Source organism: Rhodococcus sp. LW-XY12, from assembly GCF_019317345.1.
Taxonomy (GTDB): domain Bacteria; phylum Actinomycetota; class Actinomycetes; order Mycobacteriales; family Mycobacteriaceae; genus Rhodococcus; species Rhodococcus pyridinivorans.
In genome coordinates this window covers 1-56,098 of the sequence record NZ_CP079228.1, presented here as the reverse complement: position 1 = coordinate 56,098, position 56,098 = coordinate 1, and the positions used below count along the sequence as shown (strand labels likewise).

The 56,098-nt window shown below is 65.7% G+C and carries 55 protein-coding genes and 1 pseudogene (1 of these 56 cut by a window edge); 26 read left to right on the top strand and 30 right to left on the bottom strand.

Annotation, left to right across the window (positions count from 1 at the left end):
- From KXC42_RS26355 to KXC42_RS26315, 9 genes and pseudogenes are all read right to left on the bottom strand, one after another.
- Positions 1-806, bottom strand: the 5' portion of a protein-coding gene (locus KXC42_RS26355) for a tyrosine-type recombinase/integrase (protein WP_064257805.1). 250 nt of this gene lie to the left of the window's left edge; the window shows 806 of its 1,056 coding nt (coding positions 1-806); the start codon lies at positions 804-806; the stop codon falls past the left edge of the window.
- A gap of 116 nt (positions 807-922) precedes the next feature.
- Positions 923-1,939: pseudogene (locus KXC42_RS26350) on the bottom strand (IS256 family transposase); the annotation flags it as partial.
- A 109-nt stretch (positions 1,940-2,048) separates the two neighbouring features.
- Complete coding sequence (locus KXC42_RS26345) at positions 2,049-2,627, bottom strand: uracil-DNA glycosylase (protein WP_219130679.1); 579 nt, start codon at positions 2,625-2,627, stop codon at positions 2,049-2,051.
- Positions 2,628-2,783: 156 nt separating this feature from the next.
- A complete protein-coding gene (locus KXC42_RS26340) occupies positions 2,784-3,515 on the bottom strand; it encodes a hypothetical protein (protein WP_115311626.1) in 732 nt (243 codons plus the stop codon).
- A 522-nt stretch (positions 3,516-4,037) separates the two neighbouring features.
- Positions 4,038-4,706, bottom strand: coding sequence for a DUF6308 family protein (locus KXC42_RS26335; protein WP_115311627.1), 669 nt, complete (start codon positions 4,704-4,706; stop codon positions 4,038-4,040).
- A 5-nt stretch (positions 4,707-4,711) separates the two neighbouring features.
- Positions 4,712-5,038, bottom strand: a complete 327-nt coding sequence (locus KXC42_RS26330) for a hypothetical protein (protein ID WP_064065527.1) — start codon at positions 5,036-5,038, stop codon at positions 4,712-4,714.
- A 454-nt stretch (positions 5,039-5,492) separates the two neighbouring features.
- A complete protein-coding gene (locus tag KXC42_RS26325; protein WP_115311629.1) occupies positions 5,493-6,314 on the bottom strand; it encodes a hypothetical protein in 822 nt (273 codons plus the stop codon).
- Between the two features lie 224 nt (positions 6,315-6,538).
- The gene (nrdF, locus tag KXC42_RS26320; RefSeq protein WP_064065073.1) at positions 6,539-7,507 is read right to left on the bottom strand and encodes a class 1b ribonucleoside-diphosphate reductase subunit beta; all 969 of its coding nucleotides are present in this window, start codon (positions 7,505-7,507) and stop codon (positions 6,539-6,541) included.
- Positions 7,504-8,148, bottom strand: a complete 645-nt coding sequence (locus KXC42_RS26315; RefSeq protein ID WP_064065074.1) for a superoxide dismutase — start codon at positions 8,146-8,148, stop codon at positions 7,504-7,506. The genes nrdF and KXC42_RS26315 overlap by 4 nt, the downstream gene beginning before the upstream one ends.
- 690 nt (positions 8,149-8,838) lie before the next feature.
- On the opposite strand from KXC42_RS26315, the gene KXC42_RS26310 reads away from it, so the two are divergent.
- Positions 8,839-9,027, top strand: coding sequence for a hypothetical protein (locus KXC42_RS26310; protein WP_147290726.1), 189 nt, complete (start codon positions 8,839-8,841; stop codon positions 9,025-9,027).
- A gap of 357 nt (positions 9,028-9,384) precedes the next feature.
- Here KXC42_RS26310 and KXC42_RS26305 read toward each other — a convergent pair whose 3' ends face one another.
- From KXC42_RS26305 to KXC42_RS26270, 8 genes are all read right to left on the bottom strand, one after another.
- Positions 9,385-11,301: a Fic family protein gene (locus KXC42_RS26305; protein WP_064065076.1), complete on the bottom strand. Its 1,917-nt coding sequence runs from the start codon at positions 11,299-11,301 to the stop codon at positions 9,385-9,387.
- Entirely contained in the window at positions 11,298-11,522 is a 225-nt protein-coding gene (locus tag KXC42_RS26300) for a hypothetical protein (protein ID WP_064065077.1), read from the bottom strand. Before KXC42_RS26300 ends, KXC42_RS26305 begins: the two co-directional genes overlap by 4 nt.
- Before the next feature lie 65 nt (positions 11,523-11,587).
- A complete protein-coding gene (locus KXC42_RS26295) occupies positions 11,588-12,145 on the bottom strand; it encodes a DnaB-like helicase N-terminal domain-containing protein (protein WP_064065078.1) in 558 nt (185 codons plus the stop codon).
- Positions 12,142-12,414, bottom strand: coding sequence for a hypothetical protein (locus KXC42_RS26290; protein WP_039585773.1), 273 nt, complete (start codon positions 12,412-12,414; stop codon positions 12,142-12,144). Before KXC42_RS26290 ends, KXC42_RS26295 begins: the two co-directional genes overlap by 4 nt.
- Positions 12,415-12,679: 265 nt before the next feature.
- Entirely contained in the window at positions 12,680-14,149 is a 1,470-nt protein-coding gene (locus KXC42_RS26285) for a ParB N-terminal domain-containing protein (RefSeq protein WP_064065079.1), read from the bottom strand.
- Between the two features lie 149 nt (positions 14,150-14,298).
- Positions 14,299-14,766 (bottom strand): hypothetical protein, encoded by a 468-nt coding sequence (locus tag KXC42_RS26280; RefSeq protein ID WP_064065080.1) that lies wholly within the window; start codon positions 14,764-14,766, stop codon positions 14,299-14,301.
- Between the two features lie 450 nt (positions 14,767-15,216).
- Positions 15,217-15,558, bottom strand: a complete 342-nt coding sequence (locus KXC42_RS26275; RefSeq protein ID WP_064062142.1) for a hypothetical protein — start codon at positions 15,556-15,558, stop codon at positions 15,217-15,219.
- Positions 15,555-16,355 carry a ParA family protein gene (locus KXC42_RS26270; protein ID WP_064065081.1) on the bottom strand — a complete coding sequence of 267 codons (801 nt, stop codon included), beginning with the start codon at positions 16,353-16,355 and terminating at the stop codon, positions 15,555-15,557. The genes KXC42_RS26275 and KXC42_RS26270 overlap by 4 nt, the downstream gene beginning before the upstream one ends.
- Before the next feature lie 482 nt (positions 16,356-16,837).
- On the opposite strand from KXC42_RS26270, the gene KXC42_RS26265 reads away from it, so the two are divergent.
- A complete protein-coding gene (locus KXC42_RS26265) occupies positions 16,838-17,053 on the top strand; it encodes a hypothetical protein (RefSeq protein ID WP_064065082.1) in 216 nt (71 codons plus the stop codon).
- Positions 17,054-17,297: 244 nt separating this feature from the next.
- Here the strand turns inward: KXC42_RS26265 and KXC42_RS26260 are convergent, their stop codons facing one another.
- The 4 genes from KXC42_RS26260 to KXC42_RS26245 form a co-directional block, all read right to left on the bottom strand.
- Positions 17,298-18,239 (bottom strand): DUF3560 domain-containing protein, encoded by a 942-nt coding sequence (locus KXC42_RS26260; protein WP_064065083.1) that lies wholly within the window; start codon positions 18,237-18,239, stop codon positions 17,298-17,300.
- Between the two features lie 76 nt (positions 18,240-18,315).
- Positions 18,316-18,531, bottom strand: a complete 216-nt coding sequence (locus tag KXC42_RS26255) for a hypothetical protein (protein WP_064065084.1) — start codon at positions 18,529-18,531, stop codon at positions 18,316-18,318.
- A 26-nt stretch (positions 18,532-18,557) separates the two neighbouring features.
- Positions 18,558-18,749 carry a hypothetical protein gene (locus KXC42_RS26250; RefSeq protein WP_064065085.1) on the bottom strand — a complete coding sequence of 64 codons (192 nt, stop codon included), beginning with the start codon at positions 18,747-18,749 and terminating at the stop codon, positions 18,558-18,560.
- A gap of 714 nt (positions 18,750-19,463) precedes the next feature.
- Positions 19,464-20,399 (bottom strand): DUF2637 domain-containing protein, encoded by a 936-nt coding sequence (locus tag KXC42_RS26245; protein WP_245207853.1) that lies wholly within the window; start codon positions 20,397-20,399, stop codon positions 19,464-19,466.
- 331 nt (positions 20,400-20,730) lie between these two features.
- On the opposite strand from KXC42_RS26245, the gene KXC42_RS26240 reads away from it, so the two are divergent.
- On the top strand, positions 20,731-21,174 hold the full coding sequence (locus tag KXC42_RS26240; protein WP_147290727.1) for a hypothetical protein: 444 nt from the start codon (positions 20,731-20,733) through the stop codon (positions 21,172-21,174).
- Positions 21,175-21,342: 168 nt separating this feature from the next.
- On the opposite strand, the gene KXC42_RS26235 is transcribed toward KXC42_RS26240, so the two are convergent.
- The 3 genes from KXC42_RS26235 to KXC42_RS26225 all read right to left on the bottom strand — a co-directional run bounded on the left by KXC42_RS26235 (position 21,343) and on the right by KXC42_RS26225 (position 22,520).
- The gene (locus KXC42_RS26235) at positions 21,343-21,615 is read right to left on the bottom strand and encodes a hypothetical protein (RefSeq protein ID WP_064064019.1); all 273 of its coding nucleotides are present in this window, start codon (positions 21,613-21,615) and stop codon (positions 21,343-21,345) included.
- Between the two features lie 378 nt (positions 21,616-21,993).
- On the bottom strand, positions 21,994-22,251 hold the full coding sequence (locus KXC42_RS26230; RefSeq protein WP_064064020.1) for a hypothetical protein: 258 nt from the start codon (positions 22,249-22,251) through the stop codon (positions 21,994-21,996).
- The gene (locus tag KXC42_RS26225; protein WP_064064021.1) at positions 22,248-22,520 is read right to left on the bottom strand and encodes a hypothetical protein; all 273 of its coding nucleotides are present in this window, start codon (positions 22,518-22,520) and stop codon (positions 22,248-22,250) included. Before KXC42_RS26225 ends, KXC42_RS26230 begins: the two co-directional genes overlap by 4 nt.
- Before the next feature lie 187 nt (positions 22,521-22,707).
- Here KXC42_RS26225 and KXC42_RS26220 point away from each other — a divergent pair, with 187 nt between their 5' ends.
- Together KXC42_RS26220 and KXC42_RS26215 are read left to right on the top strand one after the other, a co-directional pair.
- On the top strand, positions 22,708-23,595 hold the full coding sequence (locus KXC42_RS26220) for a replication initiation protein (protein WP_064064022.1): 888 nt from the start codon (positions 22,708-22,710) through the stop codon (positions 23,593-23,595).
- Positions 23,592-23,855 carry a sigma factor-like helix-turn-helix DNA-binding protein gene (locus tag KXC42_RS26215; RefSeq protein WP_064064023.1) on the top strand — a complete coding sequence of 88 codons (264 nt, stop codon included), beginning with the start codon at positions 23,592-23,594 and terminating at the stop codon, positions 23,853-23,855. The genes KXC42_RS26220 and KXC42_RS26215 overlap by 4 nt, the downstream gene beginning before the upstream one ends.
- A gap of 70 nt (positions 23,856-23,925) precedes the next feature.
- Here the strand turns inward: KXC42_RS26215 and KXC42_RS26210 are convergent, their stop codons facing one another.
- Complete coding sequence (locus tag KXC42_RS26210) at positions 23,926-24,936, bottom strand: hypothetical protein (protein ID WP_064064045.1); 1,011 nt, start codon at positions 24,934-24,936, stop codon at positions 23,926-23,928.
- Positions 24,937-25,316: 380 nt separating this feature from the next.
- A complete protein-coding gene (locus KXC42_RS26205; RefSeq protein WP_033098656.1) occupies positions 25,317-25,502 on the bottom strand; it encodes a toxin-antitoxin system HicB family antitoxin in 186 nt (61 codons plus the stop codon).
- A gap of 188 nt (positions 25,503-25,690) precedes the next feature.
- Between KXC42_RS26205 and KXC42_RS26200 the strand changes: the two genes are divergently transcribed.
- From KXC42_RS26200 to KXC42_RS26185, 4 genes are all read left to right on the top strand, one after another.
- Complete coding sequence (locus tag KXC42_RS26200; protein ID WP_257606264.1) at positions 25,691-27,115, top strand: cytochrome P450; 1,425 nt, start codon at positions 25,691-25,693, stop codon at positions 27,113-27,115.
- A protein-coding gene (locus tag KXC42_RS26195) for an IS3 family transposase (RefSeq protein WP_156354424.1) occupies positions 27,084-28,357 on the top strand; the annotation gives its coding sequence in 2 pieces (ribosomal slippage) (positions 27,084-27,363 and positions 27,363-28,357; 1,275 coding nt in all). The genes KXC42_RS26200 and KXC42_RS26195 overlap by 32 nt, the downstream gene beginning before the upstream one ends.
- Positions 28,354-28,455: a cytochrome P450 gene (locus KXC42_RS26190; RefSeq protein ID WP_219130678.1), complete on the top strand. Its 102-nt coding sequence runs from the start codon at positions 28,354-28,356 to the stop codon at positions 28,453-28,455. Before KXC42_RS26195 ends, KXC42_RS26190 begins: the two co-directional genes overlap by 4 nt.
- A 74-nt stretch (positions 28,456-28,529) precedes the next feature.
- Entirely contained in the window at positions 28,530-29,582 is a 1,053-nt protein-coding gene (locus KXC42_RS26185) for a GAF domain-containing protein (protein ID WP_064064025.1), read from the top strand.
- Positions 29,583-29,798: 216 nt separating this feature from the next.
- Here KXC42_RS26185 and KXC42_RS26180 read toward each other — a convergent pair whose 3' ends face one another.
- A complete protein-coding gene (locus KXC42_RS26180) occupies positions 29,799-30,245 on the bottom strand; it encodes a helix-turn-helix transcriptional regulator (protein ID WP_064064026.1) in 447 nt (148 codons plus the stop codon).
- Between the two features lie 537 nt (positions 30,246-30,782).
- Here KXC42_RS26180 and KXC42_RS26175 point away from each other — a divergent pair.
- The 8 genes from KXC42_RS26175 (at position 30,783) to KXC42_RS26140 (ending at position 39,803) form a co-directional block, all read left to right on the top strand.
- The gene (locus KXC42_RS26175; RefSeq protein WP_147290728.1) at positions 30,783-32,057 is read left to right on the top strand and encodes an insoluble domain protein; all 1,275 of its coding nucleotides are present in this window, start codon (positions 30,783-30,785) and stop codon (positions 32,055-32,057) included.
- Positions 32,058-32,278: 221 nt separating this feature from the next.
- Complete coding sequence (locus KXC42_RS26170) at positions 32,279-32,812, top strand: hypothetical protein (protein WP_257606263.1); 534 nt, start codon at positions 32,279-32,281, stop codon at positions 32,810-32,812.
- Entirely contained in the window at positions 32,809-34,788 is a 1,980-nt protein-coding gene (locus KXC42_RS26165) for a cutinase family protein (protein ID WP_064064029.1), read from the top strand. Before KXC42_RS26170 ends, KXC42_RS26165 begins: the two co-directional genes overlap by 4 nt.
- A gap of 154 nt (positions 34,789-34,942) precedes the next feature.
- Complete coding sequence (locus KXC42_RS26160) at positions 34,943-36,547, top strand: peptidoglycan DD-metalloendopeptidase family protein (RefSeq protein WP_245207856.1); 1,605 nt, start codon at positions 34,943-34,945, stop codon at positions 36,545-36,547.
- A 66-nt stretch (positions 36,548-36,613) separates the two neighbouring features.
- Positions 36,614-37,258: a hypothetical protein gene (locus KXC42_RS26155; protein ID WP_064064031.1), complete on the top strand. Its 645-nt coding sequence runs from the start codon at positions 36,614-36,616 to the stop codon at positions 37,256-37,258.
- Complete coding sequence (locus tag KXC42_RS26150; protein WP_064064032.1) at positions 37,255-37,854, top strand: hypothetical protein; 600 nt, start codon at positions 37,255-37,257, stop codon at positions 37,852-37,854. Before KXC42_RS26155 ends, KXC42_RS26150 begins: the two co-directional genes overlap by 4 nt.
- A gap of 10 nt (positions 37,855-37,864) precedes the next feature.
- Positions 37,865-39,379 (top strand): AAA family ATPase, encoded by a 1,515-nt coding sequence (locus KXC42_RS26145; RefSeq protein WP_064064046.1) that lies wholly within the window; start codon positions 37,865-37,867, stop codon positions 39,377-39,379.
- Between the two features lie 25 nt (positions 39,380-39,404).
- Positions 39,405-39,803, top strand: coding sequence for a hypothetical protein (locus KXC42_RS26140; protein ID WP_226949904.1), 399 nt, complete (start codon positions 39,405-39,407; stop codon positions 39,801-39,803).
- Between the two features lie 29 nt (positions 39,804-39,832).
- On the opposite strand, the gene KXC42_RS27545 is transcribed toward KXC42_RS26140, so the two are convergent.
- Positions 39,833-39,970, bottom strand: coding sequence for a hypothetical protein (locus tag KXC42_RS27545; RefSeq protein WP_245207857.1), 138 nt, complete (start codon positions 39,968-39,970; stop codon positions 39,833-39,835).
- 19 nt (positions 39,971-39,989) lie between these two features.
- Between KXC42_RS27545 and KXC42_RS26135 the strand changes: the two genes are divergently transcribed.
- From KXC42_RS26135 to KXC42_RS26110, 6 genes are all read left to right on the top strand, one after another.
- A complete protein-coding gene (locus KXC42_RS26135; protein WP_245207858.1) occupies positions 39,990-40,589 on the top strand; it encodes a hypothetical protein in 600 nt (199 codons plus the stop codon).
- Between the two features lie 281 nt (positions 40,590-40,870).
- Entirely contained in the window at positions 40,871-42,721 is a 1,851-nt protein-coding gene (locus tag KXC42_RS26130; protein WP_257606262.1) for a hypothetical protein, read from the top strand.
- A complete protein-coding gene (locus KXC42_RS26125) occupies positions 42,721-44,313 on the top strand; it encodes a hypothetical protein (protein ID WP_064064035.1) in 1,593 nt (530 codons plus the stop codon). The genes KXC42_RS26130 and KXC42_RS26125 overlap by 1 nt, the downstream gene beginning before the upstream one ends.
- 77 nt (positions 44,314-44,390) lie before the next feature.
- A complete protein-coding gene (locus KXC42_RS26120; RefSeq protein WP_245207860.1) occupies positions 44,391-45,812 on the top strand; it encodes an ATP/GTP-binding protein in 1,422 nt (473 codons plus the stop codon).
- Positions 45,809-47,620 carry a type IV secretory system conjugative DNA transfer family protein gene (locus KXC42_RS26115; RefSeq protein ID WP_064064037.1) on the top strand — a complete coding sequence of 604 codons (1,812 nt, stop codon included), beginning with the start codon at positions 45,809-45,811 and terminating at the stop codon, positions 47,618-47,620. The genes KXC42_RS26120 and KXC42_RS26115 overlap by 4 nt, the downstream gene beginning before the upstream one ends.
- Positions 47,617-48,237, top strand: a complete 621-nt coding sequence (locus KXC42_RS26110) for a hypothetical protein (protein ID WP_064064038.1) — start codon at positions 47,617-47,619, stop codon at positions 48,235-48,237. The genes KXC42_RS26115 and KXC42_RS26110 overlap by 4 nt, the downstream gene beginning before the upstream one ends.
- A gap of 629 nt (positions 48,238-48,866) precedes the next feature.
- Here KXC42_RS26110 and mobF read toward each other — a convergent pair.
- Positions 48,867-53,285 carry a MobF family relaxase gene (gene mobF, locus KXC42_RS26105; protein ID WP_064064039.1) on the bottom strand — a complete coding sequence of 1,473 codons (4,419 nt, stop codon included), beginning with the start codon at positions 53,283-53,285 and terminating at the stop codon, positions 48,867-48,869.
- 228 nt (positions 53,286-53,513) lie between these two features.
- On the opposite strand from mobF, the gene KXC42_RS26100 reads away from it, so the two are divergent.
- The 3 genes from KXC42_RS26100 (at position 53,514) to KXC42_RS26090 (ending at position 54,788) form a co-directional block, all read left to right on the top strand.
- Positions 53,514-53,969 (top strand): hypothetical protein, encoded by a 456-nt coding sequence (locus KXC42_RS26100; RefSeq protein ID WP_257606261.1) that lies wholly within the window; start codon positions 53,514-53,516, stop codon positions 53,967-53,969.
- A gap of 225 nt (positions 53,970-54,194) precedes the next feature.
- Complete coding sequence (locus tag KXC42_RS26095) at positions 54,195-54,503, top strand: hypothetical protein (RefSeq protein WP_245207861.1); 309 nt, start codon at positions 54,195-54,197, stop codon at positions 54,501-54,503.
- A gap of 60 nt (positions 54,504-54,563) precedes the next feature.
- Positions 54,564-54,788, top strand: a complete 225-nt coding sequence (locus tag KXC42_RS26090; protein ID WP_147290729.1) for a hypothetical protein — start codon at positions 54,564-54,566, stop codon at positions 54,786-54,788.
- A gap of 231 nt (positions 54,789-55,019) precedes the next feature.
- On the opposite strand, the gene KXC42_RS26085 is transcribed toward KXC42_RS26090, so the two are convergent.
- Positions 55,020-56,024, bottom strand: coding sequence for a DUF4192 domain-containing protein (locus KXC42_RS26085; RefSeq protein WP_064064043.1), 1,005 nt, complete (start codon positions 56,022-56,024; stop codon positions 55,020-55,022).
- Positions 56,025-56,098: the final 74 nt, after the last annotated feature.

The window sequence follows — 56,098 nt, the reverse complement described above, 5'->3', positions numbered from 1 at the left end:
GTCACCGGCGCCCCCGCGGTGGGGCCGCGCAGCACCACGAAACACTCCTCGGTCGCCAACCCCGGTGGCCGTTCGAGGCGCAGATAGGCCGACAGTTCGGTGAAGAACACCGCATCGACCGGCACCACCCGTTCCTTGCAGCCTTTGCCGAGCACCCGGAGTCGTCGCTGGCCGAAATCGACGTCTGCCAACCGCAGGGATCGCACCTCGGCGTTGCGCAGCCCGCCGAACAGCATCGCCCACAACATCGCTCGATCCCGATGGGTGCGCAGCGACGCCGCAAACTGCTCGATCGCGTCGGCGTCGAGGGACTCGGGCAGTAGCCGCGGTTGGCGTACCAGCCTGCCTCCGGCTCGGGGTCGGCCCGGCCCGAGGTGTCCGAGCAGTCCTCGCGCTGGTGGTCGCAGTCCCTGTCCGCGCCGCGGTGAGGGCACCGGATTTTCGGTGCGTATCCCGGTCATCACCAGGTATTCGAACAATGCGCGTATCGCCGCGACTCGTCGGTTGATCGTCGATGCCGCAGTGCCCCGATCACCTCGTGTCGCCATGCCTGGGCGGGGTTTGCGGTGCACGTTCTGCCAGTCGACCCACTCGAACACCGTCACCGGCGTCACCGCAGCCACCGTGAGGTCGCGATCGAGCAGGAATCGGGCCAGATTGAGCACGTCGAACGCATATGCCCGCACCGTTGCCGAACTGAATCCGCGTCCGGCCAGATGCGTCAGGAACGCGTTTGCTGCTGCGCATCCTTCCCATTGGCCGTCGATCACATGCCCGTTGCTGCTGATGCGCACCCGAACGGTCATTGTCCGCCGCCTTTCGATCGGAGCCGACACCGCCAGCATGCGCCTCAACCGGTCGTCGGCTCAGGACCTCACGCTGCAACCGTGATCGTGTCGTGGGAGGGCCGGTTAACCGATATGGGGTTGTTGGACCAGATCTGTCGCCACACGTCGTCGGGAAATGCGGTGAAGGCGAGCAGGTCTTCGCGGGCGTCGCCGAGGTGGTCGGCGACCTCGGGCAGCCGGTGCTCGGCGTACTCCAGCAGCCGGTCGAATTGCGCGTTGACCGCCTCCGCGGTGGGCTGGTCGTAGACGCTGTGCAGCATCGCCTTCACGGCCGGCCACATGGACTTGGGGCACACGGCCATGAGGTTCGCCGAGTAGTGGGTGCGGCAGCGTTGCCACGCGGCGCCGGGCAGGTTCGCCGCGATCGCCTCGATGAGCCCGGCGTGGGCATCGGAGGTCACCAGCCGCACCCCGCCCAGGCCGCGGGCAACCAGGTCGGCGAAGAAGGTGTTCCACGAGGCCGTGGTCTCACTGGTGGCGACCTGTATGCCCAGCACCTCGCGGTGGCCGTCGCCGTTGACGCCGGTGGCCAGCAGCACGGAAGCCTTGACGACCTGCTTGTTCTCGCGGACCTTGATCGTCAACGCATCGGCGGTGACGAAGGTGAACGGCCCGGCCTCGTCCAGGCGGCGGTGCCGGAACGCGGCGACCTGCTCGTCCAGGTCCTGGGCCATGCGTGAGACCTGCGACTTGGACAGCGAGTCGATACCCAGGGTCTTGACCAGCTTGTCCATCCGGCGGGTAGACACCCCGGCCAGATAGCAGTCGGCTACGACGGTGATCAGCGCGGACTCGGCTCGCTTGCGGCGCTCGAGCAGCCACTCGGGGAAGTAGCTGCCCGAGCGCAGCTTCGGGACGGCGACGTCGACGGTGCCGACCCGGGTATCCAGGGGCCGGTGGCGGTAGCCGTTGCGGTGGTTGGTGCGCTGTTCCGAGCGGGCGTTCCACTCGGCGCCGCACACGGCGTCGGCATCGGCGGAGAGCAATGCGTTGATCATGGTCTGCAGTAGCTCGCGCATCAGATCCGGCGACGCGTCGGCGAGGGCTTGGCCAAGCAGGCCTGCAGGGTCGACAATATGAGGTGCGGTCATCGTGATGACTCCGTTCGAGGATTCGGTAGAAGGTTGACTCGAAGGATCACACGGTGGCCGCTCTACACCCGTGCACAACACGGAATCGCAGACGATCTCGGCCACCGAGTTACACCACTCTATGGGGCACTACTGAGTTCAAGCCGCGGGCCGAGCAATGCGGAATCTTGCCGGGCAGCACATACAAGTCGCCGGTGATGCCGGCGCGGGCCCAGCCGTCGCGGGCAGCGGCCCCCAGCAACAGCACCTGCTCGAGCTTCGGGCACAGCTCGACGACTTCCCGGGTCCACCGCACCGCCCGGGCACGTTCGGCGGCTGTCGAGCCCCCGTTCTTGACCCCTGCCACGGGAAACGGCACCACATTCCAGTGCACGACCTGCGACGACGAGACGCCGTGGCGGGCGTAGGCCTCGCGGCAGTTGCGGGCGGTGCGATCGTCGTTGTCCAGACTCAGCAACCCGGAGCCGGTACCCGCCTCGTCCTTGGTGGACGGATTGTCGAGCAACACCAGCACCCGTGCTTCGATACCGCCTTGGTCCGGGTCGACGTACGGCACGTGACCGCGGGGCAAGCCGACCGCATCGGCGATCCGGTCCGCCAGGTCGTTGAGCGGCTTGACGTGGGGTTCGCGGATCCGTGCAAGTTTCGCGGCGACCACCGCGGGGTCGGCGTTACGTCCGTTCGGCATGCGACAGACCATGACACATCGGACCGCCAGAGGACCGCCGCCCGGGCCGGCTGGCCTCTCCGGTCGTCGCAAACGAGTGGGACGCAAAGACGTTGGACACGGCGGTGTGGAAGTCCGGCGCACCTCTCCTCGAGCGGTCGACACAGACGGTGACGTTCATGATGCCGGTTCGGCGGCGTTGATCTGCAGGGCGCAGCGCAGCACGATCGGCCAGAGCCGGTCGATCTCGACCTCGACCAGGGAAATCTTGCGGGCCGGGCCTGTGCGGTCCTGACCGAGGAAGGCAGCGAGCTGCTCGAAGCCCGGGTGGGCTTTGAGCTGCGGATAGTTCGTCCAGTTTCCTCGTGCCAGCAGTTCGCCGTCTTCTCCGGCGAGCAGGTGCAGTGGAGCGAATCTGAGTCCGTAGTGGTGCAGGAACACCCCACCGGTCGGGGGTCGACCGAACCACAGGTCCTCGGCGGTGCCTTTGCGTTCGTCGAGGCCCTCAATGCGGGTGAACAACTCGACCGCCCGGGTACGGGCGGCGCCGGGAGCGAGGGCGTCGAGGAAGGCGTCTTTCGTCCACAGACGTGTGGTCCGGGAGGAGTGTGCTTTCGCCGCGGCGACCTCCGCGCCGAAGGTCGAGGGGGTGAGGATCTCGATGTCGCCGTGGCGGGCGTAGGTCAGTTGCAGGGCGGTGACACGGACGTCGTCGCGGGTGATGCGGTTGAGGTACTCGATCAGGCGGCGCAGGTCGGCGTCGATGCGGTCGACCGCCAGGCACAGGTGGATCCGGCCGTCGCCGATATTGCGGTCGAGTTGTGCGCGGGTGCCGTCGTCGAGGCTGGACAGGTCCGGACCTGGCCGATGACCAGACGGCGGCGTTCGGAGTTGGAGGCGAGTTTGCATTCGACGACGGTGATCTCCCCGTTCGGATCGACGATGCACACATCGGCCGGTCCGGCGGTGGTGGACAGCTCCCGCAGGGCCACCGCGCCGTCGGGTACACCCGGCACGTGGTGCGGCGCGTCGGCGATGATCGCCTGCAGGTGGTCTTCATCGGTGTAGGCCGTCATCTCCGGCGACGACCACGCACCGCCCGTGCCGGCGTCTCGGATCAGCAGGGATCTGTTGCTCGTTCCTGCCATTGCGTCTTCTTTCGGGTCGGTCGACGATGTGTGCGCACCGTATCCAACGGCTGCGACCGGCGCGATGGGTTCGTCGCCTCGAGGAAGGGTGGCTGGAAGAAGACCCTTGAGGACGAGATGGTCGAGCTCGCGGTCGACCGGACCGAGATGTTCACCGGGGACCTGCATCGGCTCCGCCCGAAGGGGTCCGGTGAAGTCGGACGGCGCGAGGGGCCTCCGAGCGTGCTGAACTTGACCGACGTCGCCCCCGACATCGTCACCGGGGGTGATGACAGCGTCGGGTTCAGGCGACAGCCCAGGTCAGCAGGTCGAGCAGACGCACATCGGTCAGGCTCGCGAGCCGACGGGCCTGCTCGGTCTCGGACTGCGCCAGGCGCCGGCGCAGCAGCGGGGGGGCACCGTTGTCGAGGTTGGTGCACACGTCGTCGCGGATAGCCGCCCAGAACATCGCTCGCCGGCCGCGGTGAGGGTATCGGGCCGCGGCGGCACGAGCGTGGAATCGGTAGAACGCCATGACCTTCGAGTCGAGGACGGGGAACAATCCGGGGCGTTTGAGGTGAAGCACCTTGCTGATCTTGGCTACCCCCACGTGCCGGGGCGCGGCGGTGCGGAAATGGTCGTAGAGAGCTTCGGCACGGTCGTAGAGTTCGCCGCCGATGTTCGGGTCGGCGTCGACCAACCGCGCGTCGATCGGCACCGCCGCCCACGGGGCGTCGGCGGCGGTACGGATGAACCAGTCGCGTTGGGCGTGGCTGATGCGGGAGCGCACCTTGTGGGTGCGGGCGATCTCGTCGGCGGTGATCACCGCGGCGGGTCCGGGTCCGGGTAGGTCGTAGCGGGCCACGGTCACCGCCGGATAGCCGTGGGCTGTGGCGACCGCGGTGTCGAGGTCGATGCTGCGACCGGCGATCACCAACACGGTGGCCGCGGTCTCACTGCCGGTGTGGTTCATGTTTTCTACTGCCCCGGCCGGGTCCGGGTCGGTGTCGTCGTTGCTTCCCGGATCGGTGCGTGGAGTCGCGGGGATGTACCTGCATTCGTCAAGGTGGAGATCTCCGTCCGACGTGGTCGGCTCGAGGTGCGGATCGTGCGAGCGAGTGCCCGCAGATCCTGCAGCGAGCGGCTTCCGTCCGGGACGCTGCCGCCGGCGGGTGGCCGTCCACCGCGGGAACAGGCGCGGAAATCCTCGGTGCCGGTCTCGTTCATCGCATCGCTGAGGTCTTGCGCGGCAGCGATGTACTCGGCGCGGTCCTGTTCGGTGAGCGAGCCGAGGTAGCTGTCCAATGTCTCGATCTGCGCCTGGGCGGGGGTGTGCGCTGCCGCATCGGCCTTCGTCTGCGCGAGTGTGCCGCTCCGGTGCGATTCGGGGGTCGGCGCGTGGGCTGTGGCCGATCGTGTGCGGAATCGGGCCGCGTAGTGCGGTGAACATCGTTCCCCTCGGTGCGTGTCGGTGGCCTCTCATCATGCACGCCACCGGACGACTCGACCACACACCGAATTTGGACGGATGCGATCACGCAAGGGCCGGGGCTCAGGTGGGGTAGACGAAACCCCAGGGCTGTCTACGGCGTCGCGGCCCTGGTCGGCGAGGAGTGAGTGCCTGACCGGCAGAACCCATCCCCGCCGCAAGGGGTACGGCGGGGATGGCCGGTTCGAAGTATGCCAGGTCGGCCCCGTCGAACTTCGAGGTCGGCAGCTCTCCCAGCCGGGCAGCAACACAGGGACCCCGGCTGGGGGTTCAGGGGCCGGCCGGGGGCGTGCGCAGCTCTTGGAGTTCGGCGCGCAGTTCGGCGACACGTTCGCGGGCGGCTTCGGCTTGCGCGTGTGCGGCGGCGGCGTCGGCGCGGGCGGTGGAGGCGCGGTCGCGTTCGGCTGCCGCCGCGGTGCGGGCGGCGGTGAGTTCGGCGTCGAGCCGCCGGGTGTGTTCGGCGGCGGTGGCCGCCGCGGCGTCTTTCTCGGCGATCGCTCGGGTCAGCCGCTCGCGGTGCTCGTCGAGCTGCCCGGTGAGCAGCTCGATCCGGTGCTCGAGGCCGGCGATCTGCTCTCGGTGGGTCGAGGCGGCCTGATCGAGCTGCTGCTGCCAGCGGTCCTGTGCCGCGGCGTGCTCGGCCCGGGCGGCGGTGAGCTGGGCGAGGGCCTCGGTGGCCTCGGCGTCGGCGGCCGTGGCGGCGGCATCGGCGTCGGCGCGTTCGGTGCGAGCGGTGTCGAGTTCGTCCCGCAGTGCCGCGATCTCGGCTGCGGCGTCGGCCCGGACCTTGTCGGCCTCGGCCTGCACGCGCCGCAGCTGGGCATCGATCGCCGCCGGATCGGCGAGCAGATCGGTCGCGGTGGTGATCGACGACGCGATCGTCGTCAGCGTCTCGAGCATCGCCTGGGCTTCGCGGCGCAGCAGTGGTACCGCCTCGGCGAGGGTGCCGATCGCCGAGGTCGGATCGGTCGGTAGCGCATCCTGTTGTTGCTGGGCGCGGGCCTTGTCTTTCTGGCGTTGCCGCCAGGCCCGTACCCGCTCGGCGTCGGTGGCGTATTCGCGGCGCCGTCCCCCTCTGGCTTCCTCGGCCATGACCCCACCCTTCCGACCCCGGTGACGTTCCGCCTCCAGCATCGTAACACCATTCGTTACGTACGTATCATGATACGTACGTAACGAATGGTCGAGAGCGACAGCCGGACCACCGGGTGATCACTCTGCCGAGGGGTGGGGGCACACCCCCTCGGCGCACCGCAGCGACGACCCGGGGCCCCACGCCCTCGTCTCGTTTTCTGCCGGAGCTGTGGACGGGATGGTCAGAAGTCCCAGTCTTCGTCGTGGGTGGGTTGCTGGTTGCCGATGACATACGAGCTGCCGGCGCCGGAGAAGAAGTCGTGGTTCTCACCGGCTCCGGGATCGAGCGCGGACAGGATCTCGGGGGCGACCTGGCATTCGGCGGGCTCGAAGGCGGGTGGGTAGCCGAGATTGGCCAGTGCCTTGTTGGCGTTGAAACGCATGTAGGGCAGCACCTGTGGCGTCCACCCGGTGTGGTCGTAGAGGGTGTGGGCGTAGTCGACCTCGTTGGCGTAGAGGGTGTGCAGCAGGTCGTAGGTGTAGTCGCGGTGCTCTGCGCGTTCGGCTTCGGTGACTTCGGCCAGTGCGCGCCGGCATTTGTAGCCGATGTAGTAGCCATGCACCGCTTCGTCGCGGATGATCAAGCGGATGAGGTCGGCGGTGTTGGTGAGTTTGCCGCGCGCGGACCATCGCATGGGCAGGTAGAAGCCGGAGTAGAACAGGAACGACTCCAGCATGACCGAGGCAGCTTTGCGTGCGAGCGGGTCGGCGCCGCGGTAGTAGTCGACGATGATCTGCGCTTTGCGTTGCAGGTACGGGTTGGTTTCGGACCAGTCGAACGCGGCGTCGATCTCAGCAGTGGTGCACAGGGTGGAAAAGATCGAGCTGTAGCTCTTGGCGTGCACGGACTCCATGAACGCCATGTTGGTCAGTACCGCTTCTTCGTGCGGGGTGACCGCGTCGGCGATCATCGCGACCGCCCCCACGGTGGCTTGGGCGGTATCGAGCAGGGTCAGGCCGGTGAAGACCCGGACGGTCAGCTGTTGTTCGTGGTCGGTCAAGCTCTGCCAGGAGGCCAGGTCGTTGGACAGCGGGATGCGTTCGGGCAACCAGAAGTTGCCGGTGAGCCGGTCCCAGACCTGGGCGTCGGTGGGATCGGGCAGCCGGTTCCAGTTGATCGCGTGCACACGATCGACCAGCCGTCCGGTCACGAGCGGGCCCCACCGTCGAGGGTGAACAATCCGGTGCCGACGCCTGCGCGGGCGGCGGTGAAGCGTGCGATGACGTCGGGCCAGTTCACCAGGGACCACAGTCGGTCGATGTAGTCGGTTTTGACGTTGCGGTACTGCAGGTAGAACGCGTGTTCCCAGGCGTCGAACACCAACAGCGGTGTCGTGGTGGGTGCGACGGAGATGTGATGGTCGTGGATCTGGTGCACCACCAGTCGGGCACCGAGCGGGTCCCAGGCCAGCGCGCCCCAACCCGAGCCCTGCACGCTCGCGGTGGCCGCTGTCATCTCGGCGCGGAACGCGTCGAAGCTGCCGAAGAACTCGTCGATCGCGGCGGCGAGTTCCCCGTCGGGACGGTCACCACCGTCCGGGGACAGATTGGTCCAGAACATCGAGTGCAGGCTGTGGCCGGCCAGATGGAAGGCCAGCGTGCGCTCCAGGCCGGGCAGCCGGGCGAAATCTCGCGCCTGGCGCATGTCGGCGAGCTGTTCGAGTGCGGTGTTCGCGCCCTTGACGTAGGCGGCGTGATGGGCGCTGTGGTGCAGCTGCATGATTTCGCCGCTGATCACCGGTTCCAATGCGCCGTAGTCATAGGTCAGGTCGGGTAGCTGGTAGACGGGCATCGGCCGGTTTCTCCTCGCTCGGGCAGGTCACGGGGCTGATACCCGACAACGCTAACTCGAGTTCGGCTAACCGAACAAATATTTTTGCCGTACCGTGAAGTTGTCGGAGTGTGTACCGACAGCCACGAGGGCGGCCCGCGCCACTACACCCCGGCGCGGGCTGCCCTCGCCCTCGCTACGGTGACGGCGGCGATCGCGCGAGCCCCCGACAGGTGAGTGATTTCCCCGACGGGCCGACCATCGCCCCCCACAGGTACGGCACGGTGCAGTGGGCTGCCCGTGTCGATCGGAGACAGCACCACCATCAAGCCTGGCAGCAGGTGAAGGTCAGCACGCGGCACGTTCGTGTTCACCGTCGAAGACATCGACGAGGACACCGGCATGGCCATGATCGAGGTCGACGCCGACAGCCCGCTCACGTATCCGTGGCCGGCGCGCATCACCGATCTCGTGCCCCGTCGAGGATTGACTACGAGGGCTCTTCCTCGTGCCGGTCGCTTCCGCTTCACCTGTTTGGCGGGCGATAACTCCTTTCGCTACGGTGACCGCTGCAATCACCCGAGTTCCCCGACAGGTGAGTGATTCCCTGACGGGTCGAAGGATGGTCCCCGGCGCCCCCGCCGGGGACCATCGCCTTTTCTGCTGCTGGGCTGTGCGTACAGCGGACGACACCGTGACTACTTTCGGCGTGTGGAGGACAGGACACGAGCCATCGGAGATGCCGCCGATGCGATGACCGACGATGAGCTCGAGACCGCGATTGCGGCGCTACACGCCCGGGAGCGGGAGCTTCTCGTCGCCGGGGACAGCGAGGCGGCGTTCGATCTGATGGGCACGAAGTTAGTGTTGCTGTCCACGCTGGAAGGGCGGCGGAAGTAAGCGGACCTCGTGTGGGTTCGGTTTTTTCTATATTTCCGTCTTCTGCGGTATTCGGATAGTGGTCGGTGCAGACAGTTTCGTTGAGGGCCACTGCGCGCGGCCTTCCATGGCCCCGATACTGCTCGTTCCACGATGTTCCCGCAGATGGTGCAGTGAATGACCGAACTGCACAGGGGCGAATCCCCTCTGGAAGCGTGTCTCTCCCGGGTGCCCGTCTCAGCTCGTAGAGGGCCGAACTGTTGTCGCAGGGTGTGTGTTGAGAGGCCACGCTGCCAACACCACGATTTGCCCTGGCGGAGGAGTGGACAGCGCACGGGTAGCGATGCCCGACATCGACACCTTCACGTGTCGTCGGTCCTACAGCTGCGGCCCGAGGTGCAGGTCCTGCGTGGGTGGCTGGTGTTCATGTATGGCCGGAGGTCGACTGTTCGGTTGTGGTGGGGTGTGGTGGACCTGCGGTGGTCCGTGGAGAGCCTTCGCTGTCGAGAGCGGGCCCTGCTCCTCCCCTACCTCGTCGGGATGCGGGAAATTCCGGTGCGGCTCGCCGTCGGCGGGATTCGGTTCCGCTGCCTCCGAGACATCGACGGTCCCGGTCGACGTGGCGTGGCAGGGTTCCTCGGCCGCTTGGATTGCGGTGGTCAGCGGCTCGTAGGTCTCGTTGCGTTCCGGGTAATTCTCCAGCAGGGCGTAGCTGCGGTGGGCCAGCACATCCCAGTGCCTCTCGTACCGTTGCGCGGCGTCGACCGTGCCGAGGTCCGGGGCGGCGGCGGGGAGCTCGGTGGTGATGGCGCGGGCGAGTTCGGCGGCGAAGGCTTCCCGGCCGGCAACTCGCATGGCGTCCTCGAGGGCCGGGTCCGGTTCGATGCCTTCGGGGGGATCGTCGTGGTAGTTCGCTGCGTGGGTTGCGGCACAGAGCGCGTCGGGGTCGATGGTGCGCCAGTCGATGGTGCGGCCGGGGTGGTCGTGGACGAGCTGGTCGGTCATGAGTACGACGGCGACCGACTGGACGCCTTCGGTTTCCTTCTGGATGGCGGCAATGTGGCGTCCGAGCTGGTGGGGGTCGGTGAGAGTGTCCTCGTCCGGGGCGGCGATCACAGGGTTGGTGTAGGCGGGAGTGTCGCTGATGATCGGCATGAAGTCGGTGTGCAGCTCACGGTGGATGACACTTGCGTGCAGTTCACTGCCGTCACCGGTGATGTCGCGGTGGGCGAGGTAATCGGCGGTTCGCAGTGCCAACTCCCAGGTGATGAGGCGGCGCAGCCGGGCGGGGTCGCGTTCGTCGAAGGCATTGACCGGGGCTCCGGTGTCGTAGCGCATGGTGTTCTTGCCTGCTGCCGGATCGAACAGGTCCTTGTAGCGGTGGTTCGGCTCCGGTAGTGCTGCGGCGGCGCGTTCGGCGGCGAGGGTGGAGGTGCCCTCGAGAATTCGGCGCACGGCAGCATCGTGTTCGGGGCCGTACTCGGTGCGTTCGGCCAGGTTCAGGCCGATGCGGACCAGGGCGTGAGCGTTGTCGAGTTCGGCTCCGCTCAAGGATCGCTCCCGGGTTACCTCGCGGAATGCCTCAGTGGCGGTGTAGGGGCCGCTGCGGTCGCGGTCGTAGTCGCGCATCATCGCTAGGTGGCTGACCAGGGAAAGAGCGGGTCGGCCGGGCACAGGCTCGATGGGTGCGTAGCCGGTGACCGGCACGACGGCGAGGGTGAGGACATCGGCGAGCAGTCTGGGATCTCCGCTCTCCGCGGTGACGTAGCGGGCTGCGGACAATGCAGCGAGATCGACGCGATCGGTGTCGATCACCCATCCAGCCTTGATGGCGACGCGCCGGAACAGCTCGAATTGGCTTCGAGAATTTCCGTCGGGAAAGGGATGGATTTCCGTAAGACGTGCCCAGTAGTCGGCGAGGCGGGTGACGAAGGTGCGGTGATCGAGTCCGGTCAGGTTGTTCTCGGCGGCGAGATCGGCGAACAGTTCCTCGACGTCGGTGGCGGTGTCCTCCGGGCTCGAGTGCGTGATCGGAAGGTTCCCCTGCGTGGTGGCCACGGTCTTGTACTGGCCGGCCCATGAGTACACGCGATACAAACCGCGCCGGTGGATCTCTCGCAGGAAATCGCCGGTGAACTTCTCGGGCGACGGGACCTGCGCGAACTCGTACATCCCAGCCGCGAAGGCTCGGTCCTCGATGCGTTCGAGTAGGCGTGCATCAGTGATGCCGAGAAGGTTGATTCGGACGTCGGTTCCGGGGATGTAGCCCTCGGATTCGGCGGCCGATCCGGTCACTCCGCGTCCTCGCTGTGCGGGAGGAGCTCGTTGATCAGATCGTCGAGCGTTTCACCGGCCTCGAGCCTGTCGATAATCGTGCGGGGATCTTCGATGTCGAACTTGCCTGCCATTGCGTTGGCAGCGCGGATGTTCTGGGCAATGTGATTCTTGAGAGCTTCTTCGCCGTGTGGAGCGAATATCTCTCGGAATGTCTGATCGTGGTTTTCCTTGTCGGTCATGGTCTCCCCCTCGCGAGCGTCGGACTGTCAGAGCGGAGGCAGGCTCCCCTCCCCCATCGCTATGTCTACTTGATGTTCCCGACGGTAGGCGCAGCGCCGATACGGGCGCGAACGTGCTCGAGCCGGCAGGTGGCGGTGCGTTGAGCGCGGCCGATGGCGACCATGTGCTCGAACAAGTCGTGTTCGGGCAGGGTTTCGGCGGCTTCGGTGATGGCGGCTCCGGCGGTGCGAAAGCTGCGGCGATAGGCGGCGCTGACGACGGCATGGGCGTAGTAGGGCGCAGCGGTGGGATCGGCGCCGGCGGTGGTGGCGGTGGTCAGGGCGTAGGCGAGGCGGCGGCCGTGGTGACCGGCGAGCCGACCGTGGCGCTCGAGGTGGGCCAGAACCATTGCGGGGTCGTGGGGTTGGCCGGTGCTCATCAGTGCGGCGATGGCGTCGAACAGTTCGGCGTGAAGTGGCTGGTGGAAGTCGTCGGTGGTGAGCAGGTCCACGATGTCGGCGGCCGCGGCGCGAGTGGCGAACAGCAGCGCGCACAGCAGCAGGGTTTCGGTGTCGGCGTCTGGGGGCGCGAACTCGTCGGCGCTGAGGTAGCGGTCGAGATCGGTCTGGTCGGTGACGCTCATGCGCTGATCCGTTCGTCGAGGGCGTCGGCGATGTCGAGCACGGGAGTCGGGTCGGGGTGGCCGATGGCCGAGTGGCCGATGGCGGCGCGAGCGATGACGCTTCCGTCGATGGTGATGGTGACTGCGCTACCGGCGGGCGCACCGTAGGCGAGCGCGAGCGTGCGCGCTGCTTCGGCGGCGTCGGAGGCGGCGGCCGCGTGGGTGAAGGTGCAACCGGAATCGGAGCGCGCGACGGTGGGCGCGGTCAGCGTGACGGTCCAGACGATCATTGCGGCGCTCCTTCGACTTGACGGGGTTTCCCCAGGTATTCGTCCATTGTCGCTTAATTATCATGCTTTATGAAGACTTTTCGATGAGTTTTACATGATTGTGTGGTTGTTTTTTGATTCTTTTATGATGGGTAGGTGAGGGCCGTGCCGGAGCCGTCGACCGGGGTTCGATGCCCCGGTCGACGGCCATGCGTGCCGGGGCCGGCACCCGGCGAGCGGTCCGGCCCGGTGGGCGGCCGATACGACCGCCCACCGGAAGGGGGCGTTACTGCTCGTCGAGGGGGTCGAGTCCGGCGGCGCGGCGCTCGATGTCGGCGAGGGTGTAGCCCTGGGCTTCGATGGCGCGCAGGTAGAACTGCGACAGGTCGGTGGGCTTGCGCCAGTGCTCGACGCCGACCTGGGATTCGAGGGCGATGAGGATGTGGGCGCGCAGCAGGACCAGGGCGCGGGGGTCGGTGGCGCTGGCGAGCTTCGCGAGAGTGTCGGACGTGGGGAGCATCTGTTCGGCCAGGGTGCGGGCGTGATAGGCGGCGGGGATTTGGGGCCACTTCATCAGCACTGTTGCCACGAATGAGGCGGTGCCCTTGGGGGCGGTCTTGCGGGTGGTCTGCTGGGCGATCCACTTGCGGCGGACCTCGGTGGCGGCTCGCCATTCGCGGTTGTTCTCGATCACTTCGCGCCGCTGAGCTGCGCGGTCCTCGGCACTTTGTTCCTGTTCGGACTCGGCGGGGCGGGGGTGTCCCCACCAGGTGCGCCAGGGAGTGTCTTCGATATTGACGACGTGCCAGTACAGCGTGGTCTCGTGGTTTTCGACGACGTTCTCGCGGGGAATCATCCAGTCCTCGCGGGCATCGCTCTTGGGTAGCTCGTCCACGATGTAGTCCGCGTCGATCTCGTCGCCGCTCTCGCGGTCGAAATAGGTGGTGCAGCTGCAAACGTACAGCCCGAGGTGTCCGAGGGCGGCGACTTCTTCGATGGCGGGCGTGTTGCCTTCTTCGTCGGTGACGCGCTCGACCAGCTGGCTGGTCCCCTCCCCCACTCGCTCGTGAAGAGCACCGAGCGGCACGGCGGCGATGGAGTGTTCTGCGAGGTACACCTCGGCGCGGGCCAGTGCGGCGTTGCGTTCGGTGCGGCGCAACCGTTCGGCGGCGAGTGCGTGGTCAAGCCGTCCGCTGCCGATGGCCCACTCGATGCGGCGGACGGCAGCGGGATCGTCGCCGAACTCGGCGAGGGCGGCGGCTTGTTCGATGGTCAGCTCGCCTCGTTGCACAGCGTCCCGCTGCTCGGCGTCGCGCAAGGTCAGGGCCGCCTCGATCTCGGTGCGGGGTGCCTTGGTGCGACGGGCGATCTTGGTGGAGGTCAGTCCGTGGTCGGCCAGGGTCTCGAACAGGGCCAGGCGTTCGCCGTTGGTGATCGCGGCGCGGTGTTCGTTCTCGCTCCACTGGGTGACGAGCCGTTCGACGGCGGCGTCGGTGCCATCGCCTTCGTCGCCGACGATGAGGGCGGGAATCTGGGTCAGTCCGGCCTCGAGGGCTGCGGCGGTGCGGCGGTGGCCGGTGAGCACGCGCAGGGGTCCGGCGGCGGTGCGGCACACAGTGATGGGGGTCAGAACCCCTTGCTCTGCGATCGACTCGCGGAAGGCATCGGTCAGGCGCAGGTCATGGCGGATGTTGGAGTCCGTGAGCAGGTCAGCAGGGTCGACGGTGGCGAATTCGGCGGTGCTTCCGTTGTTCATGACTCAAGTTTACATCTGTTTTGATGATTTTTCGATGATTATTTGATTCTTTTCTCGTGCCTTTCTGGTGACTGCTGTCACACTTTTTGCGCTCTGAGCTGGGGTTTTCCGTGAAACGACAACGGCCCCGCCGGGGCGGGGCCGTTGGTTTAGCCTTCCGTGCGGTCGTGAATGGGCAGGATCATGGATCGGTGGCCGAGGTACCGCTCGGACAGCTCGCCCAGTCTCGAGTCGGAGGTTCCGGCGTAGTTGCCTCCGAACATCACCACTCGTCCCGCCTCGGTGAGTTCGTACCGACGACGGTCGGCGTTCCATTCGACTCCGACCAGAGCGGCATAGCCGCCTTCGATGAAGGCGTGGCGTCGAATCCGCACGGCGACGGTGGGGCTGATCTGCTCACGGCCCCCGACGTGGCTTCGCACTCCGTGGGCGGTGCAGCCGGACGGCAGCGACGTAATGCGGCCCGTGCGGGCGCGGCGCTCGTCGAGGACGCCGACCAGAAGAAGAGTGTCGGCGGCGGCGCTGATACCGCCGTTGGTGCAGTCGCCGAGGCGGTGGGCGCGGTAGACATCGAGCAGGAGACCGGCGGGGCGATGGTCGTTCTCGTTGTTGTTCATGACTCTAGCTTACATCTGTTTTGATGCTTTTTCGATGTTTCGTTGGTTCTTTTCCGGTGCTTTTCTGGTGATGCCGGTCACCCGTTTTTGGGCTCTGACCTGCGGTTTTGCAGGTGCATCGGGGTGGTTCGGTGGCGGTGGTGGAGCGGGCACCTCGGTCGGTCGGTGCTGCCCTGGTGAACCGGGCGCGGTGACTGCCGGGCAAGGGCGGGTTTTCCCTTGCTCGGTGGTCGGCGGGTCCGGTAGGGCCGTGGTGTGGTGACCGGGCGCGGTGCACGCGGAGCAGCGGGAACCTTGGGAGGGAGGGACAGGGGTCCGGGGGCGGAGCCCCCGGGGATCGGTAGAGCGATGTGGTCGGGCCGGGAGTTTCTGTGCCTGTACACGAGGCCCGCATAGACCGAAGGCCCCGACCAGGAGGTCGGGGCCTTCAACGGTTGGACTGTGGGGCGGTCAGTCCTCGTCGGTGCTGTCGTTCTTGCTGCCGCGGGTTTTGCGCCGGCGCACCTTCTCCACCTCGGGGAAGGGCTCGCCGCCGTTGTATTCCTCTTCGAGCTTGTGGGTGTACTCGGCGATGGCGGCCTCGATGAAGCTGTTGAGACTGCCGTGTGCGCCGGGGTAGACACCGCGCAGACCCTTTTGAGCGTTGGTCGCAGCGTCGATGACGGATTCGGCGAGGGTGAACGTGCGCCGGGTCAAGGTGGGTTGCTGCACGATCTTCTTCGGTGCTGCGGACCGTGCCGGGACGTTCTCGTCGGGAGCTTCGGCGTCGAACATGCTGCGGATGTCGCTCATGACTTCTTCCTTTGGGTAATGGTGGTGGCCAGGTCGTCATAGACCAAGGCGTGACGCCAACCGTCCTTCGTGTCGGCGAGGGATACTCCGTCGTTGACGGCCCTCTTGATCGGCTCGGCGGATCGGACGCTGCCGAGGACGGGGATGCCGGCCTCGGTGAATTGGGTGGTCCAGGCGCGAGCGAGGACCGTTCCGGACTGCACCTTGTTGAGGATGGTGCCGCGGACCCACAGAGTGCTGTTGTGCCGCTTCTTGATGCTCTGGGCGTACGAGGTCACGCCCTGCATGGCCGCGATGCTGAAGTCATGCGCTTCGTTGAGGACGATGAGCTGGTCAGAGGCCACGAGCGCGCACATCTCGAGGGCATTTCGCGTGGGGGAGCAGTCGATGAGGATGTAGTCGTAGCGGTCACGGATCGGCTCGAGTGATTCCCGCAGGACGTGGGGGCCTTCGATGGGATCGTTGGTGATGTTCTTCTCGGCGGCGATGAGGTGGGCCGCGTTCGCAGGGGCGGCGATGAGATCGACGCCGGGGCGTATTGCATCGAGGATCGCCTCGGCAGCGGGCTTTCGGGTCTCCGGGTCTATATCGACGATGTGATCGGCGGTCACCTTCGCTGCGGCGCGGAGGTCGGGCTGCAACTTGGTGAGGGTGTGGGTGAGGTTGCCGGAGGGATCAAGGTCGACCAGGAGCACCTTTTCGCCGGCACGGGCGAGGGCTTCACCGACGTTGAGCACGGTGGTGGTCTTGCCCACCCCGCCCTTTTCGTTGCCGATCAGAATGATTTTCGAACTCATGGCCTCCCTTTCCTGATGCAATAATACATCACTTCTGATTCATAAAGCGTGCTTTTCTGGTTCTTATCGGATGGCGGTTTCGTGACTGTTGCGGACTGGGTGGTGTTGCATCTGTTTAGGTGCGATTTTCATGTCAGTGGTGGATGGAACGGCGACGGCCAGGGCTCGATGCCCTGGCCGTCGGCCACCGCTGCCACTGGGGGTGGGGGTGGTGGGTTGAATCTGGTTGCGTTCGCGGGGTTTCCAGTCCTGTCGGCTGGTGCGTGACGCTAGCCAACATCCAACACTATCGGTGGCGCTCGTGCACAGGGGGCCGCTGGGATTCGCGTCGGCTGGTGGTCGGCGGTGGGGTCTGTGCGGCGCAGCCGCTCCTTCGGGTTCGGTTCTCGGCCGGCCTCGCGGTGGTGGCAGACCGTGTAGGGGTGTGGCGGATATGGCGGCGGCCCGAGCCGGGGCCGTGAGGGGCGTCCGGCTCGGGCCGTGTGTCAGCGGATCTCGCGGCACTGTCGGCATTCCCACCCTTGGGGGCGGAGAAGGCAGGTTCGTCGTTCTTCGCAGAGCCAGCAGGTCTGGTTGGCTTTTTCGGCTTCGCCGCGTTCCTGCGCTGCGGCTTTTTCGTGTTCGGCTGTGCGGCGTTCTCGCTCGGTGTCCAGGTCGTTGTGCTGGGCCGCGGTGGTAGTGCGCGCATCATGCGGTAGGCGGCGGCGGTGCCTGCGTCTCGTTCTGCGAGGTCGGCTGCGGTGTAGCTCGGGGGTCGGTCGGATTCTTGCAGCATGGGTCCGAAGATCGTGCGGCAGGTCTGGCAGGGGGTGAGTTCGTCGGTGACGGGCTGTTTGCATCCGGGGATGATGCACTCGGCGAACAGGGATTCGGCGGTCATGGCGTCCTCGCGGCGAGTGGGGACCGGCGGCCGCGAGGGGGTCGCGGCCGCCGGATTGTGGGTTACTGACCTGGGCGGATGGGGGTGTGGGCGTCCTCGGCGCGGGCGTCGGTGATCTTGTCGTAGGGCAGTCGGTCGGTCCAGCTGTAGGCGGTGACGACGGTGACCGACTTTGCGTTGACTCGGATCACCTTGTGCCAGGTGCCGGAGCAGTTGACGAAGCATCCGGGGCGTAGGTCGGCGCGGCTGTAGAGCTTGGGGCCGTCGGTGGCGTCCTGTTCGGCGCGTACTGCGGTCCAGTATTCGATGTCGCGCTCGAGTTCGGCTTTGTTGAGTTCGAGTTGGTGCATGTGGTTGCTGGTCTCGGCGGTGTGTCTGGCAGCGCGGTACTTGGTGAGGTGGCGTTCGATGCTGCGTAGTTCGGCGCTCTGTCGTTCGATGCGGCGGTGGATCACTGCGGGGGTGTAGCGGTGATCGGTGCTGCGGGCGGCGATGCGGGCGGATTCGGCGGCTGAGCGGGCGGCGGCGTCGGCTTCGATCGCGGCGCGGGCGGTGGTGTGGGCGCGGTCGAGGGCGCGGCGGTGGCGTCGTTCGCTGTGATGTCCCACTTTGATGGGTTCTCCGCCTTCGGGCAGTGCGGCACAGGCGTGGTCGTGGCGTGCGTGGGCGGCGTCGGCGGCGGTGGCCTTGCGTTCGGCCTTGGCTGCGAGGGCGGCGGCGCGGTCGGTCAGACGCTCGTTGCGGTTGTGGTGGGCGTCGGTGCCGTCGCGGAGGGTGGTGTCGATGTCGGTTTCGACGTCGTATCCGGCGGCGCGCAGGGCGGCGGCGGTGTGCTCGATGCGGGCGAGGTGGGGGGCGCGGTCGCGGCTGTGCGGGATGTACCAGGCGGTGATGCTGCGTCCCCATTTCCAACCTGCGGTTTTGAGGATCGGGGCGGTGCCGTCGCCTTTGCTGGTGCCGTCGATGGTCGTGCCCTCTGTGGGGGTGTGCGTGATGGTGAGCATGTGCGCGTTTCCTGTTCGGGTCGGTAGTGCGCGCCGGTGGGAAGTCGCGGTGACTCCCCACCGGCGCGGAGGTGGATCAGTACTCGGCGGTGAAGACCGGCCAGTGGGGGCCGGGGCGGGTGGTCCAGCGGAGGATCGGCCGCCAGTAGGTGGTGGTCCGGTAGGCGCGTTCCTCGTGGTGGGGGCACATGACCCACTCGCCGTCGGTGTGGGTGGCTTCGGTGGTGCAGCCGTTGTAGTCGCACCACTGGTCGGGAAGCTCGAGTGTCTGGACGGGGGCGGGAGTGGTCATCGCGTCTTTCCTTCCGGGGTGGTCGGTCAGCTGAGGCCGGATTCGATTGCGGCGCTGATTTCGTCCTCGGTCATGCCTGCGGCACGGGCGGCGGCCTTGGTGTCGCGGGACTCGGCCAGGACTACGGAGATGTCCTTGCCGGTCGAGATGTTCTCGAGCAGGAAATCGATGTCGCGGCCGAGGTTGTGGAGCTTCGCGGTGATCTCTTCCTTGTTCATGCCTCTAGTTTATATCTGTTTTGATGCTTTTTCGATGTTTTGTTGGTGCTTTTTCGGTGCTTTTCAGGTGATGTCGGTCACACGCTTTTAGGCTCTGACCTGCGGTTTTGCGGGTGTATCGGGGTGGTTCGGTGACGGTGGTGGAGCGGGTACCTCGGTCGGTCGGTGCGGCCCTGGTGAACCGGGCGCGGTGACTGCCGGGCAAGGGCGGGTTTTCCCTTGCTCGGTGGTCGGCGGGTCCGGTAGGGCCGTGGTGTGGCGACCGGGCGCGGTGCACGCGGAGCAGCGGGAACCTTGGGAGGGAGGGACAGGGGTCCGGGGGCGGAGCCCCCGGGGATCGGTAGAGCCCACGCGCACGGCAGACGAGCCGGGGCACCCTCCTAGCCAGGGTGAGGGGGCACCGTCCGCCGGCCGCAGGAGCATACGTTTACCGGCCCCGAGACCAACGAGGCAAAGATCCGACTGCCACACCAACCCTCGACCACACTGCTCGTCGACACCCGAGACGACCCGAAGGGGGTCCGGGGGCGGATCGCCCCTGGTCAACACCGCAAATGCGACTCGGCGCACCGAACCGGGGGACGATTTCCGAGTTCGATGCGCCGAGGTGAGAATGACAGGCATCAGACGTGGACGTTTTTTGATGTCGGTCTGATTTTTTGTTGATTCCGATTTGACGCTGAAAAGTTGATATTTCCGATGTCTTTGTGATGCTCAGATGGTGACGGAGGTGTCGGCCTCGGAGAGCCAGCGGTAAACGGTGGCGACGGAGCGGTCGACTTCTTGGGCGATGACGGGCACCTCCACTCCGGCCTGGCGCCGGGCGAGTGCCCATTCGCGACGCTCCTCGTGAGAATGGAAGGCCGGGATGGCGTTGGTGTCGAGGTGGGTGCCGGGCAGGTGGGGCAGTGGCACCTCGAGCTGTCGGGCGAGAGGGTCAGCGGTCGCGGTGCGAGTCGACCGCGCGACCGGAGTCTCACTCGCGGTCTCGGCGTCGGCACGGTTCTCGGTGATGGTCGTGACGTGAGTCTTGGGTGCGGTCGCGTTCTCGTGTGCGGTCTCGGCGTCGGCACGGTTCTCGGTGATGGTCGTGACGTGAGTCTTGGGTGCGGTCGCGTTCTCGTGTGCGGTCTCACGGCGCGGCTGTGTCGCGGGCGCGGATTCGATGTGAGTCTCGGCGGGGTTCTCGGTGGGTGCGGCGGTGCGACGGCCGAGAACGGTCAGCGCGTGGGTGGAGGCGAGCAGTGAGATCGGCGGGAGTGTGGCGATCACGGCGGCGAGAACGGAGTTGAAGCCGGGGGTCGTGGTGAGAACGGCGTGGATCGCGTTTCCTGCGATCGAGACGGTGGCGGCTCCGATGAGAATCTTCCAGAAGAATCGTCGTGCCCGGTGGTCGTGACGTCGGGAGACGACTCCCATCGTTGCTTGCAGGATCGTTCCGTCGACGATGACGGGGAACAGGAAGGCGATCTCTCTCGGTTGGCCGGCCTGGATGCACAGGTCTCGCAGTGCGAGGAAGCTGAGAATGAACGCGGCCGCCCCGATTCCTACGGTGATGGTCACGCCTGCGAACCACATGGATCCGCTGACGGCTGTCACGTTCTCGGGCGCTGAGGTGTTCTTGTTCTTGTGTCGCTTCGTCCACTTCATGGTTCCCATAGTAACAATGAGAACCATGAGATGAGAAGGGGTTTCTCAGATGAGAGTCGCAGGTCACGACCGGATCGAGTCAGGTACGTGAGATGAGATGCCTGCGCCCGATCGGTTCTCGGGCGACTACTCCATCTAGGAGTCCTGACAGACAAGACGTGGTCCATTATTCGGATAAGAACTATTGATCTGGGCGGTTCTGCGCACGTAGTGCCGACTCAGCCCCACCCGAAACGAATGCCGTCGGTGTGTCGCCGTCTCGAGTCCATGTCATCGATAGAAGACTTCTCGTATGGGCAGTGCCGAAACGACAACACGATGGATCAGGGTGGTGGCTCTGCTGCCAGTGCTGTTCGCAGTCGCGACCTTGCTCAGCGCGCATTACCTAGACGAGCACCGCCAATCCGGCATCGGCGATGTCCTGAGTAATTGGTACTTCATCGCTGTGATCGGTTTCGTGGTGATCGTGCCGGTTCTGGTCGTCTCCCTCTGTGGGGCCGCAGCGCTGACGCGCTGGTTCCGTCTCGGTCGTCTGCTGTCGACGGTGGGGTGTACGACAGCGCTGCTAGCGACTGCCGCGCTCACCTATGCCGGTGTCACCGAAGCGCTCTCCGGCGGCATTCGGCAGCAGGACCCCAACAGCTGGACACCGTCACTGTCCGCCTTCGAGACCCTGGTGTTCACGGCACCGTTCGCCGTGATCGCCGGTGCCAATCTGTGGGTGCTCGTCCACCTCTGGGCACGCGCACCCTCGGCGCAGGGCGACAAGGCGTGAAGCCCGCGCAATCGACCGCCGGTTTACGTCCCATATATCGCGCAGCGCGAATACCAGAGGCCAGTAGCCGAGGACGCATACGAGTACGTCGGCGAGCGCACCCCATCACGTCAGCGCCAATCGGGACTCGAACTGCTTATCGGACACCGTCGATCAATGCCGCCTCGATCAGTTCGCTGCGATCAGGCCGAAGATGCCGACGATCAATCCCATGAGGCCGCAGTAGAGGAAGAAGGCCGCTCCGAGCCTGTTCTTCTCTTGCCGTTCCCTCTTGGTCACGCTTTTTCTCCGCATGTACTCGCATGCTCCGAAGCAGATGAGCGCCGCGACGATCAGTAGCCACCACAGACCCGTGAGACTTCCGGCGAGGATGCGGACGGGTTCGGGTGGGCCGTCGAAGCTGAGGTAGGTGGTTTGGGCGTAGAGGTGGGGCTCATTCACGTCGGTGGCGGTCCTTTTCTCAGGCTCGGTCAGTCGGTGGTCGGCACTGTGTCACGCGGCACCGACTGATCTTGGTGCGTCGTGGTGCGCCCCGCTATCGGCTCGACGGCGAGAACGGTGCCCGCTACGACGAGAACGACGGGGGCAACTGACATTCGGCCGACTACGGGATGGGCGTTGTTTGTGCTGGTGGAAGCGTTATCGTCGCGGATTCTCACGCACGCCCGCATAGATGATCGAGCGTTCTTCTGCACCGCTGCCTGATGTCATGGATTCCATAGTAAGAATGGGATACATGAGACGTGAGAGTCCCACCGCGAGTGAGTGGTCCTCCTCATGTCCCTCAACGCAGTTGAGGATGTGCAACGGTGGGCGCGGTCAGGTGCGATTCCAGCGGCCGACGCCGGTCTGGGCGGTGGACTTGACTTCCCCGGTGGCCGGGGTGTCCCAGCTGTGGCCGTTGTTGTGTTCGGCTTCGAGTCGTTCGATTGTTTCGAGGACGGCGGTCTCGAGGAATTCGCTGAAGGTGCTCGGCGGGAGGACTGCGCGGGTGCCGAGGTAGGCAGCGCGGATGCGTTCGGCCTGGTCGGTGTGGAAGCCGAGTTTGGGTCGCGGTGTGCGTGACGACTCGGTCATTGCTGGTCCTGTTCTCCGGGGCGGCCGGGGGCGTTGCGTCCGACGCCGGTCTGGGAGAGGGATTTGAGTTCGCTGCGGCTGGGTGTGCGCCAGGGCCGGCCTTCGTTGTGTTCGGCTTCGAGGCGTTCGGTGGCCTCGACCAGCAGGTCGGTGATGAACTCACTGAGGGTGGCCGGGGGCAGGCTGGCGCGGGTGCCGACGTAGGCGGCGCGAATCCGGTCGGCGTCGGCTTCGGTGATGTCGAAGGCCATGCGCTTCTTCCCGGTCATGGTTCTCATCGTAACTTCGGCACGTGAGGCACAGCCTCTGCCACGAGTGGACATGTTCGGGGGTGCGAAAGGGAGAAGGCGGAGCGGATACCTGATATGGCTTGGCATGACCTACCCGAACAATATCTGTATATGGCTCGGCGTGTCCTACCCGAATACTCGATCTTGGTAGTGCACAGTACTCGGCATGGAAACGGCGGGGGAGTCCCTTCTCACGGACGAGCAGTGGGGAAACGAGGTGCTCCTGCCGCATCGGCCGTTCGCGACGAACCAACTCGAGCACGGTCAGTACCGAATGAGCCGTGACCAGGCATTGATGATGCGCTACATCCAGCACTCTCCACACGCGTTGCTCGGATCGATCGTCATCGACTGTGACCACCCCGATGCCGCGATGCGGGCGTTCGAGAAACCGTCGGATCATCCGACGCCGAGCTGGGTCGCGCAGTCTCCCTCCGGGCGGGCGCACCTGGGTTGGTGGCTGGGCGACCATCGAGTCTGCCGTACCGACTCGGCACGGTTGACTCCGCTGCGCTACGCCCATCGCATCGAGCGAGGTCTGTGTATCTCCGTCGGTGGGGACTTCTCCTACGGTGGGCAGCTGACCAAGAACCCGATCCACCCTGAGTGGGAAACCATTTACGGTCCAGGGGATCCGTACTCGTTGCGGGATCTGGCGACCATCTACACACCTCGTCAGGCTCCGCGCCGGCCCGACCGCTCCGTGGGCCTGGGTCGCAATGTGACGATGTTCGACACTGCCCGTAAGTGGGCGTACCCACAGTGGTGGCACCATCGTCATGGCACCGTAGACCAGTGGCTCCAACTGGTTCTTCAGCGTTGTCACGGAATCAACAGCGAGTTCGCCGACCCTCTTCCTTTCATCGAGGTCCGTGCCACGGCGTACTCCATCGGCAAGTGGATCTGGCGTAACTTCGACGAGGGGACGTTCCGGGCGCGCCAGGCAGCACGTGGCAGCAAGGGCGGCAAGGTCATGAGCTCCGCCAAACGGGAAGCAAACAGGAAGCGGGCCACCAAGTTCAATCTGGCGACAGCATTGGAGTTCGCGCAATGAGGGGCAGCGCCCAGGCACAACAACGTCGGTCCATCACCGCAAAGGAACTGGCACGCCGGCTCGGCTCGTCGGAGCGCACTGCACGTCGCCTGATTGCCGAACCCCGAGACCAATTCCTCGAACGCGCGGAACGCCGACGCAAGCAGGTGGTCGAACTTCGCCAGCAGGGGATGAAGTACCGCGAGATCGCCGAGAAACTGGAGATGTCGACCGGAGCGGTGGGTCGGATACTGCATGATGCCCGCAAGCTCGAGGGGTAGGAGCGGCTTCCGCGTGAAACGATTCGATTCCCCTTCACCGCTGTGGTTCTGACCGGAGCGAGAATTTCGTTCAGTAGCGGTGCCGGTCGAAGCGGTCCCCGCGGGTCCGGGTGCGCATGCCCGAGCGCTGGAACAGTATCTGCCGGATCTCGGCGAGAGCGGTGGCACGGGTGTCGTCGCTGGCCGGAGGATGAGCAGCACGCCGGTCGAGTTCGGCGCGACGTTCGGCGGCGCGGCGGTCCTGGATCTCAGTGCGGCGCTCGGTGGGGGTAGGCCCTGACCACACATCGGCGAGGGCACGGAGCTGCCAGCGCAGGAAAGCGGTCGGGGACGCTAGGTGTGGGAGGCTGCGGTCGCGGCGGAACTCGGTGATCTGGTCGGCTACGTCGTCGCCGGTCCATCGGGTGGTGTCGATGCCTGCGGCGGTCAGGGCATCGGCGATCGCTCCGACGTGGTGATGGGTGGTTCCGGGGACGTAGTGGCCATTCCGATCCACGCCGCGGTATTCGGGCATCGTGGCACCGAGTCGGTCGGCCAGGCGCGCTGCGGCGATCTGAGCGTGCAGGGGTCGTGGGTCGCCCTCGCCCTCGCCCTCGGCCTTCGTCGAAGCCCGGGCGCGGCGCGTAGCGCGCGCGTTGGTGATTACTTGAGAACGAGAGATACCTGTAGAACCCAAAGGGTTCTCCGGTAGATCCGCATGATTCGGAAACTGGGGATAAACAGAAGAGTTGGCAGTGAACTTGCTGGTCAAGGCCCACACGGAAGCTGCACGAAGTTGCTTTCCACCGTGGGTGAGGCTGGCTTCGATGCGTTCGGCGATGGTGAGGTAGCGGCCGCGGACGAGCTCGACGGCGGCTCCGATGCGGCGAAGGATCTGGCGGGCACGATCGAGGACGTCGGTGCTGATGCCGGCGTACTCGGCGAGGGTGTCGCGGGCGGCGGTGAGGCTGCGGCCGGTGGATTCGTCGGCGTAAGCGGCGTGAGCGTTGGCGGCGGCGATGAACTTGTCCGGGGCGATGCGGTGCTCGTGGCAGATCTTGATGCCGGTCTCGCTGCGGGCGAAGGTGATGATCTGGCGCATCCACCCCATGCGGGAGTCCCAGACGGGGATGGGGGAGTAGGCACCATCGGCTACGCGGAGGTTGTAGCTGCCGCGACGGCGACCACGGCGGGTCTGGGGAGTGGCGCGGCCGGGACCTCGACGGTTGTCCCCGGCGGTGTGTGCGCTCCGTTGAGGGCGACACGCGGGAGTGTGATTTGAGACGGAAGTTGGCCCAAACGAGCAGCGCTCGCTAATATGCATAACGAAGGCTTTCTGGTGAGAAAGTTCGAGTGCCCGAGGAGTTTGGCGACTTTGCTCGGTCACATATTCGGTTTGGAAGACCCCTCGCTTGGCAGGCGGGGGGTTTTCTGCATCTGAGGGCGGGCTAGTTGGCGGCTAGCGGCCCTCTCTGGTGGCGTTTACACGGTTACCGCCTTGATCTCGCGGGCAAGGTCCGGTCGACCGGCTTGTAGTGCGAGCAGGTCGGCGACGTATTGGGATAGCGCGACCTTGGCGTCTTTGGCATCGTTGCGGAGCTGTTCGTGCAGCTCAGCGGGGATGCGTAGAGTCATCGCGGCGCGGTCGCCTTTATGCGGCTGTGCCATGCGTAAACCCCCGTTCTTCAAGATCGGCCCGTTGAATCTGACTCAGGTTAGCGGCTGCGAGCGCGGATGTCAGTTACCCCCGTACATCGGCGTGGCGCGTGTCGACTAGTGGGACGGCAGTCAGGGAGCCCTTGAGCGGTGGGAGGCGGCGGTGTGTCTCTCGCCGGCGGTGGGGCACACTCTCACGAATGGCGTCACCGCAGCTTTCGACGAGCAGCCCTGCGACCACCGACTCCCAGCCGATCCCGCGACCTCGATGGAGACTGCCGCTGGTGGGTGATCTGCTCAGCATCGACGTGGCCAAGCCGGTTCAGGGTGAGATGCAGATGGCGCAGGAACTCGGTGGGATCTTCGAACGCAAGATCCTCCAGCACCGGCTGATCGTGGTCTCCGGCGCCGATCTGGTGCGCGAGGTCAACGACGAGGAGAAGTGGGCGAAGTTCCTCGGCAAGCCGCTGCGCAAGCTTCGCGTCATCGCCGGCGACGGGCTGTTCACCGCGTTCAACTCCGAACCGAACTGGAGCAAGGCCCACAACATCCTCGGTCCGGGCTTCAGCCAGGCCGCGATGCGCGGCTATCACGACTCGATGCTCACCGTCGTCGGCCGGCTGGTCGACAGCTGGGACAGCGCAGCGGCCGGCGGCGAGTATGTGGACGTGCCGAAGAGCATGACGTCGCTGACCTTCGACGTCATCGGCCGGTGCGGCTTCAGCTACGACTTCGACTCGTTCGGCCGCCCCGAACCCGATCCCTTCATCGCGGCGATGAGCCGGGCGCTCGAGTACATCAACCGCTCGTCGAACGACATTCCGATCCTGCGGGCCCTGTTCGGTCGCGCGGCGCGTGAGCAGCACGAACGCGACATCGCGTTGATGCAGGAGACGGTCGATCGCATCGTCGAGGAGCGGATGCACTCCGGTGGGCAGCACGGCGATCTGCTGGATCTGATGATGCACACCGTCGATCCCGACACCGGCGAGAAGCTCAGTCCGGAGTCGATCCGCAATCAGGTGCTGACCTTCCTGGTCGCGGGCAACGAGACCACTGCGGCCACTCTGGGTTTCGCGGTTCATTTCCTGAGCCGACATCCCGAGGCGGTGGCGAAGGCGCGGGCGGAGATCGCCGAGGTCGTCGGCGCCGACGGCCGGATTGGGTACGAACAGGTCGCCAAGCTGCGGTATGTGCGGCGGGTGGTGGACGAGACGCTGCGGTTGTGGCCGGCCGCCCCGGGTTATTTCCGCAAGGTGCGTGGTGAGACCACCCTCGGCGGGCGCGTCCTGCCGAAGGGTTCGTGGGTGTTCGTACTGCTGCCGCAGCTGCACCGGGACCCGCTGTGGGGCGACGATCCCGAGCGGTTCGACCCGGATCGATTCGAGCCCGAGGCCGTGCGCAAACGGCCGGCGCACATCTTCAAGCCGTGGGGCACCGGGATCCGGGCGTGCATCGGTCGGCAGTTCGCGTTGCACGAGGCGGTGCTCACGCTCGCATCGCTGATCCGGCGGTACGACTTCGCTCCGGAACCGGGTTACGTGATCCCTCCCGGGATTTCCGGAGGGCTCCTCTCAAGGGAGGATGAAACCTATGGCAGCAGGATCGAAGCGGTACTCGGCTGAGTTGAAGCGAGACGCCGTGGACATGGTGGCCCAGTTGGTGGCCCACGGGTCGGCGGAGTGGCCGGCGATGCGCAAGACCGCAGATCTGTTGGGGGTGACCTCGGCGGAGACTGTCCGTCAGTGGGTTCGTAAGGCCCCGGCCGCTGATGCGGAAGGCGCCTCGAGGGCCGACAACGAGGAGATCCGCAGGCTCAAACAGGAGGTCGCCGAACTCAAACGGGCCAACGGCATCCTGAAAGCGGCGTCGGTTTTCTTCGCGGCCGAAATCGACCGGCCACACCGGTAATTGTGGACTTCATCCGCACCCACCAGGGACATCGGGTGGGTGCGGATGGTCTTATCTGGGGTGTCGATTCGATGTGCGCCGTGCTCTCTGAGCACGGCTGGCGCATCGCCCCGTCCACATACTACGACCACATCAACCGCGGGCCGAGCGCCCGTATGCTCGCTGACGCGCAGGTCATCGATGCGATCTTCATGCTCCGCAAGAACAAACCCCTGACCCGCGTTCTGGGCTCACGAAAGACATGGATAATGCTGCGCAGCAACGGATTAGATGTCGCCCGTTGCACGGTTGAACGGGTCATGCGGGAGATGGGATGGCACGGCGCGATCAAGAAGAAACGGGTGCGCACGACCATCCCTGACGCGGCGGCCAAGCGGCCGACGGATCTGGTCGACCGGCAGTTTTATGCCGCGGCACCCAACCGCCTGTGGGTGGCCGATTTCACCTACTGCCGCACCGAATCCGGTTGGGCGTACACAGCCTTCGTGACTGACGTGTTCGCCCGCAAGATCGTCGGCTGGAAGGTGGCCACGGAGATGACGGTGAACTTGGTGACCGATGCGATCAACAATGCGATCGACAACAGAAAACGTTGCGGGGTAGTCGATTTGAGCAAACTCGTCCATCATAGCGACGCCGGATCGCAGTATACTGCCATCGTGTTCGGGCAGCGATTGGCCGAGGAAGGGATCGCGGCCTCTATCGGCACCGTCGGGGACAGTTTCGACAATGCCCTGGCCGAATCGGTGAACTCGGACTACAAGAACGAACTGGTCGACAACCAGCCCCTGTTCCATGGAGCCACTGAGTTGTCGCTGGGCACCGCCGAATGGGTGGCGTTCTACAACCGAGAACGACCACACAGCTACTGCCACGACCTCACCCCCGACCGGGCAGAGCAACTCCACTACGATCGCATGCGCACCCTCAATCCGGAGGAAGCGCTCACACCATGAGCTCTCCGGAAACGCCGGGAGGGATCAACGAGCTCGACGTGCACGAGGCGATCACTCTCAAACCGCGGGGGTTGAAGGTCAAGCTCTCACGTCGGTGACGGAGACTGCCGACAGGTAAGTTCCCCCCCGGGCAGCCGTACTGTGCCCACGGTTCGGGGGAGGTTATAAGTCAATGGTTCTCAACGAGTGGCATTTGGTCGAGACGTTGGTCGACGGCGAGATGTCCGTTGTCAGCTGCGGCGGCGTAGTTAAGGATTGGGCGTCGGTGACCCGGCATGTTCAGCCGGCCCCCGATCTTCCGGTCACGCGGATCATCGACGAGGTGATCCGCACTCGTCGGCCGATGTCGATCGATCTGCGCTCGCGTAAGGGGGCGCAGAAGGCGTTTCACATCGAGGCGCTGCCCGTTCTCGGCCCCAGCGGGGAGGCGCACGGTGTCCAGGTATGGGTGGGGGAGCCCGGCCGGGTTCCCACCCCACCTCGTATCGCAGCTGGGATTGCGTGGAGTCTCGAGCGGATGGTGATCGGCCAGACGGTCGAAGCCTCGATGATGTCCGGGGTGCTTCCTGAAGAGCACGTTCCGGAGCGAACTCCTGCGGAGTACATCGCCAAGGCGGTGAAGTTCGACGATTCGGCGTCGTTGTTCGAGCTGGGCATCGACCCGGTGCACGGTCGCCGGTGGGAGGCTCCGATGTCAGTTCTGCACGCCGACGGGCGGGTCATGCGCTGGTACTGCTGGGGCAAGGGTCGCACTGATCCGGGCAATGTGGGACTGCGGCTGCTGTGGCACGACGTCTCCGATACGACGTCACCGGAGTTGCCGACGTTGAGCGAGCTGGGAATGCAGGAGATGCTGCGGTCAGCGGGGGTCTACACCGGCGTCTTCGTCGCCGACCTCGCCGTTCTGACGATGTGGCTGCCGGATGCTCCACCGTGGGTGTCCTGGCGAAACGTCAAGGGTGGAAACGAGATCGTGTATCCCGATGACCGGCATGTGCTGGCCGATGCACTGGCAACGTTCCGTTCGGGGGATACCGCGCCTCGGTGCGTCCGAGCTCGTCTGCGTTCGAAATCGGGCTGGCGGGCAGCACAATTGTCGATCAGCCCGTATCCCGGCCCTCTCAGCGACCGTCTCGTGCTCGTTCAGATTTCAACGATTCCGGATGAATTCGATGCGGCCACAGAGGATTTGCAGGGATCAGATCGGGGGGTGCGAGGCGGGTAGGTTGGTCCCGGACTATCAGCTGTGATCTGGTAGTTTGTCTTCCGCGTCCCCACCCGTGGGGATTTCCCGGGGCTTGCCCACTCGGCCTCGGATGTAGCACAGCCGGTTTCGGCCGCTTCCGCATATCCGCGTGAGGCGGGCTGCTATCTCCGCGGGGGGAGCTCAGACGTGGTTATCCGTATTTGTCGTACGTCGACACACAGCGTGTCGCGCGTGTCAGACGGGTGCGCCCGGCGGTCGGGTTCGGGCCCGTTCGTAGGCGGCCCGGACCTCGGCTGTGTCCACTTCCAGAGCTCGGGCCAGTCGTTCGGCTACCGGCTCTCGCAGCGAGGTTTCCCCCAGCTCGAGGCTGCTGAGCGAGGCCGTGGAAATGCCTGCTTGCAGCGCCAGCTGGGGCTGGGTCAGGCCGGCCTGGACGCGCAGATCACCCAGATACCGGTCGTGCGGGGGTATCCGTACCAGCTCGGACATCGAAACGTCGAGGGCGGCGGCGACACGGGCCAGACGGTCCACCTGCGGGGTCGCCTGCCCGGATTCCCAGGCACGCACGGCCGCCACGCTCACTTCGGCGAACCTCGCCAGGTCACCACGGGTGTAACCCTTCTCTGTCCGCAGATCGATCAGCCTCTCACGGTCGAATCCCCGAAGAGGTCGTCTCGTCATGCCCGAAACCTTTCCACGAGCCATAACACTGCCCTACAGGAATGGTTTGCGTCATCTTCCACTGGAATAGATTTTGCTGTAACGTCCCGGAATAGAGTTTCAATGAAGGGTTTCGTGGCGAAGGAGGTAATGATCGGCTGAGCCGAGGAGCGTCTGGCCGGCAGCCAGCGCGAGCCACGGTGAGGCCACCGGCAAAAAGGGAAAACCCCGGACACGTGTCAGTGATTGGCGTCGGTGTCACGTATCCGGGGTTGAACCACCTACGTACCAACCCGTCCGGGCTGACTACGCAAGCTCGGGCACCAGGTCACTACGTACGAGAACCCACTTCCTTGTCGGGCGCTGCTGTTCTGGCGTTACTCGACTGTGCGCGCCAGCAGCAGCGTTCCCGCACCTAGTCGGCGCTGCCGACACGTGCACAAGCGGACTACTTCCCCTGTGGTGACCACCCGATCTTCTCGGCCCTGACGGATCTCTTTCTCGCTCAGGTCCTTCATGCATTCGGGACTCGATTCATTCGCAGGAAAGGCGATGTACATGTCCGTATCCAACGAAGATCAGCTGGTTTCCGGCACCGGCAGACACCGGCGCCGCCGAACGACCAGTGCGGTGCTCAGCACCGCGACTCTGGCACCGGCGGCAGCCGGGTTGCTCATTGCCTTTGCGCCGACGGCAGCAGCAGCGCCGACCGGCGACTCCGGCGGCGGGCAGGCGGGCATCACGTCCCCGCCGCAGTCCGGTGGTGGGCAGGCGGGCATCACCTCCACGCCCCCCTCGACTTCTGCTCCTGCACCCTCGGCCCCTGATCCGCAGGCCGCCGAGAACTTCTGGGTAGCGCCTCCGGCCGAATACAACCGCGGCACCCGCGCCTACAACCCGCAGACCGGCGGTGGTGTGTCGATGGCGCAGTACAACGGCTATTCGGGCGGCGACTACTCCGACTACTCCGGTTACAGCGTTCCTGCTCCGCAGGCACCGGTCGTGGTGGAAGGTCCGACCCTGCCGATCGAGGCTCCGGTCAACAAGATGCGTTTCGGCCGGGTGCTCTTCGACCAGCCGAACTGGGTCTCGGACGTCGATGCCGACAAGACCAACCGCACGACCGCAGTGGTCGAAGCTATGGTCACCGACTACCACCGGTCGACCGGCATGGAGACCGAAGAGGCCGAAAAGATCGCCTCGGCCCAGGTCGCAGGCACGGCCGTAGGTGCAGCGACCGGATTCGGCACCGGCTGCCTCGCGGCCGGTGTCCCGACCGCACTGGCAGTGAGCACGGTCGCGGGCATCGTCGGGGCAGGAGCAGGCACGATGGTGCCCCTGCCGATTCCGGGGGTTGCTCCCGTGACCTCGGGCGTTGCCGCTACCGCCGCTGGTGCGGCGGCCGGATTCGGAGTCGGATGCGCGGTCGGTGGCGGACTCGGCGCACTCGGCGGCGGTCTGGCCGGGTACGGGGTCGGCACGGCTTACGGCGCGGGCGAGGATGCCACGCCGATCGAAACCGAGGTGCCCGACATCGAGGCCGAACAGGTCACAGAACAGGTCGACACCACGCTCGCGCAGTGGTCGGAGGATCCCATCGGTGCGGCTGCGGTCGACGCTGTGCAGACCTTCGCCACCGAGACCGCACCTGCGATCGATGAGCAGGTCCGCGACTTCGTTCAGGCACAGCCCGGCGGTGAGCAGGTCATCGAGCAGGTCGACCAGGCACTCGACTCGTTCTTCACCGACGCGACGCCGGGGCTGGCATCGCGCCTGGTCAGCGAGGCGGTCGGTCTGGGTCTCGGCGCGCCCGCTCCGGCAGTCGACGCCTGAGTCCAGTCGAAGAGGGAGACGAACCGATGAAGCGGAACGACCGAGCGGGCTCACCTCGGGTGTTCGATGCGACCGCACCTCGCACCCGCATGGTTCGGGAGTCGGTACCGGCGGCCGAAGAGCGCTTTTCCTCCGGGAGAACCGCGTCCGCCCGTGAGTCGGCGTCTCGAGTGGTCGCGGCGGCCGATGCCGGTCGCCGCGCCGCTCACCCGACCACGCAGGTGACCACGCGCCGCCCTGTCGGGAAGGGACTGACCTACGCCGGTCTCGGCCTCGCGGCCGTGGCCGTCGTGGGACTGGCCGGCTGGGGCATCACCGCTCTCGTCGGCGGCGGTGACGACGACGCGGACTTCGGTGGCCTGGTCCCGGACACCGCAACCGCTGCGCCGACAGCGGCCGCGGCAGCGGCAGATGACCCGTGCTCACCTGGCGAGGGTGACCAACTCTCCGGCGAAGGGGTGATCGCGGCGCTCGAACACCGCTATTACCTGCTGCGTTCGGGTGAGTCGGTGCGGGAGTTGATGGCCCCTGATGCGCCGTTGCCCGACGCGGCAATGATCCAGCAGGGCATCGACACCGTGCCGCTGGGGACCACGCACTGCCTCGAGGTCACGGCCATCGGGCCGAACACCTACAGCGCGCAGATCACCGAGGTCCGCCCGGATCGGCGCAACGAGTTCAAACAGCGCATCACAACGACCACGGCCGAGGACGGCCGAGTGATGATCCGCTCCATCGAAGAGGTCGGGTCATGAGGAAAGCAAGTCTCGCTCTGGCAGCGGCAGCAGTGACCACCGCGGCCGCGGTAAGCACACCGACGGTTGCTCATGCAGCGGAAACGAACGGGTGTGCGCGCACGATCGCGCTGATGATTCCCGGCACGACGGAAACGTCCGCTCATGCTGATCCGACCGTGCCGACGGGCATGCTCGCGGCGGTCGGTGACGCACTCGAGCAACGGTTCGGCAAGAACCTCGACGTGGTGTACGTGCCGTATCCGGGCGAGGCGTTCTTCAACGGCACGTCCTATGCCGAATCGAAGTCGCGGGGCGACAAAGCGGCAGCGGAGTTGATGGAGCGGTGCCCGTCGTCGACGTACCTCATCGCCGGGTACAGCCAGGGCGCGCAGATCGGCAACGATCTGGCCGTCAACATCGGCCACGGTCTCGGCCCCGTCACTCCGCAGCAGGTCAAGGCGGTGATTCTGCTCGCCAATCCGAAGCGGGGCACCGAGGGCGCAACGTTGATCGGCCCGCCCCTGAGCGGTCAGGGCATCGCGGGGCCGGCCCCGGAAGGGTTCGGCAAGCTCGCGGGCAAGGTGTTCGACATCTGCCACCCGGACGATGCGTACTGCAACACCGATGGTCAGTCGACGCCGTTCCTGGCGTCTCTGGGCCGGATCATCGCCAATCCGCCGGGAGCGGTCGATGTCTCTGCCGAACTCGCCTCGACTGCATCACCCCAGACTCCGACGATCACCGGCACGTCGACAGTGGCGCAATCCTCCCTGGTCGATGAGCTGTCCTCACCGGGGACCTGGCGCAACGCGGATCTGTCGGCGGTGTTCGGGGCAGCCTCGCAACTGGCCGAGTCGGTGTCTTCGCTCGATGCCGCTGGTCCGACGTCGACCACCTCAGCGGCGAACATCGCCCGCATGACGCAGCAGGCGCGGCTGGTGTCGGAGACTTTGACGCCGGTCGACCAGGCGCGACAGTGGATCGACAGCAATCCGGGCGCGCGTGAGACGTTCACCTCAGCTCCCGAGGGATCGCCGGAGGCGACCACGGCGGGCGTGCTCGACATGCTCGAGCAGGTCGATGTCCCGGCGGTGTTGTCGGCCGCCGAAGCGGTGACCGGGGTGAGCACGGCCTTGCTCAAGTCACGGGCCTCGGGGGAGTCGGTCGATGTGTCGACGCTGGCAGGGTCGGCAGATGCGCTGGTCGCGGGTCTGTCGCCGTTGGCGGCCTCGGGTCCGGTGGAGTTGCGGACAGCAACGCAGGTGCTTTCGGTAGCCAAGCCGACGACGATCATCAATCAACTGCTGGGCGTCGTCTCCGGCGTGACCTCGGTCGACTATCCGGCGGTGGCGGCCGGGTTGCAGCAGCTTCCGATCAAGATTGCCACCGGCGATGTGCACGGGGCGCACGCGGTCGCGGGCGATCTGAACAATCAGCTCTCCCCGCTGGTGAAGATGGCTGCCGGGGTGGATTTCAAGACACTCTCACGGCTGGTGGCGATGGTTCCGGACCCGTCCGGCACGGCCGCAATCGCCGCGCTGGTGCTTGATCTGCTCGGCAACGTCGATGTGATCCGCTTGGCCCGCAATGTCGGCGAGATTCAGGAAATCGCCTGGTCGGTGGCCGAAAGCGGGAACGTGCTCGAGCTGTCTCGGCTGATGCCGGTGGCGGTGGATCTGGCGCAGGTGGCTCTCGGCGTGCTCACCCCGGGCCAGAAGATGAGTCCCGATCAACTGCACGATCCGGGCGATCCGATCGGCTCGCTGATGTCGGTGCAGGCACAGGACAGTGATCTGGCCGGCCTGGGCCAGTCGGTGATGACGCTGGCGAGCAGTGACAGTGCGGCCGAGCTGGGGCAGCTGGTGGCCGAAGGATTCACCGCGGCGAGTTTCTACGCCTCGAATTCGCACATTGCGTATCCGAGCTGGTCCCCGGATGGGAGGGACAACGCGATCGACACGATGGTGAAGGTTTTCGCCAAGGCGATCGGCTGAGGCCGGTCGGTCCTGGTCAGCGGGTGGTGCCGCTGCCAGGACCGGGAGCCTTCCACTAACACGGCATCCGACCTCGGGCGGGCGGATGCGAAGTCACTCACGTGCATGGCCTGGGCGGGCTAGCGACAAGCACTCATGCAAAGGGGGTGAGAACGTGGCTTCTTCGACGACGAAAATTACGCTGGCAGCCAGCGTCGTGGCCCTGATGGGTGCGCTGGTGATGTGCGGCAGCGACAATCCCGATCCGGACAACTGCCTGCCGACGCAGGGACCGTCCCGGTCACCGAACAGCCTGCGTGCTGCCACCGGCAAGAAGGTGCAGCCGATGGTCACCGGCACCTACACGTTCACCTCCGGTTTCGGCCCGCGCTGGGGTACCTCGCACAACGGCATCGACCTGGCGGCGCCGATCGGTACGCCCTTCTATGCACCGATCGACGGAATCGTTGTTGCAGCAGGAGATTCCGGCGCGAGCGATGAGAACGGTTTCGACAACTGGATCATCGTCGACTCGGCCACCGCGGACGGGTCGACCATCTCGACGGTCTACGGGCACATGTTCCCGGACGGTGTTCTCGTCTCCGTCGGTGACGAGGTGCGCGCCGGGGATCTGATCGGCCTGGTCGGCAACGCCGGAGGTTCGACCGGACCGCACCTGCATTTCGAGGTCTGGCCCGGGGGCCGACTCGACGGCGGATCTCCGATCGACCCGATGCCGTGGCTGGCCGATGCGTCTGAACTCGACGCCCCGCAACAGCGTCCGACCTCGCCGAATGTGCAGCTGGTCGCGGCCGAGACTCCGCTCGGTGCCGGTTGCACCGGCCTGACGCGCCCCGGCGGACGCTCCCTCGCGCCGGGATCGGTCCCCGAGGAGTTCCGGGAGTGGATCGTCAAGGCGGCTCAGACCTGCGAGGCGATCGACGCTCCTTTGCTGGCCTCCCAGCTCTACGCCGAGAACCAGTTCCGCTACGGTCCCTCCTCGCCGGTGTCTCCGGCGGGGGCACGCGGGCCGGGGCAGTTCATGCCCGCAACCTGGGCCTCGATCGGCCAGGACTACGACGGTGACGGCGTGGCCGACGTGAACTCCATCGGTGATTCGGTGATGGCGATGGCCGCCTACGACTGCCAGATGTGGGAGCAGACGCAGCAGTGGCTCCGCGAGGGAAAAGTCTCAGGTGACGGCACCGAGTTAATGCTCTCGGCCTACAACTGCGGGCCGGGCAACACACTCGCTTCCGGCGGGGTGTGCGGCAACGCAGAGACCACGAGCTACGTCCGCAATATCCTGGCCGGCCGCGCTGACTTCGCCGGTGTCGACCAGCCTCGGCCGCCGTCGGTGAGTGGTTCGCGGGTGGTCGATGCAGCACTTGGATGGCTGGGCACCGATTACGCCTGGGGTGGCGGGGATGCCACCGGACCGACTCGCGGCATCGCCGATGGCGGTGTCGCCGATGAGCACGGCGACCACAACAAGGTCGGCTTCGACTGCTCGGGCCTGGTCGTGTACGCGGTGGCGCAGGCGACGGACGGAAGAATCGTTCTGCCACACCAGGACTCCGCTCAGGTCAACGATCCTCGAGGGACGCCTGTAACCGAGGCGGCGGACTTGCAACCCGGAGACATCGTGCAGCCCTACCCCGGCCACGTGTGGATCTGGATGGGGGACAACAAAGTTGTCGAAGCACCCCAGTCCGGAGAGAAGGTCCGGATCACCGAATGGACGCCCCCGAAACATGTCAGAGCCATCCGATTTAATTGATACACAACGGATTTCATACGCCAGAACATCGGAAACGATGACACACCAGGAAGGGAACATCACACCGTGAGTGAAGAGTGGGACACGGCGGAATCGGCCGTCCGCACCCTCGGATCGACCCGGACAGTCCAGGCGATGACGGCCTCGGACCTGCGGGCTTGGGCTGCGGAGAACAACCTGATGACGCGCACCCAGTGGCCGAAGATCAAGCGCGAGCTCTACAAGCAGTTCGATGTGGACTACGACGCCCTGCGAGAACGCGAGCAGCGTGAACGGGCCGAAAAGCTGGCCGCGGCCGCAACATCGGCTCCGGTGGTGTCCTTGGCCTCGGCCGGCGACGAACGTGGCTCGTTCGCCGTCGTCGGCGATGCCGACACCAGCGATGTCGCCTGGTACGGATCGTTCCACAAGGACGATCGGATCTTCCGGCCCGGCGATCAGGACTCGGCGGATGAAGCCAGCGCCGGTAAAGCCGTGTTCCTCGCTGCGAAAGTCCGCGACCACCTCGAGGTCGAGGCGGTTCGGTTGCGTCTGCGGGTGAGCAGTGAACGCATCGACGGGGTAAAACTGGCCGATCTCGCGGCAAAAAAGCAGGTCATCCTCGATCTCGAGGTGACGCCGACCGGGAATCCGGCCGAGCAGTGGTGCCTCGAACCGGGCTACGGCGAATGGCGGGCGATCCGCCTGTCGGATCTGGTGGTGGCCGAATGATCCGCCGACTGGCACTGATCGGTGTCCTCGCCGGAGCCCTAACGGTGGCCGGATGCAGCTCCGAGACCGACCAGGACCAGAGCACTACGAACTCGTCGGCACAGCCGTCGTCGACGGAGGCATGGCCTCCCACCGTACCGGCTGCACCCACCGAGCAGTCCACCCCCGCTCCGGCGGCACCGAGTGTGGACACCTCCGATCCGGGCGAGCTCGGCCGCACGGTCGTCGAGACCTGGTTCTCCTATGACACCCGTACCGACACCAATCGCAACGACGCGCCTGTGCGGGCCGCCGATCTGGGCGTGCTGACCGGCGAACTCGACGCGCAGGTCCGCGCCGATGTCCAGATCCCGGTCAAGGCCAGCGGTGAGTGGGCACAGTGGGCGTCGCAGGGCGCGACGGTCACCGCCGTGGCGGTGGAGGTCCCCAACCAGGGACAGGCCAATACCGCGACGAAGTATCACGGCATGTACGAGGTGACCAGCACGGTCACCGATTCCAGCGGCACCGAGATCGGCACAGACGTGCAGTACGTCGCCGTGGTGCTGACCGACAACGGCGACGGATGGCGCGTTTCGTCCGTCACCACCCTGTGAGGTGAGCGTGATGGCTGACATCGCTGACTACAACCACGAACCGACCATCGACCCGCGTCGGCTGCGGCTACGCCCGAACCGTCCCGCTGTCGAACCCGAACCGGCCCCGGCTCCTGAGCCTGTAACCGAGGACATCGCCGATCCGTACGGGGTCGGAGTAGATGCTCTCGCGGCCGTCGACGAGCCGATCGCGCCGACAGCAATGCCGTCCACCGGGCACGGCGCACTGTTCGACGAGGCCGCCTCACCGGCACTTTCCCAGCCTGCTCAGTGGGGTTGGCGGGGTCGGATCAATGCAGCTCTGGGAACGAAACTGGCCCCGAAGGCGGCCTCGGCAGAGACCGGCCACCGGGCGGCGGTCGAAGCGATCCAGCGAACGCTGCCGGGTTCGGGCACGGTCGCTGTGGTCAACACCAAGGGCGGAGCCGGCAAAACTCCGACGTCGATTGCGCTGGCAGCGATGCTCGGTAAGCATCGCGGCCGCGGGGTCGTGGCGGTGGATATGAGCGAGGCCGGCGGCACCCTCGGCATTCGCGCAGCGCGCACCGCACCCATCGAACGCACGGTGTGGGATGTCCTCGACAACGCATCGCGGCTGATGTCGGCCGACGTCGAGGCGGGGGAGCTGGCGGCGTATCTGCGGCTCCAGCCCACCCACGACGAGATCCTGGCCGGGGACACCGATTCTTCCTACGACGACATGCTCGGCGAGGACGAGTGCGCGGCGTTGGGCGCGGTGCTTCGTCGCCATCGCGACCTGTTGATTATCGACACAGCCACCACTCCGCAGGCCGGGGCATGGCAGTGGGCGGTGCGCCACGCCGACGTGCTGGTGGTGCCGCTGCCGATGCGCCGGGACATGGCGCAGCACGCCTACGCGATGCTCGACGGCCTCCGTAAGCGGGGGTTCGAGCATCTGGTGCGCTCTGCGATCGTGCTGCTGTGCGCGACGCCGGGGTCCGATCCGAACCTCGAAACTGCGATTGTCGACGAGTTCGACTCTCTCGGTGTGCAGACCTACGTTCGGGTCCCGTTCGAGCCGGTCTTCGCCACCGGTGAGCGGATCACGCTCGAGGCGTTGTCGCAGAGTTCGATCATCGCGTGGACGAATGTCGCGGCGATGGTGACCGATGCGCTGGCCGAGGCCATCGTCGAGCGGCAGGCCGGACTCCGGCAGCAGGGGGTACCGGCTCCGGTGGTCGCCCCGGAACCGGCTCCGCCGACGTTCGCGGCGGACGTTCCGGGCGTCGTAGCGCCCCAGCCGGCCCGGGCTCCCGAGTCGGTTCCCGCAGCTGAGCCGCCCCCGGCCCCGGTAGTGGAACCCGCTGCCGTTCCTGCTGTCCGGGTGCCTGAGACGGACCCGGCCAGGGACCTGCCCCTGGACTACCGGCCCACCGCCGAGACGGCGGAAGCGGCCCCCGAACCGGATGCCTCGAGCGAATCCGCTGCTGAGGTGCACCAACCGCCGGCCCCGGCCCGACGGCCGCAACCACCGAAGCCGTCGAGCTTCGATCCCTACGCCTGACCTTCTGTGTGAAAGGACCCCTGTGATGTCTCGCAATACCTCGATGCGGTCGCTACCTCGTAGCGTGGCCCGTGCTGCGTCCCTTCTGTCGGCCACGATCGGCACGGTGTTGCTCACCGCCGGTACCGCCTCGGCTCAGACCGACAATCCACTCGACGGAATCTCCCCTGATCTGGGGGTGTTCGGTCCTACGTTCCAGAGCACCTGGTCGCGGATTGCGGGCGGTATCTGGGGTGCGGTCCTGGCGGTATCCGCAGTCAACCTGATCATTTCGCTCTACAAGATCCGTAAGGCTCGCGCCGGGGGCTACCAGAGCGAACTGAGCGATTCGATGGATTCGGCCAAGACCGCTGGTGTGGCGTTCGGTTGCGTGGCCGGAGCCGGGATCATCGTCGGCGCCATCTTGTTCGTCGTCAACGGCTGATAGCCGATCTACCAGCACTGTTAGGAGAATCAGATGGCACCCGATTTCAGCTCGATCAAGCCGGGCTCCCAGCAATCGCCCTCGGCAACAGCAGCACCGACGCCGACATCCTCGGCGAAGACGGCAGAGACCAAAGGATGGAAGGCGGCGTTCGGCAGACTGCCCACATGGTTCAAGTACGGCCTGGTGATCCTGCTCGTGGTGACGATCCTCGGGAGCATTCTCGCGGGGTTGAGCGGCGGTAGCTCGGAGTCCGACACGGTGCGGACCGGGCACGGTCCCAACTCGATCACCAACGGTGTTCCGCATGGCTACGACCACACCGAGGCCGGAGCACAGACCGCGGCCGCCAACTTCGTGCAGGCAGTGAGCCAGATCGCCCTCGGCCGGGTGACCGCCGCCGACCTGAAAAACAACCTTGTCGGGGACGGCGCCAGCGATGCTTTGATTGCCATTGTCGAGGACAACGTCTCACACTCCGAAGACACCGTGATGAACAACATCCCGGTCCTGGTCAACGTCACGGACTACTCGGATGACCGTGCGGTGGTGTCGGTGTGGGCAGTCTCGGCGAGCCAGAGCGATCTGAGCGGCACGGGCAAGATCAGCGTCCTCACGGTTTGGTCCACGACCACGGTGACCTTGGAGTGGGAGAACGGGGATTGGAAGGCCGTCGATTGGGCGTTCCGGTCCGGACCCGAGCCCGAAGAGGTCTCGTTCCCCGAAGGGGACTCCACTCTCGCCAAATTCGGCGCGAACGGCCTCTACACCTTCTTCGTGGAGTAATCATGCGACCCCTTGTCCGTACTTTTCTTGCGGTGCTGCTGGCAGTGCTTGCGTTGGCCTCAAGTGCGATTCCCGCGTGGGCGCAGCCGCTCAGTGGCGCTGCCGAAGGGTGGCCTGCTGGGATGCCAGACGAGCTCAAGGAGTTCTTTCCCGGTCACCCGGAGTTCGAGGCGGCCGGGTGGTCGACCGATCCGGCGTGTGCGGACAAGGGTGGCGACTTCGGGCAGTACCTCGCGCAGTATCTCCGCTTCGACCAGCAAATTCTCTACTGGGCGTCCCCGGTGACGCAGCGCATCGCGCAGTACGCCGAGCTGATGGGCGTCTCGGAGGATGAAGCGAAGCAAGCGGTGCTCGATGGCAAGGCTCCGACCACCTGGCCGGCATCCTTCCCCGGTGGCGACCCGGAGTTCTCGCCCTCGGCCAAGGTGTGCGCTGCGGATCTGGCGAAGTGGTCCGAGCCTGGCGGGAACCACTGGGGATTTACCTGGGCGGCAGCACCCGACGCCGGTTCGATCGCAGTGATGAAGCAACAGAAGTGGGTCGACAACCTGCCGGACGACATCTTTGAGAATCCGTGCAGCGACCACGAGATGCTGTGCAACAGGGCCTATTTCCTCGACTGTGACAAGACTTCAGGGCCGGATGAACTCGTACAGTGCCGCGCCTGGAACACGCGGGTGGGGGCGATGTTCGGCGGCATCTGGAACTGGAAAGAGCAGAACAAGGACTTCGCTGACCGGTTCCTCGATCTCGCCAGAGTCGGTGGTGTGGTCCTCAAGGCCGCCACGCCGCTTCAGATCCAGCTCGGCGTCGGCCTCGGTATGGCGGCCGTCGACAAGGCCGGTGACGTGGTCGCGTTCATCGCTGATCCGGGCAGCGTGATCGACGACTGGGCCAACAGCACCAAGGAAAGCGCGGTATCGCTGACCACCTCGGTCCTTGAGGGCTTGGCGAACATCCACGAGTTCAACCCGCGGGATGAAGGTTTCCTGCGGTGGTACGCGGTCAGTTGCGGAATCGGGGTGTTCGTCATGTCGATCACCGCACTGTTCACGATCTACCGAACCTCCGCACAGAAATCGACACGAATGGAACTGGTGCACAGCCTGATCGGCTACGCCCCGTTAGGTGTGCTGTCGATGATGTTCGCCCCGGCCGCCGCCGAAATGCTGGTCCAGCTCTCGCACGCGCTGACCACCTCCCTGTCCGGACTGCTCAAGCAGGACTTGGAGCAGGCGGTGGTGTCCGTATCGGCAATGCTCGGAGGCATCACGAGCGACACCGTCGTCGGTGGCTCTCTGACCGGAATCGTGTTCTTCGGGTTGTTGTTCCTCGGGTCGCTGGCGTTGTTCTTCGGCATGTTGATGCACGCCGCTGCCTTGCCGATCCTCGCCGGCCTGACCGGTGTCGCGTTCGGATTGTGGGTGCATCCGAACCTGCGGAAGAAGGCGATGCGCCCGATCTTCGTATTCATCTCGATCGTGTTTTCCAAGCCGGTGATCTTCCTCGGTCTGGGGTTCTTAGCCACGGTGCTGATCGACAGCAGCGCCGGGGCTTACGTCGACGGTGACCTCGCATCGCTTGGCGCCTTGGCGATGTCGGCGGTGTGCATCGGACTGGTCGGCCTCGCTCCGTGGTCGCTGCTCAAGTACGCCCCGTTCATGCCGTCCAGTGAAGATTCGGAAGGCTTCGGCGATACCGGATCGGCGACCGGACAAGGGCTGGGCGGCACTTTGCAGACCGCGCAGATGGCAATGATGGCCCGCGGCGGTGGTGGCGGGGGTGAGGTCGCTGCGGCCCGCTCCGCAGGGGCGGCACACGCCCATCCTGTCGGCGGCGGGAGCGTTGGTGGGGGAGTGGCCTCCACCTCGAACGGGTCGACGTCCCATAGTTCCGCCGGGTCGACCTCCCACCAGCACTCGGGTGTTACCGCAGGTCATAGCGGTGGGGGGCATGGTGGGGCGAGCACTCGCAAGCTCATGGGAGCAGCCAAGGGCATCTCCGGCACGGTCGCATCGGCCGGGGTGGGAGCGGCTGTCGTGGCCGGGACCGTGGGCGGCGCAGCGCTGAACAAGGCAGCCCAGGCGGCACAGAACGCTCCTGAACGAGCCGACAACATGGGAGATCAGTGATGAGTGACAGTGAGCAGCGCACCTCGATCCTCGGCTCGGAAATCGCTCGCCGAGGACTGATCCCCGTTCCCGAACCGGTGCTGTTCGCCTATGCAGCGGCGCTGATGGTCTCGATGTTCCTGTTCGTCTTCTTCGGATCGACGATCTGGACACTGGCCGGTGTCCTTGCGGTGGTGGGCGGCACGCTGTGGGCGACGACCGACATCAACGGTCGCCGGTCTTGGGCGGGGGAGAAACTGCACCGGATCCGGGATCGGCGGCGGCGAAAGCACGGTGAACACGTCTACCGGGCACCCGGTGATGAGTTGTACGGGGTGCTCGGAGCCGATCCGGGCTGGGAGTTCCCGGTGCCGCTCGGAGATGTCGCTCCGCTGGATCTGACCGATACAGGTCTCGATGACATGTTCATCCTCGAGCACCGGACGCCTGGTGACAACAACTACTACTCGGTGGTGCTGTCGATTCAAGGGCTCGCCGAAGGACTCCGCGGTGCAGAGGAATGGGCAGTGACCTCGCAGGCGTTCTCGCGCACGCTGGCCTCGTTCGCGCGCCGATCCTCACTGCTTCGAGGGCTGGAGATGGTGCACCGCTCGGTGCCGGCCGATCTGACTCCCCACGTGGCGTGGATGGAATCGGTGGTGCGCGCGAATCCTCATGCACACCGGGTGATGCCCGCGGTCGAGTCCTACGGCCAGCTCATCGACGGTCTGGCCCCGGAGTCGGAAGAGCATCGTTGCTACGCCACGCTGATCTTCCCGAAGTCGATCGAACTGCTGTCGGCGGCCGGAGCGGTCGCCAAGCGTAAGGGCGTAGAGACGAAGGCCGGTATCGGCCAGGTCATCGTCGAGGAGACCATGCGGGCGGTCGGCGCGCTGACCTCAGCTCGTCTCGGACAGGTGCAGGTGCTCGGCCAACAGCGTGCCTGTGCGGTGTTCCGCTCGATGCTCGATCCGTCCTACGCACTCGACGCCCACCGTGGCGCAAACTGGGGCAACTGCTGGCCGTCGTATGTCGGCGGAGACCTATCGACACGGGTGTCCGACCGATGGGATACCCGCGTCGGGTTGATCCGGCCCGGTTCGATCGAACCGATCCCGCTGCACGCTGAATGGCTCTCGCCGCTGTTGACCGGCGTCGACCCGGACCCCGGCGATCCTGTTGAGGGGCTTCCGGCCCAGCCAACAATCCGCACGGTGAAGGTGCGGATGGATTTCGTCGATGCAGTCAAAGCGCGCCAGGTGGCACGCAAGGACGCGACCGAGGATGCAGCACGCCAGTACAAGGAGCGAAAGAAGGGCCAGGTCACCGACGGTGCATCGGAGGTCATGGCGTCGGCATCACTGCGTCGCCGCGAAGACCTCAAGCCGGGATCGGGACACCACGGGGTGATCTGGTCGATGGCAGTGTCGGTCACCGCACCGGATGAGGATGCGGTGATGCGAGCGTGTGCGCGGCTCGAGCAGGCCGCCGACCAAGCCGCCATCAAAGAGTTCACCTGGTTCGACGACAGCCACGATGTCGCGCAATTCCTCACTCTGCCGCTCGGCCGCGGACTCGCGGCCACCAAGTACACCCGGGCCAAGGGGGTCTGATGCCGTCACTACGCAGCCGCAAAAAGGACGCTGCGCCTGCGCCGACCGCTCCGGAGGTAGATCAGGCGGACACGCCGGTGGTTCCTCGTCGGCGTCCACCGAAGCGCAACAAGTGGCTCGACCGGTGGGGCTGGTACGAGCCACGCCCGGAAGGGGTGTGGTCGACGACTCGCCAGGCCGAAGCACTGAATCTGGCGACCACCCGCAAAAACGTGCGGCACGAAGGACTCGTGTCGGGGCGGAACCTGATGTCGAATGCGCTGGTCATCACCGATCCGTTCGCGTTGTACGGAAGTGAGATCGAGAACATCAACGTCGCGGTGGTCGGTGATATCGGCAAGGCGAAGTCCTCACTGATCAAGACCACCCTGGGACTGCGGCAGATCGCGGCCGGCCGTCAGGTCGTGGTGATCGACAAGAAGCGTCAGGGTGATCGCGGTGGTGAGTACACCGAGCTCGCCAAGTCGCTGGGGGTGCCGTCGATCAGGTTCAAGACCGGCGGGGACGGTGCGCGGTTGAACATCATGGACCCGGCGATTTCGTCGTCGGTGACCACTTCTGGTGGCATCGTGCCGGCCGGTCAAGAAGTGCTGATTGCCGCGGTACTCGAGGACACCATGCAGCGGACGTTGGTGCAGACGGAGATCGCGGCGCTGAACCTGGCGCTGAGACTGGTCAACGAACGTGCCCGCAGCGAGGGCACCGAGCCGATCCTGCGTGATGTCGCCGATCTGCTGCTATCCACGCCGGAGGAAGCGACAGTCACCTTCGGCGAGGTGTGGGAGAAGGAAGCGTGCCGGTGGGGTCGTGATCCGGGCCTGGCGCTGCGGCAGCTCTGCGAAGGAGATCTGCGCGGGTTGGTCGATCAGCCGACCTCGACCGATGTCCGTCATGCGCTCGACCATCCGCTCGTGCACTTCGACGTCTCCGAACTGCCCAACAAAGGACCGGCGCTGCGGGTGGTGATGACGGTCATCAATACGTGGCTGTCGAATGTTCTCGCCGCTCGTGCATCCGAGCACAAGCAGACCATTCTCATCGTCGAGGAAGGCTGGCACATCGCGGAAGGCTCGACCGGGCGGGTTTTCCGGGACAACATGAAGCTCTCTCGCGGCCTCGGCCTGTCCACGGTCTCAGCGTTCCATCACATCGCCGATCTACCTGCGGATTCTCCGGCCAGGGCGTTGATGCAGGAAGCCGGGATCGTGTTCCTGTACGGACAGGATCGGGTGGACGATGCCGAGCAGACGGTTCGCATGTACCACCTGCCCGAATACTGCGTCGATCTGCTGATGTCGATGCACAAGGGGCAGTGTCTCGTGGTGATGGGCAAGTCCGATCCGGTGCTGATGAAGCACGAGCGGTCCCCGCTCGAGATCACCCTCACCGACACCGATGAGGTCATTCGGGGTGAGGCGAGCACGCTGGTCGGGCAGACCCGGCTCCCGGACACTCTCGATGCCGAGGAATTGGCCGAGCTGGTGGGGGCGGTGCAGTGAACGAGCGGGGTCAACAGCGGCCGACACAGCCGGTGATCCCGGTCGGCACCGGCCTGGTGGTCGTGGTGATCGGCGCGGTCCTGTGGACGGTGTACGCCGGGGGCGCGGTTGCCGGCCTGGTGACCGGGGCGGGTCCGGTGTTCCCGGAAGGGCTGTACGGCACGTTGTCGGTGTTGCGGGCGTTGGTGCTCACGCCGGGCGATCCGACGGTGGGCTGGCCCGAGGACTCGCGGCCGGGCTCGGCGGTCGCGGTGTGGGTGTGCCTGATCGCAGCGATGCTGGTCTATATCGCCGTCGTCCTCGTGATCGACGGGAAGGTTTCGGCACGTCAGCGCGCTAAGCGCACGCGCCAGGAAGGGTTTGCGGACCGGGCGGAGCTGCGGCGGCGCGGCCTCGATCGCAGGAGCGCGGTGAAAGCCGCGAAGACGAATCGGGCGAGCTTGGGTGATACTCCGGCCCGCAAGATCGACGCGCATCAGGTGGCGACCCGGATCGGCACGCTCTACGACGAGCATGGCAAAGATGCCGAGGTGTTCGTCCAGTACCGGGACGGCACGCTGGTCGAGGGTCCGACCGGTTCGGGCAAGAGCTGGCGGTTGGCTTGGCAGCGGATCGTCGAGTCGGTCGGGTTCGTGCTGGCCACGACCACCAAACCTGATCTGCTGTGGTCGACGGTGGGGCAACGGTTGGCCTCCGGCCCGGTCGAGGTGTTCGACCCCGAGGGCATCACGCGGTGGCCGACGCCGATGCGGTGGTCTCTGCTGGCCAGCTGCGATGACCCGGATACGGCGATCCGGCGTGCCGATGCGCTGGTGCAGGCTGTTCCCCTCGGCGATACCAAGAACAGTGGGTACTTCTCGACGAACGCAGCGAAGTACCTGCGGTGCTGTCTGTATGCGGCAGCGGTGTCCGGTGGGGACGTGACCACCTTCTATCGCTGGGCGATGCAGCGGCAGGTGCCGAAGGTCAAGGAGATTCTGGACCGGGACCTGCCGACGTGGAGCGTGGAGTATTCGCAGCTCGGCGGCTCGGGATCGGATTCGGTCGACGATGTGATGTCGACGGTCTCGACGCTGCTCGATCCCCTCGCCTCACCGAAGTTGATGGCGGCAGTCAACGTCACCGCCGACGAGTCGGTGAACCTCGCGCAGCTCATCCGCGACGGCGGGACGCTGTATCTGATCTCCGAAGGCTCCTACGGCTCAAGTGCACCGATCGTCACGGCGTTGGCGGCGGAGGCGTATTACCTGGCCAAAGAAATTTCGCGGGAGTACCCAGAGGAGAGAATCGATCCTCCGGTGCGGTTCGTTCTCGATGAGGTCAACAATGTCGCGCCCATCCCGGATCTGCCCGACAAGGTATCCGACAGCGCCGGGCGAGGAATCTCGATCTGGGCGTTCTGCCACGGTCAGGAGCAGAACATCCGGCGATGGGGTCCGAGCGCGGGGAAGATGTTCACGACGAACTCGCCGGTGCGAATCATCCTGCCCGGCCTCGGTGATGTGAACGAGCTCGAGCAGATCTCCCGATTGACCGGTGAGCGCGAAGAGTGGTGGTCTCCGACGCAGGCTCCTCGGCAGACGAAGGTGATGACCGCCCCGGAGATTCGCGGAATGCCTGCTGACCAGGCATTGATGATCTACCGGGGTGCGGCTCCGGCGCGGGTCCATCTACCGCTGGTGTGGGACATTCCGCACTGGAAGAAACGGGTGCTCGACTCTCAAGAGGTCTACAACTGGGTCTGCGAGACGGGGGAGCTGCCCGATTGGGCTTGGTCCCGCACGGGCGGGGAAGTGGTGCTCGGATGAGCGGGTACACGCCGGGCCGGTTGTCGTGGCGGCATCTCGACCAGGAACAAGCCCAACAGTTGTGGGACGAGTTGATCGACTGGGTGGAGTGGTTTCGCGGCTGCTATCGGCTCACCGATCGGATCAAGGGCTGCTGGTATCGGCACCCGAAGATGGTCGAGGAACTGACGGCGGCGATGTCGGCGCACAAGGTCGCCTACGAACAGCTCGGCGACGGTCAGGTGCATTCGTGGTCGCCGGGAAGCTGGCACTACCAGGTCTATCAACCGCTTCTGCAACGGCTGGCGGTCAACTCCGACGAGTTCGGCGACTGTATCGACGGGCGCTGCGAACCGCCGACCGTGCAGGTCACGCTGCTCGAGGGGGCACGGGAGTGGATCGCGGCGGACATCGCGGCGCGGCCGACCCCGATCGCGGCGGCGGTCGCTGCGACCGGATCGTTCTCGGACTCGGGCAACGGGGTGAAGCCGGTGGTGATCGATGCTGCGCGGATGGTCGATCTGATCGACTCGGGAGATGCCGAACCGGTTGAGGCTGACGATGAGTTCGGGCCGGTCTCGTATGACGGTCACGTTTGGGAGTGGTCCGACGATACAGAGGGGTACGTACGGACCTAGTGACTGCCGAGGACATCGGAACCGGACTCACCACCCGGCCTGTCCTCGGTGTGGTGGTCGGCCGCGAAGAGTGCCCGCCCAGGCGTCGTGGCCGACCATTCCGCACGGACGCGACCTCGAACTGGGGTTTCCCGCTCAGATCGAAGTCGTGTCCGTTGTGTGTTCGGTCTATCCGGTTGGCCCTCGCGGGAGGAGTGGAACGCCCCCTGAGTGGCACCCAGGAAAATTTCAATTAGGCCCCGTGCTGTCCAAGGGGTGTATAAATTTTTGCGTAAGAGTGATACCCTTTCTGTAGAACAAGAGGGCGGATGCTCCCAGCTAGTGCTGGAAACATCCGCCTCGAACAACTAGATAATGACCAGTTGCTCAAACATCTTGTCCAGAGTCCAACGGGTTAGTACGCCGGCAAGCATGCGCCCGAGGACACCCCAGATGCGCTTACGCGCAGCGACAGATGTCATCTGATCTCCTTTCTTCAGTTGAGAGTAGCTGGCGCAGAAAAGCCGACTCCGGTATTACCGGGGTCGGCTAGACGCGTTAGCCGTGAGAATCATATCACACCGCTCCAACTGGGCTTTTCCGGAGACGCGAGCCCGTTTCCGGCCCCACGCATTCCCCTCCGCCCCCAGTCAGATCCGCCTCGTCCGGTGTTCAATCCCGGCGACCGCAGACCGAGGTTCCGGGGTGTCAACCGCATTCCGCTCTGGTCGCGTCCGCTCCTTGTGCAGTTGGAGACGCTGACGTTCGACGTTGGTCCAGTCGAGTGCGGCCCGGCGATCTTTGGGCCGGCCTCCGACGAGAGTGTCCTCGTCGGTGATGTGGTGCGTACTTCGGTAAGCAGCCGCGTCCGCGACGGTGGCACGCCACAGAGCAGCGTGTTCGGGATCGTCGGGGCAGGCGTCGAGGCTCGCGTATGCCCAGATCGGTGCGGTGTCGTCGGTGAGCTGATCGCGGAAGTCGCGGTGGAGCTCGGCGATGGCCTGGTAGTCCTCGCGGATCGTGGCGGCGAGTTCGGGGTCGATGGTGTCGGCGTCGGACACGGGCGCGACGACCCATTCGGGTGCGTCGGGGTTCGTGAGGTCGCGTCCGTCGGCGGCGAGGCGGTCGAGTTCGGCGAGGAGCACGGTCGCTGGGGCGGTGGCTCCGGTCCGCTCTGCCAGATCGGCCACGACCTCCTCAATGCTCGCTCCGCTGAGGCGGTGGAGATGTTCGATGCGTCCGGCGATGGCCTGGGCGCGTTCGTCGTCGGTCTGCAACGCGAGCGTGGGCAGGTGCTCGGCGATGGTCTCTTCGTGCTCGGTGAGCCATGCGGTGTTGCGGCGGGCGATCAGCTCGGTCAGGGGCTTGGCCATGTCGGAGCGCAGCGCGGCCGCGGTGGTGTCGACGCCGTTTGCGGCAAGGCGTTCGTGGTGCCAGGTGAGCAGGTTGATCGGGTCTACGCCGGCTTGGGCGGCGCGGTGGAGCTGGCGGGCGAGCAGTCGTGCGGAGGATTCTTCGGCGATGCGGGCACCGAGTTCTTCTCCGAGTGCAGCGGTGGCGAGGGTGCGAACTCTCTGTGTTTCGAGCAGTGCGGAGGTGTCGCGGTAGCGGCGGATGACCTCGCCGATGCCGGTGTCTGCGGCCGCGGCGCGGTCGGTGGTCTCGGTGTAGCGGCGGGCGCATTCGACCGCGAAGTCGTGCATGTCCGTGTCGGTGTGGAGCGGGTCTCGGATCGGTAGCGGCGGCAATGTCGGGTGTTCGGTGAACTGGCCGACGATGGCGCGGGTGCGGTGGGCGAGGACCGCTCCGATGTCTTTCGCTCCGGCGAGGGGGCCTTCGGCGAGGGCGTGTCCGAGGAGCGTGCGGGTGCTGTGGCCGTGGTCGTGGGCATCGGCGAGGACCTGGCGAAGCTGCGCCCATCCTTCGGTGCCTTCGATTGTGGCGGCGATGTGTTCGGGCAGGGTGCGGCGCATCTCGGTCTCGAGTGCGTCGTCGCGGAGGCGGCGTTGGGCGGCCAGATATGCCTCGCGCAGCCGCTCCGGGTCGGTGGCGTGGGCGGCTTGTTCGGCGAGTTCTTCGGTGGCGGTGCGGTGGCCGTTGTCGGTGGCGACGACGGTTTCGAGGATCATCCGGCCGGTGGAGACGTTCTTGTCTTCGAGGTGCGGACGCTCGGTGTCGAGGTTGACGGGCACGTCGACCGGGACGTAGATCCGGTTGTCGGTGCGGGCGCGGGTGACGGCCACATACAGCCCGGAGCGGTCCATGTCGGGGGTGATGATGGCGTGGGCGGTGTCGACGGTGACGCCCTGGGCGCGGTGCACGGTGGAGGCGTAGCCGAGTTGCACGTGGGTGCTGATGTAGTCGGCCGGCAGGGTGATGACGCCGCCGTGTTCGAGGTGCCGGACGGTCAGTGCGCCGCGTTCGGAGACGACATCGAGCACTTCCCACAGGTCGCCGTTTCGCACGAACGCTCCGGCTTTCTTTCCGCCGGAGGGGTTCAGATCGCGGCGGTTGCTGCGGGTGAGCACGATGTCGCCGCGGCCTGCGGTGAGTTCGTCGGCGAGGGCGACGGTGGTGGATTCGTCGCTGGTTCCGTCGTGGCGGCGTACGGCCTGGACTTGGATGTTCGCTGCCGTGACGTCCTCGCGGGTGGGCAGCATGACGATGGATTCTTTACCGTCGGCGAGGTCGTGGAGGTAGTTCTCGACGGCCTGGCCGATCATTTCTTCGCGCGTTCCTTCGCGCACGAGGTCGCGTTCGTAGATCAGGTCCAGGCCGGTGGAGTCACCGGATCGCAGCAGCATCGAGTTTTCGGCTTGAGCGGTGTCGTTGCCGAATCGGACCACGGTGTCGAGTTCGGGAGCGTCGGTGTTCTGCGCCAGATAGCGCAGAATTCCGCCGGTTTCCACAGCGTCGAGCTGGGCCGGGTCACCGAGCAGGCGGACGACTGCGCCACGTTCCTTGGCGATCTCGACGACGGCGGCGAGGTCGAGGGTGGAGGCAAGGGATGCTTCGTCGACGAGCAGCATCGTGCCCGGTGCGATGTCGATGCCGGCCGGAAGTGTGCCGGGGCGACTGCCGACGAGACCACGCCAGGGGTAGGTCAGGGAGGCCAGGGTCAGGCCGGTGACGCCGACTTCTTCGCCGAGTGTTTCGGCGGCGACTGCGGAGGGTGCGAGGGCTATGACGCCCCGGCCTTCGTTTTGCCATGCCTGCACGACGACTTTCATGCTGGTGGTCTTGCCGGTTCCTGCGGGTCCGACACCGACGGCCAGCAGTGCCCCGGATTGCAGGAAGTGCTCGGTCAAGGTGCGCTGGCCGGCGTTGAGGTTGCGCCCGGTTTCGGCGCGCATCGTCTCGTACACCTCGTAGATCGAGGCGGTTCGAGCGGTGAAGACGGTGGGTTCGCTGGTGGCCGATGCCAGCATCGTTTCGGCGTCGAGGATGCGCTGGGAGCTGTGTTTGTGGCTGCCGTGGTGGGACAGAACGAAATCGCCGTTACGTCGGCGCAGACGCCTCGGGATCGCGGGCAGCTCGACGCGTGGGGTGGTGACCGACAACTCCACGACCCGGCTGGTGAGTCGATCGACTGCCGTCCGGTAGGTGTCGAGGTCGGGGAACGTCTCACCGCCGAGGTGGGCCTGGACTGCGGAGACGATGTGTGGCAGTTGCCAGCGCGAGCGCTTGGATTCGAGCTTGGTGATCACGGCTCGGGCGTCGTCGTCGAGGCTGCGGCGCTGTGGCCTCGGGGCGTGATCGGCGGCGAAGGCGTCGCGGACGAGCTGGTCGACAGCCTCGTTGCCGCCGAGGATTTCGGCGGCCTTCTCGCGCCATTCTGCGCGCATCTCGGCGAGTGATTTCGCGTCGGCCTTGCCTTCGCGGGTGTCGAGGGTTGCTTGTTGATAAAGCTGATACATCGTCTTGGCGTCGGGCATCCGCTGGTACTTGGCGCGGTACTCGGCCACGAGTTCGTCGCGGCGGGCCTCGATCACGCTGCGGCGGGAGCTGAACATCTCGAGCATGTCGCGGGGAATGACGGCCAGTTCGACGACGGGTTGCTTGCCCTGATCGATCTCGCGGTGGGTCAGCTCGAGGCCGAGTTCGGTGCTCAGGCGCTGCATCACTTCGGCGTTGAATCGCTGCGAGGCGGCGACGGCAAAGCGGAACATGGTCGATCCGTCGACGGCTCGCCACTTGCCGTCTTCGGCGGCCTGGGTCTTGATCGACACGACGGCGTGGGTGTGCAGATTGGGGTCCCCGCAGCGGGAATCGAAGTGCTTGTAGAGGGTCGCGACGAAACCGTTGGTGTCGATCTGTTCCTCGCCGTTGCGGCCGACGCGAGTGAAGCAGGCGTTCTCTTCGAGCCACCGGAGGGTGTCTTTCACCGTGGCATCGACGATGCGCTCGATCTCGATACGCGTCTCGTTCGGTGCCAGTGCCCACAGGCTCGACACGCTCTTGGGCGGTGTGAAAACCAGGTCGTGGCCGGCTACCGGGTGTCGGACTTTGCCCTTCTCGTGGGCAATCCAGTTCCGCAATTCGGCCTCGTTCGCGACTGGCCGGCCGTGCTTGTCCTGGAACATACCTCCGGCGATGCGGTCGAGGATCGCAGCGGTTTCCTCCGGACTCGGGGCGTGCCCGTGGGTATCGGTGTACTCGGCGATTTCGGCCGCGTGTCGGTCGAACAGCTCGACGTTGTTCTTGAAGGTCGGGAACTTTCGCCCGAGTCGAGCGAGCCGGATTGCGTCCTCGGAGGGGACGCCTCGATCGATGAGTTCGGCGATCATGGCATCGGCATTCGGATGGAGACCTTCGCCGAACAATGCCTTCATTTGCGCCTCGGTGACGACATCTCCGACCGAGATCCGGTCGGCGTTCGCGACGTGGATGTCGTCGAGAAGGTCGTTCAAACCGTCGACGCCGGAGCCGAACCATTCGCCGGGCGGTGTGCCGTGTGCGGTGTAGTAGTCGGTCAGTTCTGCTCCACGTTCACGCTCGCGGTCGGCTGTGGCGACCTGACGTGTCAGGTACTCGTAGCCGTCCGCTGCGTGCAGGACGTGGAGGGTCATCACGGGCTCGATCTTAGCGGTACGAACACGCAGGTTGGGAGCGAGAATCCCGAATGGCAGTAAAACTGCAAGAGGTGTGTCCCCTTTCTTCTGTTGGTGGTGCCCGGATACGGTGCGATATGGATCGGTGTAGCCGGCGGTCGAAGACCGCTCCGGCGAAGGAACGGGTTTGGTCGGGCTGCTGGTTTAGACTCGGCGTGAGTTGTTGTAGAAGGGAAGGGTGTCGCAGTGAGTGGTTCGGGGGATGCGGTGCACAACGAGACCAAGGTGATCTCGGCACGCAGTCAGGCACGGTCGAAGCTGTCGGAACGGCGCGCTGAATTGCTCAAGCGGATCAGCGACAACCAGCGCGACCTCGAGCGCGCGTTGGCGTCGCTGGAGAAGGTGGACAAGGCCGCTGTTCGTCGTGATGCGGCGATCGCCAAGGCGAACAAAGAGTTCGAAAAGAAGAAGGCTGCGGCCGAACTCGCGGCGGGCAGGTCGCTGGCGCAGGTTGCTGGACGTGGCGAGACCGCGACCTCGATCTCCGAACTCGTCGATCTGGACGTGGCGATGGTGCGCCGGTTGGTGAAGCTGGCCGAAGAGAACAACGACTCGACGCCTCCCGCACAAGGATCGAGCGAGGGCGGCAGTGAGGCGAAGGAACCGACGCCCGACGTGCCTGTAGCTGCTTCCGGCTCCTGATCGGGCAGCAAGCACCGGCGCGAGGTCAGAGACGGAGCCACTGTGCGGTGGGAGCCAGGAGACGAGATCGAACGGACTCGCTTCTTCCAACGCGTGGTGTACGGACCGGACTTGGATTCCTGTCACCTCTGGGTCGGGGCACTCGGTGACGACGGCTACGGACGGTTCTGGATAGCTCGAGACGGTCATCAGATCGTGGTCCGACCGCACCGTTACGCGCTCGCTGTGGAGCTGGAACGTGGCCTCGACGACAACAAAGTGGCGATGCACCGGCGTTGTGACAACCCGCTGTGCGTCAACACGGGCGACGGTGATGCCTTCGCTGCCCATGTGGTGCTCGCGTCGACCGCTGAGAACATGGCGGACATGGGGCGTAAGGGTCGCGGCTGGGGCCGGTGGTTGTGGTTCGGCGCCGACCGTGCCGAACGTGCTCGACGCTCACGAGCGGTGGGCGAGGCGGTCTTGCGATATGGCTGGGATCAGCACGCGATCGAGACAGCCCTGTACGACGGGGCGCAAGGAACGCTGTGGTAGTTGGCAGGCGATCGTCTTCTGATGTGTCGAGGCGGTTGGTTCAGCCACGGTGGATATTCGATGATGAGAGTCGACCGTTGCACGCAAGTCGGGGCGGTTTCGGAGACGTTAGGGGTTCTCATGCAGCGCAGTGAAGCGGAAGCGGCCTTGCTCGATGCCGTCCTCGAGGTGATGCCGATTTCGGATCTGGCCCTCGATGCGGCGGTCGCCGGCATACCGGTGCTGGACGTACCCCGCACTCGCAGCATCGACATCTGCTTCTCGGATAAGCCGGACATTCTCTGACGGCTCGCCTGAATCGCACCGTGACGATGCCACGGTCGGCGCACTGCGGTTGGGTGTCGTCCCGGCGCGGTGGCGCGGATCCGTGCGCGAGCTGCGGGAGAAGCCGGGCGAAGGGGCTCGATGTCCTGAGCTCGGCCCTGCGCGCTGCGGAAGGTGCGGGCGGGTTCGTTGGTGAGTTGGAGATAGGGCGAGGCCCCGCACCGGTCGGTGCGGGGCCTCGTGGTGTGTTTGTCAGTCCTCGGGGGTGAATCCGAATTCGGGGAGGACGTTTCGACCGGCCTTGAGGACTTCTTGCACTCCCTTGGCGTGCAGGCCGTGGTCAACGACTTGGCGGATGAGAAGCGCGAGCTTGGGGATCTGGGTCTCGTGGGCTACTCCGTTCTCGATGGCGTCGAGGGCGACGGCGGCGCGGACTCCGTAGCCGTGTGCGTAGGCGACGGCGGCGAGGACGGACAGGATCGTAAAGCGGGCGTAGCCGGAGGTCTTGCGGGCGGCGTCGGTCAGGATGGCGACGGCGGCGACGTTGCGGGAGAAGTACAGGGCCACGTCGCGGGCGCGGGGGTTGTCGGTGAGGGTGATCGCGACAGCGACGGCTTCGGGATAGGTCAGCTCGCGGGGTGCTTCGATCGCGTCGCGCAGCGTCTCTAGGTTCGCGGCGTCGGTGATCTCGGGAGCCTGGGCGCGGGCCTGGCGTGCGTCCCACTGGCGCTCGAACAACACTCCGAGGTCTTCGGCGGGTGCGAGTTCGGCGGCGAGCGCGTCGCGGCTGGGGGCAATGGGTGCGCGGCCGTCAATGACTCCGAGGACAGCAACGGTGCTCGCGAGGATGTCGCCGAGTTCGCCGGATTCGGCGCTGGGGAAGTTGAAGAAGGTCTCACCGGCGGTGTACTCGGGCAGGACGGCGGCGATGGGCACGGCCAGACCGAGCGTGTAGGCGTGGCGGGTGGCGGCGAGAAGGGTCTCCTCTGCGGTGTCGCCGTTGGGGTGGATGCTGACGAGCGCGGCGATGGTGGCGTTGAAGTCGGCGGACTCGGCGGCGGCCATGAGCTTGTCGAGAGCGACAACGGCGGTGGCGTTGTCGTGGTCGAGGCGGGCGAAGGGGCCGGTCGTTCCCTGGGGATCGAACAGGGCGATGACGAGGGATTCGTTCGGGACCATGCCGAGGAAGGCGGGGATGCCTTCGATGAACTGGGCGGTGTTCAGGCGGGTAACGGGGCTGTTCTCGTTGCTGTTCATGACTCTAGTTTATATCTGTTTTGATGCTTTTTCGATGTTTTGTTGGTGCTTTTTCGGTGCTTTTCAGGTGATGC

What these genes read in the sequence shown, in the direction of transcription:
- KXC42_RS26345 (WP_219130679.1), bottom strand. Translation starts at nt 2,627, where the DNA reads ATGCCGAACGGACGTAACGCCGACCCCGCGGTGGTCGCCGCGAAACTT.
- KXC42_RS26340 (WP_115311626.1), bottom strand. Translation starts at nt 3,515, where the DNA reads ATGCAAACTCGCCTCCAACTCCGAACGCCGCCGTCTGGTCATCGGCCA.
- KXC42_RS26335 (WP_115311627.1), bottom strand. Translation starts at nt 4,706, where the DNA reads ATGAACCACACCGGCAGTGAGACCGCGGCCACCGTGTTGGTGATCGCC.
- KXC42_RS26325 (WP_115311629.1), bottom strand. Translation starts at nt 6,314, where the DNA reads ATGGCCGAGGAAGCCAGAGGGGGACGGCGCCGCGAATACGCCACCGAC.
- KXC42_RS26315 (WP_064065074.1), bottom strand. Translation starts at nt 8,148, where the DNA reads ATGCCCGTCTACCAGCTACCCGACCTGACCTATGACTACGGCGCATTG.
- KXC42_RS26300 (WP_064065077.1), bottom strand. Translation starts at nt 11,522, where the DNA reads ATGACCGACAAGGAAAACCACGATCAGACATTCCGAGAGATATTCGCT.
- KXC42_RS26295 (WP_064065078.1), bottom strand. Translation starts at nt 12,145, where the DNA reads ATGAGCGTCACCGACCAGACCGATCTCGACCGCTACCTCAGCGCCGAC.
- KXC42_RS26290 (WP_039585773.1), bottom strand. Translation starts at nt 12,414, where the DNA reads ATGATCGTCTGGACCGTCACGCTGACCGCGCCCACCGTCGCGCGCTCC.
- KXC42_RS26285 (WP_064065079.1), bottom strand. Translation starts at nt 14,149, where the DNA reads ATGAACAACGGAAGCACCGCCGAATTCGCCACCGTCGACCCTGCTGAC.
- KXC42_RS26280 (WP_064065080.1), bottom strand. Translation starts at nt 14,766, where the DNA reads ATGAACAACAACGAGAACGACCATCGCCCCGCCGGTCTCCTGCTCGAT.
- KXC42_RS26275 (WP_064062142.1), bottom strand. Translation starts at nt 15,558, where the DNA reads ATGAGCGACATCCGCAGCATGTTCGACGCCGAAGCTCCCGACGAGAAC.
- KXC42_RS26270 (WP_064065081.1), bottom strand. Translation starts at nt 16,355, where the DNA reads ATGAGTTCGAAAATCATTCTGATCGGCAACGAAAAGGGCGGGGTGGGC.
- KXC42_RS26260 (WP_064065083.1), bottom strand. Translation starts at nt 18,239, where the DNA reads ATGCTCACCATCACGCACACCCCCACAGAGGGCACGACCATCGACGGC.
- KXC42_RS26255 (WP_064065084.1), bottom strand. Translation starts at nt 18,531, where the DNA reads ATGACCACTCCCGCCCCCGTCCAGACACTCGAGCTTCCCGACCAGTGG.
- KXC42_RS26250 (WP_064065085.1), bottom strand. Translation starts at nt 18,749, where the DNA reads ATGAACAAGGAAGAGATCACCGCGAAGCTCCACAACCTCGGCCGCGAC.
- KXC42_RS26245 (WP_245207853.1), bottom strand. Translation starts at nt 20,399, where the DNA reads ATGAAGTGGACGAAGCGACACAAGAACAAGAACACCTCAGCGCCCGAG.
- KXC42_RS26230 (WP_064064020.1), bottom strand. Translation starts at nt 22,251, where the DNA reads ATGACCGAGTCGTCACGCACACCGCGACCCAAACTCGGCTTCCACACC.
- KXC42_RS26225 (WP_064064021.1), bottom strand. Translation starts at nt 22,520, where the DNA reads ATGACCGGGAAGAAGCGCATGGCCTTCGACATCACCGAAGCCGACGCC.
- KXC42_RS26220 (WP_064064022.1), top strand. Translation starts at nt 22,708, where the DNA reads ATGGAAACGGCGGGGGAGTCCCTTCTCACGGACGAGCAGTGGGGAAAC.
- KXC42_RS26215 (WP_064064023.1), top strand. Translation starts at nt 23,592, where the DNA reads ATGAGGGGCAGCGCCCAGGCACAACAACGTCGGTCCATCACCGCAAAG.
- KXC42_RS26210 (WP_064064045.1), bottom strand. Translation starts at nt 24,936, where the DNA reads ATGCGCCAGATCATCACCTTCGCCCGCAGCGAGACCGGCATCAAGATC.
- KXC42_RS26205 (WP_033098656.1), bottom strand. Translation starts at nt 25,502, where the DNA reads ATGGCACAGCCGCATAAAGGCGACCGCGCCGCGATGACTCTACGCATC.
- KXC42_RS26200 (WP_257606264.1), top strand. Translation starts at nt 25,691, where the DNA reads ATGGCGTCACCGCAGCTTTCGACGAGCAGCCCTGCGACCACCGACTCC.
- KXC42_RS26190 (WP_219130678.1), top strand. Translation starts at nt 28,354, where the DNA reads ATGAGCTCTCCGGAAACGCCGGGAGGGATCAACGAGCTCGACGTGCAC.
- KXC42_RS26185 (WP_064064025.1), top strand. Translation starts at nt 28,530, where the DNA reads ATGGTTCTCAACGAGTGGCATTTGGTCGAGACGTTGGTCGACGGCGAG.
- KXC42_RS26180 (WP_064064026.1), bottom strand. Translation starts at nt 30,245, where the DNA reads ATGACGAGACGACCTCTTCGGGGATTCGACCGTGAGAGGCTGATCGAT.
- KXC42_RS26175 (WP_147290728.1), top strand. Translation starts at nt 30,783, where the DNA reads ATGTCCGTATCCAACGAAGATCAGCTGGTTTCCGGCACCGGCAGACAC.
- KXC42_RS26165 (WP_064064029.1), top strand. Translation starts at nt 32,809, where the DNA reads ATGAGGAAAGCAAGTCTCGCTCTGGCAGCGGCAGCAGTGACCACCGCG.
- KXC42_RS26150 (WP_064064032.1), top strand. Translation starts at nt 37,255, where the DNA reads ATGATCCGCCGACTGGCACTGATCGGTGTCCTCGCCGGAGCCCTAACG.
- KXC42_RS26145 (WP_064064046.1), top strand. Translation starts at nt 37,865, where the DNA reads ATGGCTGACATCGCTGACTACAACCACGAACCGACCATCGACCCGCGT.
- KXC42_RS26140 (WP_226949904.1), top strand. Translation starts at nt 39,405, where the DNA reads ATGTCTCGCAATACCTCGATGCGGTCGCTACCTCGTAGCGTGGCCCGT.
- KXC42_RS26125 (WP_064064035.1), top strand. Translation starts at nt 42,721, where the DNA reads ATGAGTGACAGTGAGCAGCGCACCTCGATCCTCGGCTCGGAAATCGCT.
- KXC42_RS26110 (WP_064064038.1), top strand. Translation starts at nt 47,617, where the DNA reads ATGAGCGGGTACACGCCGGGCCGGTTGTCGTGGCGGCATCTCGACCAG.
- mobF (WP_064064039.1), bottom strand. Translation starts at nt 53,285, where the DNA reads ATGACCCTCCACGTCCTGCACGCAGCGGACGGCTACGAGTACCTGACA.
- KXC42_RS26090 (WP_147290729.1), top strand. Translation starts at nt 54,564, where the DNA reads ATGATGAGAGTCGACCGTTGCACGCAAGTCGGGGCGGTTTCGGAGACG.
- KXC42_RS26085 (WP_064064043.1), bottom strand. Translation starts at nt 56,024, where the DNA reads ATGAACAGCAACGAGAACAGCCCCGTTACCCGCCTGAACACCGCCCAG.